58 protein-coding genes and 4 tRNA genes (2 of these 62 only partly in view) are annotated in these 55,324 nt (G+C 60.4%); 44 read left to right on the forward strand and 18 right to left on the reverse strand.

The features are described 5' to 3' along the window. The 4 genes from ACQKKX_RS09250 to gloA form a co-directional block, all read right to left on the reverse strand. Window positions 1-14, reverse strand: a tRNA-Glu gene (locus ACQKKX_RS09250) (it extends 61 nt beyond the left edge of the window). A gap of 273 nt (window positions 15-287) precedes the next feature. Next, window positions 288-362, reverse strand: a tRNA-Glu gene (locus tag ACQKKX_RS09255). A gap of 172 nt (window positions 363-534) precedes the next feature. Beyond that, a complete protein-coding gene (locus ACQKKX_RS09260) occupies window positions 535-1,365 on the reverse strand; it encodes a hypothetical protein (RefSeq protein WP_427570339.1) in 831 nt (276 codons plus the stop codon). An 81-nt stretch (window positions 1,366-1,446) separates the two neighbouring features. Beyond that, window positions 1,447-1,887: a lactoylglutathione lyase gene (gene gloA / locus ACQKKX_RS09265; protein ID WP_427570340.1), complete on the reverse strand. Its 441-nt coding sequence runs from the start codon at window positions 1,885-1,887 to the stop codon at window positions 1,447-1,449. Window positions 1,888-2,089: 202 nt separating this feature from the next. Between gloA and ACQKKX_RS09270 the strand changes: the two genes are divergently transcribed. The 7 genes from ACQKKX_RS09270 to ACQKKX_RS09300 all read left to right on the forward strand — a co-directional run bounded on the left by ACQKKX_RS09270 (window position 2,090) and on the right by ACQKKX_RS09300 (window position 5,004). Continuing rightward, on the forward strand, window positions 2,090-2,668 hold the full coding sequence (locus ACQKKX_RS09270) for a cold-shock protein (protein ID WP_112731213.1): 579 nt from the start codon (window positions 2,090-2,092) through the stop codon (window positions 2,666-2,668). Between the two features lie 2 nt (window positions 2,669-2,670). Next, a complete protein-coding gene (locus ACQKKX_RS09275) occupies window positions 2,671-3,147 on the forward strand; it encodes a DUF192 domain-containing protein (RefSeq protein WP_427570341.1) in 477 nt (158 codons plus the stop codon). A gap of 90 nt (window positions 3,148-3,237) precedes the next feature. Further along, window positions 3,238-3,314 (forward strand) — tRNA-Pro (locus tag ACQKKX_RS09280). A gap of 45 nt (window positions 3,315-3,359) precedes the next feature. Beyond that, window positions 3,360-3,665, forward strand: a complete 306-nt coding sequence (locus tag ACQKKX_RS09285) for an ETC complex I subunit (protein WP_427570342.1) — start codon at window positions 3,360-3,362, stop codon at window positions 3,663-3,665. A 16-nt stretch (window positions 3,666-3,681) separates the two neighbouring features. Further along, window positions 3,682-3,758, forward strand: a tRNA-Arg gene (locus tag ACQKKX_RS09290). Between the two features lie 422 nt (window positions 3,759-4,180). Next, window positions 4,181-4,462, forward strand: coding sequence for a hypothetical protein (locus ACQKKX_RS09295; RefSeq protein WP_427570344.1), 282 nt, complete (start codon window positions 4,181-4,183; stop codon window positions 4,460-4,462). A 347-nt stretch (window positions 4,463-4,809) separates the two neighbouring features. After that, window positions 4,810-5,004, forward strand: coding sequence for a hypothetical protein (locus ACQKKX_RS09300; protein WP_427570345.1), 195 nt, complete (start codon window positions 4,810-4,812; stop codon window positions 5,002-5,004). Window positions 5,005-5,248: 244 nt separating this feature from the next. Here ACQKKX_RS09300 and ACQKKX_RS09305 read toward each other — a convergent pair whose 3' ends face one another. After that, entirely contained in the window at window positions 5,249-5,782 is a 534-nt protein-coding gene (locus ACQKKX_RS09305) for a PAS domain-containing protein (protein ID WP_427570346.1), read from the reverse strand. A gap of 564 nt (window positions 5,783-6,346) precedes the next feature. Between ACQKKX_RS09305 and ACQKKX_RS09310 the strand changes: the two genes are divergently transcribed. Further along, window positions 6,347-7,003, forward strand: coding sequence for a hypothetical protein (locus ACQKKX_RS09310; protein WP_427570347.1), 657 nt, complete (start codon window positions 6,347-6,349; stop codon window positions 7,001-7,003). A gap of 212 nt (window positions 7,004-7,215) precedes the next feature. Here ACQKKX_RS09310 and ACQKKX_RS09315 read toward each other — a convergent pair whose 3' ends face one another. From ACQKKX_RS09315 to ACQKKX_RS09330, 4 genes are all read right to left on the reverse strand, one after another. Beyond that, entirely contained in the window at window positions 7,216-7,986 is a 771-nt protein-coding gene (locus ACQKKX_RS09315) for an amino acid ABC transporter ATP-binding protein (protein WP_427570348.1), read from the reverse strand. 13 nt (window positions 7,987-7,999) lie between these two features. Then, window positions 8,000-9,157 (reverse strand): amino acid ABC transporter permease, encoded by a 1,158-nt coding sequence (locus ACQKKX_RS09320; protein ID WP_427570349.1) that lies wholly within the window; start codon window positions 9,155-9,157, stop codon window positions 8,000-8,002. Between the two features lie 3 nt (window positions 9,158-9,160). Beyond that, window positions 9,161-10,354 carry an amino acid ABC transporter permease gene (locus ACQKKX_RS09325; RefSeq protein WP_427570350.1) on the reverse strand — a complete coding sequence of 398 codons (1,194 nt, stop codon included), beginning with the start codon at window positions 10,352-10,354 and terminating at the stop codon, window positions 9,161-9,163. A gap of 118 nt (window positions 10,355-10,472) precedes the next feature. Then, complete coding sequence (locus tag ACQKKX_RS09330) at window positions 10,473-11,495, reverse strand: amino acid ABC transporter substrate-binding protein (RefSeq protein ID WP_427570351.1); 1,023 nt, start codon at window positions 11,493-11,495, stop codon at window positions 10,473-10,475. 335 nt (window positions 11,496-11,830) lie between these two features. Here ACQKKX_RS09330 and ACQKKX_RS09335 point away from each other — a divergent pair, with 335 nt between their 5' ends. Beyond that, on the forward strand, window positions 11,831-13,021 hold the full coding sequence (locus tag ACQKKX_RS09335; protein ID WP_427570352.1) for a cystathionine beta-lyase: 1,191 nt from the start codon (window positions 11,831-11,833) through the stop codon (window positions 13,019-13,021). Here the strand turns inward: ACQKKX_RS09335 and ACQKKX_RS09340 are convergent, their stop codons facing one another. The 3 genes from ACQKKX_RS09340 to ACQKKX_RS09350 all read right to left on the reverse strand — a co-directional run bounded on the left by ACQKKX_RS09340 (window position 13,022) and on the right by ACQKKX_RS09350 (window position 14,821). Then, window positions 13,022-14,191: an FAD-dependent monooxygenase gene (locus ACQKKX_RS09340; protein ID WP_427570353.1), complete on the reverse strand. Its 1,170-nt coding sequence runs from the start codon at window positions 14,189-14,191 to the stop codon at window positions 13,022-13,024. A gap of 16 nt (window positions 14,192-14,207) precedes the next feature. Next, the gene (locus ACQKKX_RS09345; RefSeq protein ID WP_427570354.1) at window positions 14,208-14,453 is read right to left on the reverse strand and encodes a zinc-finger domain-containing protein; all 246 of its coding nucleotides are present in this window, start codon (window positions 14,451-14,453) and stop codon (window positions 14,208-14,210) included. A 113-nt stretch (window positions 14,454-14,566) separates the two neighbouring features. Then, window positions 14,567-14,821, reverse strand: coding sequence for a hypothetical protein (locus ACQKKX_RS09350; RefSeq protein WP_427570355.1), 255 nt, complete (start codon window positions 14,819-14,821; stop codon window positions 14,567-14,569). Window positions 14,822-14,990: 169 nt separating this feature from the next. Here ACQKKX_RS09350 and ACQKKX_RS09355 point away from each other — a divergent pair, with 169 nt between their 5' ends. The 7 genes from ACQKKX_RS09355 (at window position 14,991) to ACQKKX_RS09385 (ending at window position 21,452) form a co-directional block, all read left to right on the forward strand. Next, complete coding sequence (locus ACQKKX_RS09355; protein WP_427570356.1) at window positions 14,991-15,767, forward strand: alpha/beta fold hydrolase; 777 nt, start codon at window positions 14,991-14,993, stop codon at window positions 15,765-15,767. Between the two features lie 103 nt (window positions 15,768-15,870). Then, entirely contained in the window at window positions 15,871-16,695 is an 825-nt protein-coding gene (gene cysE / locus ACQKKX_RS09360; protein ID WP_427570357.1) for a serine O-acetyltransferase, read from the forward strand. Between the two features lie 125 nt (window positions 16,696-16,820). Then, the gene (locus tag ACQKKX_RS09365) at window positions 16,821-17,024 is read left to right on the forward strand and encodes a DUF3126 family protein (protein ID WP_112731183.1); all 204 of its coding nucleotides are present in this window, start codon (window positions 16,821-16,823) and stop codon (window positions 17,022-17,024) included. A gap of 357 nt (window positions 17,025-17,381) precedes the next feature. Next, the gene (gene clpS, locus ACQKKX_RS09370) at window positions 17,382-17,735 is read left to right on the forward strand and encodes an ATP-dependent Clp protease adapter ClpS (protein ID WP_427570358.1); all 354 of its coding nucleotides are present in this window, start codon (window positions 17,382-17,384) and stop codon (window positions 17,733-17,735) included. 9 nt (window positions 17,736-17,744) lie between these two features. After that, window positions 17,745-20,282, forward strand: coding sequence for an ATP-dependent Clp protease ATP-binding subunit ClpA (gene clpA / locus ACQKKX_RS09375; RefSeq protein WP_427570359.1), 2,538 nt, complete (start codon window positions 17,745-17,747; stop codon window positions 20,280-20,282). Window positions 20,283-20,376: 94 nt separating this feature from the next. Beyond that, window positions 20,377-21,114 (forward strand): AzlC family ABC transporter permease, encoded by a 738-nt coding sequence (locus ACQKKX_RS09380; protein ID WP_427570360.1) that lies wholly within the window; start codon window positions 20,377-20,379, stop codon window positions 21,112-21,114. Beyond that, window positions 21,114-21,452, forward strand: a complete 339-nt coding sequence (locus ACQKKX_RS09385; protein WP_427570361.1) for an AzlD domain-containing protein — start codon at window positions 21,114-21,116, stop codon at window positions 21,450-21,452. Before ACQKKX_RS09380 ends, ACQKKX_RS09385 begins: the two co-directional genes overlap by 1 nt. A gap of 161 nt (window positions 21,453-21,613) precedes the next feature. On the opposite strand, the gene ACQKKX_RS09390 is transcribed toward ACQKKX_RS09385, so the two are convergent. Genes ACQKKX_RS09390 through ACQKKX_RS09405 form a run of 4 tightly spaced genes read right to left on the reverse strand, consistent with a single transcriptional unit; the run spans window position 21,614 to window position 24,510 of the window. Next, window positions 21,614-22,045, reverse strand: coding sequence for an HIT family protein (locus ACQKKX_RS09390; protein ID WP_427570362.1), 432 nt, complete (start codon window positions 22,043-22,045; stop codon window positions 21,614-21,616). A gap of 50 nt (window positions 22,046-22,095) precedes the next feature. After that, window positions 22,096-23,283, reverse strand: a complete 1,188-nt coding sequence (locus tag ACQKKX_RS09395) for a GNAT family N-acetyltransferase (RefSeq protein ID WP_427570363.1) — start codon at window positions 23,281-23,283, stop codon at window positions 22,096-22,098. 31 nt (window positions 23,284-23,314) lie between these two features. Beyond that, complete coding sequence (locus ACQKKX_RS09400; RefSeq protein ID WP_427570365.1) at window positions 23,315-24,043, reverse strand: glycerophosphodiester phosphodiesterase; 729 nt, start codon at window positions 24,041-24,043, stop codon at window positions 23,315-23,317. Next, window positions 24,040-24,510 carry a RidA family protein gene (locus ACQKKX_RS09405; RefSeq protein ID WP_427570366.1) on the reverse strand — a complete coding sequence of 157 codons (471 nt, stop codon included), beginning with the start codon at window positions 24,508-24,510 and terminating at the stop codon, window positions 24,040-24,042. Before ACQKKX_RS09405 ends, ACQKKX_RS09400 begins: the two co-directional genes overlap by 4 nt. Before the next feature lie 113 nt (window positions 24,511-24,623). On the opposite strand from ACQKKX_RS09405, the gene ACQKKX_RS09410 reads away from it, so the two are divergent. From ACQKKX_RS09410 to lpxB, 15 genes are all read left to right on the forward strand, one after another. Continuing rightward, window positions 24,624-25,454 carry a cell envelope integrity EipB family protein gene (locus ACQKKX_RS09410; protein WP_427570368.1) on the forward strand — a complete coding sequence of 277 codons (831 nt, stop codon included), beginning with the start codon at window positions 24,624-24,626 and terminating at the stop codon, window positions 25,452-25,454. 94 nt (window positions 25,455-25,548) lie between these two features. Beyond that, window positions 25,549-26,262 (forward strand): pentapeptide repeat-containing protein, encoded by a 714-nt coding sequence (locus ACQKKX_RS09415; protein WP_427570369.1) that lies wholly within the window; start codon window positions 25,549-25,551, stop codon window positions 26,260-26,262. A gap of 183 nt (window positions 26,263-26,445) precedes the next feature. Next, window positions 26,446-27,219, forward strand: a complete 774-nt coding sequence (gene rpsB, locus ACQKKX_RS09420) for a 30S ribosomal protein S2 (protein ID WP_427570371.1) — start codon at window positions 26,446-26,448, stop codon at window positions 27,217-27,219. A 245-nt stretch (window positions 27,220-27,464) separates the two neighbouring features. After that, window positions 27,465-28,391: a translation elongation factor Ts gene (gene tsf / locus ACQKKX_RS09425; RefSeq protein ID WP_427570373.1), complete on the forward strand. Its 927-nt coding sequence runs from the start codon at window positions 27,465-27,467 to the stop codon at window positions 28,389-28,391. A 97-nt stretch (window positions 28,392-28,488) separates the two neighbouring features. Beyond that, window positions 28,489-29,211, forward strand: a complete 723-nt coding sequence (gene pyrH / locus ACQKKX_RS09430) for a UMP kinase (protein ID WP_427570375.1) — start codon at window positions 28,489-28,491, stop codon at window positions 29,209-29,211. A gap of 62 nt (window positions 29,212-29,273) precedes the next feature. After that, window positions 29,274-29,834: a ribosome recycling factor gene (gene frr / locus ACQKKX_RS09435; RefSeq protein WP_427570377.1), complete on the forward strand. Its 561-nt coding sequence runs from the start codon at window positions 29,274-29,276 to the stop codon at window positions 29,832-29,834. Between the two features lie 48 nt (window positions 29,835-29,882). Continuing rightward, a complete protein-coding gene (locus ACQKKX_RS09440) occupies window positions 29,883-30,626 on the forward strand; it encodes an isoprenyl transferase (protein WP_427570379.1) in 744 nt (247 codons plus the stop codon). After that, window positions 30,626-31,459: a phosphatidate cytidylyltransferase gene (locus ACQKKX_RS09445; RefSeq protein WP_427570381.1), complete on the forward strand. Its 834-nt coding sequence runs from the start codon at window positions 30,626-30,628 to the stop codon at window positions 31,457-31,459. The genes ACQKKX_RS09440 and ACQKKX_RS09445 overlap by 1 nt, the downstream gene beginning before the upstream one ends. Before the next feature lie 72 nt (window positions 31,460-31,531). Beyond that, window positions 31,532-32,656: an RIP metalloprotease RseP gene (gene rseP / locus ACQKKX_RS09450; protein ID WP_427570383.1), complete on the forward strand. Its 1,125-nt coding sequence runs from the start codon at window positions 31,532-31,534 to the stop codon at window positions 32,654-32,656. A gap of 196 nt (window positions 32,657-32,852) precedes the next feature. Beyond that, entirely contained in the window at window positions 32,853-35,186 is a 2,334-nt protein-coding gene (bamA, locus tag ACQKKX_RS09455) for an outer membrane protein assembly factor BamA (protein ID WP_427570384.1), read from the forward strand. 48 nt (window positions 35,187-35,234) lie between these two features. Next, entirely contained in the window at window positions 35,235-36,299 is a 1,065-nt protein-coding gene (gene lpxD / locus ACQKKX_RS09460; RefSeq protein WP_427570385.1) for a UDP-3-O-(3-hydroxymyristoyl)glucosamine N-acyltransferase, read from the forward strand. Further along, complete coding sequence (gene fabZ / locus ACQKKX_RS09465) at window positions 36,292-36,753, forward strand: 3-hydroxyacyl-ACP dehydratase FabZ (protein WP_427570387.1); 462 nt, start codon at window positions 36,292-36,294, stop codon at window positions 36,751-36,753. The genes lpxD and fabZ overlap by 8 nt, the downstream gene beginning before the upstream one ends. Beyond that, window positions 36,753-37,568 (forward strand): acyl-ACP--UDP-N-acetylglucosamine O-acyltransferase, encoded by an 816-nt coding sequence (lpxA, locus tag ACQKKX_RS09470; RefSeq protein ID WP_427570388.1) that lies wholly within the window; start codon window positions 36,753-36,755, stop codon window positions 37,566-37,568. Before fabZ ends, lpxA begins: the two co-directional genes overlap by 1 nt. Window positions 37,569-37,572: 4 nt before the next feature. Next, window positions 37,573-38,457, forward strand: coding sequence for an LpxI family protein (locus ACQKKX_RS09475; RefSeq protein ID WP_427570389.1), 885 nt, complete (start codon window positions 37,573-37,575; stop codon window positions 38,455-38,457). After that, window positions 38,457-39,632, forward strand: coding sequence for a lipid-A-disaccharide synthase (gene lpxB / locus ACQKKX_RS09480; RefSeq protein ID WP_427570390.1), 1,176 nt, complete (start codon window positions 38,457-38,459; stop codon window positions 39,630-39,632). Before ACQKKX_RS09475 ends, lpxB begins: the two co-directional genes overlap by 1 nt. A 31-nt stretch (window positions 39,633-39,663) precedes the next feature. On the opposite strand, the gene gltA is transcribed toward lpxB, so the two are convergent. Then, window positions 39,664-40,953, reverse strand: a complete 1,290-nt coding sequence (gene gltA / locus ACQKKX_RS09485) for a citrate synthase (protein WP_427570392.1) — start codon at window positions 40,951-40,953, stop codon at window positions 39,664-39,666. A gap of 537 nt (window positions 40,954-41,490) precedes the next feature. Between gltA and ACQKKX_RS09490 the strand changes: the two genes are divergently transcribed. Next, window positions 41,491-44,292 (forward strand): ComEC/Rec2 family competence protein, encoded by a 2,802-nt coding sequence (locus tag ACQKKX_RS09490; RefSeq protein WP_427570393.1) that lies wholly within the window; start codon window positions 41,491-41,493, stop codon window positions 44,290-44,292. Here ACQKKX_RS09490 and lexA read toward each other — a convergent pair. Then, window positions 44,273-44,992 carry a transcriptional repressor LexA gene (lexA, locus tag ACQKKX_RS09495; protein ID WP_427570394.1) on the reverse strand — a complete coding sequence of 240 codons (720 nt, stop codon included), beginning with the start codon at window positions 44,990-44,992 and terminating at the stop codon, window positions 44,273-44,275. The genes ACQKKX_RS09490 and lexA overlap by 20 nt on opposite strands. A 238-nt stretch (window positions 44,993-45,230) precedes the next feature. On the opposite strand from lexA, the gene kdsA reads away from it, so the two are divergent. From kdsA to lipA, 12 genes are all read left to right on the forward strand, one after another. After that, entirely contained in the window at window positions 45,231-46,079 is an 849-nt protein-coding gene (gene kdsA, locus ACQKKX_RS09500; protein ID WP_427570396.1) for a 3-deoxy-8-phosphooctulonate synthase, read from the forward strand. Window positions 46,080-46,219: 140 nt separating this feature from the next. Further along, a complete protein-coding gene (gene eno, locus ACQKKX_RS09505) occupies window positions 46,220-47,494 on the forward strand; it encodes a phosphopyruvate hydratase (protein WP_427570397.1) in 1,275 nt (424 codons plus the stop codon). 180 nt (window positions 47,495-47,674) lie between these two features. Then, complete coding sequence (locus ACQKKX_RS09510) at window positions 47,675-47,992, forward strand: FtsB family cell division protein (RefSeq protein WP_427570399.1); 318 nt, start codon at window positions 47,675-47,677, stop codon at window positions 47,990-47,992. A 185-nt stretch (window positions 47,993-48,177) separates the two neighbouring features. Beyond that, window positions 48,178-49,236 (forward strand): pyruvate dehydrogenase (acetyl-transferring) E1 component subunit alpha, encoded by a 1,059-nt coding sequence (gene pdhA / locus ACQKKX_RS09515; RefSeq protein ID WP_427570400.1) that lies wholly within the window; start codon window positions 48,178-48,180, stop codon window positions 49,234-49,236. Between the two features lie 21 nt (window positions 49,237-49,257). Continuing rightward, the gene (locus ACQKKX_RS09520) at window positions 49,258-50,691 is read left to right on the forward strand and encodes a pyruvate dehydrogenase complex E1 component subunit beta (RefSeq protein WP_427570401.1); all 1,434 of its coding nucleotides are present in this window, start codon (window positions 49,258-49,260) and stop codon (window positions 50,689-50,691) included. A 12-nt stretch (window positions 50,692-50,703) separates the two neighbouring features. Then, entirely contained in the window at window positions 50,704-50,997 is a 294-nt protein-coding gene (locus ACQKKX_RS09525) for a hypothetical protein (protein ID WP_427570402.1), read from the forward strand. A 1-nt stretch (window position 50,998) separates the two neighbouring features. Beyond that, entirely contained in the window at window positions 50,999-52,360 is a 1,362-nt protein-coding gene (locus tag ACQKKX_RS09530) for a pyruvate dehydrogenase complex dihydrolipoamide acetyltransferase (protein WP_427570404.1), read from the forward strand. 129 nt (window positions 52,361-52,489) lie between these two features. Then, on the forward strand, window positions 52,490-52,732 hold the full coding sequence (locus tag ACQKKX_RS09535; protein WP_427570405.1) for a hypothetical protein: 243 nt from the start codon (window positions 52,490-52,492) through the stop codon (window positions 52,730-52,732). Between the two features lie 44 nt (window positions 52,733-52,776). Further along, a complete protein-coding gene (locus tag ACQKKX_RS09540; RefSeq protein ID WP_427570615.1) occupies window positions 52,777-53,415 on the forward strand; it encodes an SGNH/GDSL hydrolase family protein in 639 nt (212 codons plus the stop codon). 67 nt (window positions 53,416-53,482) lie between these two features. Next, the gene (lpdA, locus tag ACQKKX_RS09545; RefSeq protein WP_427570406.1) at window positions 53,483-54,928 is read left to right on the forward strand and encodes a dihydrolipoyl dehydrogenase; all 1,446 of its coding nucleotides are present in this window, start codon (window positions 53,483-53,485) and stop codon (window positions 54,926-54,928) included. A 75-nt stretch (window positions 54,929-55,003) separates the two neighbouring features. Further along, window positions 55,004-55,249 (forward strand): GlsB/YeaQ/YmgE family stress response membrane protein, encoded by a 246-nt coding sequence (locus tag ACQKKX_RS09550; RefSeq protein WP_427570616.1) that lies wholly within the window; start codon window positions 55,004-55,006, stop codon window positions 55,247-55,249. A 37-nt stretch (window positions 55,250-55,286) separates the two neighbouring features. Continuing rightward, window positions 55,287-55,324, forward strand: the 5' end (the start) of a protein-coding gene (lipA, locus tag ACQKKX_RS09555) for a lipoyl synthase (RefSeq protein ID WP_427570407.1). It continues 937 nt past the right edge of the window; only the first 38 of its 975 coding nucleotides appear in the window; the start codon lies at window positions 55,287-55,289; its stop codon lies beyond the right edge, outside the window.

Genomic DNA, 55,324 nt, shown 5'->3' on the forward strand with positions numbered 1-55,324 from the left:
TAGACGAAGGGCGCATGCCGTGTCCGCGTTGCTGCGGTGGCGCCCTTATAGTCACGGTCCTCGGATGTCGCAAGCGGGAAAATGACGGTCGGGACGAATTTGTGCGAGAAAAAACTGGCTGCCGCAAGGTCCTGTGGAAACTGCGCCGCAACCGCGCAATTTTTCCTTGCCGAACAAGAGGTTGCCGCCAGGTTCCAAACACGCATACTGATCGGAAACCCCGTGCGCATGCTGGGGATAACCGGTGTATACCGGAACAGTGTGTGGTCGATCTGTGAAGGGGAGAGTGGCACGCCCTAGGGGAGTCGAACCCCTCTTTTCAGAATGAAAATCTGACGTCCTAACCGATAGACGAAGGGCGCATGCCGTGTCCGCGTTTGCTGCGGTGGCGCCCTTATAGTCAGGCCTTTTTTTTTCCGCAAGCACCCGATGATGATTTTTTACAAAAAAATGACGGCGCTTTCGAGCGCCGTCCATAATGTCGAAAACCTTTGCATTTTCAGACCGTTCCAGAGATTGCTCCGAAGCGATCCGTTACCACAGCCCCTGGACGACGGGCTCGGCGACGGATGCTGCCGGGCTCGTTGCAATAGTCGGCGTTGTGGGGCCGGCGGTACCGGTCGCGCCGATGCCATTGGAGGCGGCCGCCATTTGCGGGCCGCCCGCAAACAGGCCGCCCGTCGTACCACTGATCCGGCGCACGGGCGCATCGGCGACCGCATCTGCGCTGAGGGAAGCAGCCGCATGGGTGGCGGATGCGGCGGCCGACCGTGCTGCCGGTTCGGCGGTGTTTTCGGCAGTCGGGACCGCACCTGCGGAAAAGATACTGTTACGGCCGGCCTGGATGCCGGTCGGCTGAGTGACAACGCCCGCCATCGACGCTTGTGACATTTCCGTTTGGGCCATTGCCGTCTGGGCCGCTACGGCCCGAGGCGTCATGGTTTCCACCTGTCCTGTGATTGCTCGCGCCCTGCCGGCACCAGTGCTGACCAGCAGTGCGGGTTCGGCGGATGCGCTGCCATTTCGCATCGCGGAAAGCGCACTTCGTCCCGACGCGCGAAAATCGCGAACGGTTGTGGCGCCGCCCGCCTCGCCGGGACGGGCGCTCACCAGCGGGTCAACATAGGCGGTGGTGCCATTGTCCGCTCTCTCGCGTCGCGCGTCCCCGGTTGCCTGCTGCATCGCCTCAAGCGCGGAGGTCGGCCGCGGGCCGGAGGCCACCTTGTTAGTCGGCGCCTCCGGCTTTCTGCTGGTCAGCGAACAGCCGGAGGCGGAAAGGGCGACGATCGCCAGAACGGCCGAGAGGACGGCCGATAAGATCGCAGGCGATGCGGTTCTGGCTTTGACTATGGACGGGCTGGACACTGGCATTCCCTGCTTGCGACATGACACAGGCCCGCATGATGCGCTGGCAAGCCTGTGTCAGGCTGTCGGGAAACCGTGGGCCTACCAGCTTCCGGTGTTCTGCATGGAGATCCACGGTTCGGCCGGCGTCAATGCCGCACCCTTTTGCAGGATCTCGATGGAAATGCCATCGGGAGAACGCACGAATGCCATGTTGCCGTCGCGCGGCGGACGGTTGATGGTCACGCCCTTGTCCATCAGCCGCTGGCAGAAGGTGTGAATATCGTCGACCTCATAGGCGAGGTGGCCGAAATTGCGGCCGCCGCTGTAATCTTCCGTATCCCAGTTGTATGTGAGTTCCAGGCAGGGCGCTTTGCTGGCGCGTGCGGCTTCGACATCGTCCGGGGCGGCAAGAAAGATCAGTGTGAAGCGACCTTTTTCGTTTTCATGGCGGCGTACTTCCTGAAGGCCGAAGATTTCGGTGTAGAATTTCAGCGAGGCGTCGATGTCCTTGATGCGGACCATGGTGTGAAGATAGCGCATGGGGGCCTTCCTGTTTTGGTCATGTCTGGGAATGGGTGACACCGGCGATATGCGCCACTCGCCAGCCTGGGACAAGGCATGTGGCATAAGCAAAAGATAAAAGAAGTCGGGGCTTGCGCTCCATGGTCGGCGCAATGTTATTCTGACTTCTAAGAATCAGTTAACCGTAACTTCGTGACGCGTATCGAGGGGCTGAGAAAACATGGCTGACAGAATGTCATCGAAAGACATTGCCGCATTCGAAGAGCTCTCGGGCGAACCGGTCGAGCTCATCGAGATTACCGGTGTGGTAAAGTGGTTCGACGTGGCCAAGGGGTTTGGTTTCATCGTTCCCGATAACGGCATGCAGGATGTTCTTCTGCATGTGAGTTGTCTGCGCCGCGACGGTTACCAGACAATTCTCGAGGGAACGCGCATTGTCGCGATGATCCAGCGCCGGGATCGCGGTTTCCAGGCATTCCGTATCCTGTCGATGGATCAATCGACGGCAGTGCATCCTTCGCAGATGCCGCCGGTGCGCACCCATGTCCAGGTGACGCCGACGAGCGGCCTGGAGCGCGCGATCGTCAAGTGGTTCAACCGCACGAAGGGTTTTGGTTTCCTGACGCGCGGCGAAGGCACGGAGGACATTTTTGTCCATATGGAAACGCTGCGCCGCTTCGGCCTGACGGAGCTTCGGCCGGGCCAGGTCGTGTTGGTGCGTTTTGGGCCCGGCGACAAGGGCATGATGGCGGCGGAAATCCATCCCGACAATCCCAATCCCGGCAATAGGGCGCATTGAACATGCGCGCGTTCGCTTCGGCACTGTTCGCAAGCGCATTGCTGGCGCTTTTCATTTTTGCGGGAAACGCCGCTGCTGCGCCCATCCGGTTCGACAGCGAGCCGCTGGTGATCGAATCGGCAAACGGCACCCGTCATGCCTTCACGGTAGAGCTCGCGCTTGATGACATGCAGCGCCAGCAGGGCCTTATGCTGCGCCGTGCGATGGCGCCGGATAGCGGCATGCTGTTTGATTTCGTCAATTCCCGCGATGTCAGCATGTGGATGCACAATACGCTCATTCCGCTCGACATGCTGTTTATCGACGCCGACGGCAGGGTTACGCATATCCACGAGAATGCAGAGCCGCAGTCGGACGCGATCATATCGTCGCGCGGTCCTGTACGCTACGTTCTGGAACTGAACGGCGGGCGCAGCAAGGCGCTGGGCATCCAGCGGGGCGATCTCGTGAGAAGCCGGCGGATTGGCAACGCGCAATAGGGTGCGGATGGCGAACGATTGATGTGTGAAGAGCGTTTTTTGCTGTTGCAGCAACAGCATGAACCGTGTATCTCGCATTCATCGCAGGAACGGAGTGTAGCGCAGTCTGGTAGCGCATCTGGTTTGGGACCAGAGGGTCGGGAGTTCGAATCTCTCCACTCCGACCATCGATACCGGGCTCGGTCTATGCCCATATCGGGAACGAGCACAGCATGTCTGCCAAGATCTATCGTCCAGCTAAGACCGCCATGCAGTCCGGCAAGGCGAAGACCCATCTCTGGCTGTTGGAATTCGATCAGGAAGAACCCCGTCGCATCGATCCGATTCTCGGCTACACGTCTTCTGCCGACATTAAACAGCAGCTCAAGCTGACGTTCGAAACCCTGGAGCAGGCCTGCGCCTATGCGGAGCGCAACGGTATCGAATACCGTGTCATCCCGCCTAAGGAAGCAGCCCGTCAGACCGTCTCCTACACCGATAATTTCCGCTATAACCGCACGACGCCCTGGACGCACTGATCTTCGGCGCGCAATCGGCCCCTTAGCTCAACTGGATAGAGCAACTGCCTTCTAAGCAGTAGGTCGCAGGTTCGAGTCCTGCAGGGGTCGCCAAAAACCTGCAAGAATTAGAGAAAACGAAGGCGCCCGACATCTCTCGGGCGCCTCTTCGATATTTACCCTTGGGTTCCGTCAATAATGTCGGAAGCTTTGACAGCTGTCGCCCTTGTTGGGGGCTGGTACTCGACGTTGAGGTATGTCCACGGCCGCTGCCGGATTAGTTCGCACCCATTTCCGTCTCGCCGATCTGATCCAGCCATTTCACCAGCATTGGCAGATTTCGCGCGTTCTGATGCCAAAGGCTCACGGCCACGCGACAATTACTGCATCCTAGGCGACGATGATGCTTCACCACTTCTGTCGGTCATTGGCTGACACGACTGGCCTGTGTCATACATCGGGGGATGGCGATGGAACCAAATATGAAATGGTGCTGTTGTAGCCGGGCATACAGAAACCATCAGAGGGAACCTCCAATGATCAAGCTTCTCACAGCTGCTGCACTGTCTCTCGGCCTTGCAACCTCGGCCATGGCCCAAGGCGCCGGCGGCTCCAGCGGCACCGGCGGTGACAACAATGGCGGCAACAATAGCGGTGCAAGCTCGGGCGGCAGCGCTGGCGCAAATCAGGGCGCTCAGCAGGGCAGTTCCAACACCAATTGCGGCGCTCCTGGCGGTACGCAGGGTGCGGCTCAGTCCGGCCAGTCCAGCAGCGGCGCAACCAATCCCGGTGCCGGCACCGCTGGTACGTCCTGCTGATCGCAGAATTACTGATTCTACCAGCGCCTCTTGCCTGCCGGCGAGGGGCGTTTTTTTGTTTTTGCGCCCCTCTGCGCGGCGTCGGGTGGTGCCCAGGCCCGTAGAACGCCCCGGGCCAGACCATGGTGATCATCCTGATGCCATCCAAATGGCTCGATGGGCCGAACTGACCCGCCATAGGCGTCGGGGTCTAGCGGCTGATGATTTGTTGAGCTGACCGCCTGCGTAGCGGTCGGTTGGCTATTCTATCGGCCGTACGACGGGGGTATCGCGCATGCCAGCTCTCGCTTGACTTCAATCACTTAATGTGGAACATAAGGGGAACAAGGCGGTGAATGGAGTTTGCCATGCTTGAAGATCGAAGTCAGCGAAGCATCGTTATAGAGCGTGCCTTGGCTGCGGTGGAAAAATCGCGTGAACGACGAGAGCGCTGGGACCGGGAGAAAAAGGACCGTTTCGAGCGGATCCAGATCGCCAATCTCAAGCAGCCCGCCGCAATGGCAAAAGCTGGGAGGCAATTGAGCCTTCGTCTCGATGGATGAGGCGGCCGTATGGAGGGGAGAACGGCCCATACGGTCCGTATGCAACGGTCATTCGTAACCGGTTAGCCGATGGAACTCGCGGCCTTCGCGAAATCGCCACGGAACGCTGAGGGCGGGCGGCTTCCCGCCGGCGAAGAGGCAAATGGAAGCGCACTGCCAGCGCAAACGCTGTGCGCGAAGGGCATGTCGGCTGGACTGCGGGGGCGGGGGCTGAAGTACTATGCCTGCCTTTAAAAGGTCGGCATCAGTGATGCATGACGACCCGTCTATTCCTCTGGTCTTTTTCCTCCTCCAGATGCTCCATTGTTTGCATCGCAAGGGTCGACGGGTCGGTGTTTTTATGTCCGGGCGCGGTCTCGGGATGGTCGTGGCGACATGCGGACAGCAAGTCCCGAGCCTGATCTGCAGTCAGTTCGACGTCATCGAAGACGACGCCGACATAGCGCGTTGCTTCGCCTTCAATATTGCGAAAACAGCGGCCAATGCCAATCACATGTACGAACGTGCCGTCGGAGCGAGCGATATGATAGTCCTGGAAACAGGATCCGCCAATGGAAATCGCCCGATGCAGGGTTTTCGCGACGGAAGCACGGTCGCCTTCCCACACACAATTGAGGTAGGTTTCGATGGGCAGGCCATCGAGGACCGCTTGCGCATCCAGCCCAAATATCTCGGCAAAATGCTCGTCGGCACACAGGAGATTGGCGTCGACATTCCAATGGAAGACGGCAGCATCGTCGGACGATAAGGCAAAAACGGTTGTTTCTAATTCGCTCATAATGGAAGTCCCAGACCCTGATCGATGAAGACTATTCCTTAATAGCGAAATAGCAAGTCTGCCCCCGGGGAGGCAAGGCACTGATTACGGCAACGCGAAGCTCTGTATCGGCGCAATTCCGGCGGGGTAATCCGCCGGGGCCGCCTGGTGCGCATTCGGTAAAGTGTACAGTTATCAAATGGCTTGTTGCGGTGCGGCAATTTTGTCGCGCTCAAATAAATGTCATCGCCGCTTTTTCGTTCATGTTGCATTCAGGCTTTATAATAACCTCAATTGTCCCTATCCTTGTCTCCGTTGTCGCCATGAGCGCGATAACGCGGGCAAGCGCCACTTGGCGTTTGCCGCGGGTGTAGCCTTGGGGGCAGCGTTCGTTCGCTGATGCCCCCGGGTGCGCTGCCCACGTATTGAAAATCGTTTTTGTTTCCGGGTTGCCACGTCATTCCGGAACATCGTCGGCACGGGATGGGGCTTTTTCAGGTCCATGACGGTCCCGTGCGGGTTGAACTGCGTCGAAGCCTGTCGAAAAGCGGCAAGCGCGCACAGACAAGCCTCGATGGGGATTTTATGGCTCAATTGATTTCACGCATCGGGGGCGTACTGGCCTCCGCAATGGTGCTGCTGACTGCCGGCAACGGTCTGGCAGACGAGCGGCCGCTGATCTGGACGCCGACGAAAAATTCCGACACCAGCTATGCCGTTAAGCTCGGTTTTCGACTTCCAAGCGAGTTGCAGCCGGAAGCGGGCATCAATCTCGGTCTGGATTCGCAAAAGAATGATGTCGTGAACACGCCAGTGCGGTTATGGGGCAAGATCACCGCATCGAGCATCCAAACGCCCGCCTATCAGTTGAACCGCGATATCCGCATCAACCTCGACGCTGTAACCGGGAGTAGCGGCGCTCGGGTGATCATGTCTGAAAAACGCATTGCCAGCGAGGCGCTGGATGTCGAGGTCAATCGTCAATACGGCATGCGATATGACGGGGCGGCCGCCAATTGGGTCGGCGAGGCGAGCGAATCTGTCAGACTGTCGCGCGCCGCAACCGGCACGGCGGTCATTCTGCAGGCCAAGGCGCTCGACACGTTCAGAGAGTTGGGCGCGGGTCTTGCAGTCGAGCAGAAGATCAGTGAACGTCTTTCCCTGAATGGCAGTATCGAACAGACGACGGCTGCGACCCAGCCGACCAGCAATATCAGCGCGAACTATACCTTCAAATGGTAGGTCGGCGCCGCGCATGACGTGCCGCGAGCCGCGTGCAGTCCATGGCGAAATGAAAGGAGGGGCCTGAGCCCCTTCCTCCCTCTGCTTGACGGGAGACGCGGCCGCTAGACGCACTAAGCGCGTCCCGGTCCTGCGACCGTTCCGATCCGCCATAGCCTGGAGTAAGGGCATAGACCCATGCCTGACCGGCGGATCGGCGGAGGCAACGGTCCCTAGTGCAGGATCTGGCTGAGGAACAGCCGCGTACGCTCGTGCTGTGGATTGTCGAAGAATTCCTGCGGCGAATTCTGCTCGACGATCTGGCCCTGGTCCATGAAGATGACACGGTTGGCGACCTGGCGGGCAAAGCCCATTTCATGGGTGACGCACAGCATGGTCATGCCTTCTTCTGCAAGGCTGACCATCGTGTCGAGCACTTCCTTGACCATTTCCGGGTCGAGCGCCGACGTCGGCTCGTCGAACAGCATGATCTTGGGCTTCATGCAGAGCGAGCGGGCAATCGCCACGCGCTGCTGCTGGCCGCCGGACAACTGGCCCGGATATTTGTTCGCCTGCTCCGGAATCTTGACGCGCTTGAGGTAGTGCATTGCCACTTCCTCGGCTTCCTTCTTCGGCATTTTTCGGACCCAGATCGGCGCCAGCGTGCAGTTTTCCAGAATGGTCAGATGCGGAAAAAGGTTGAAGTGCTGGAACACCATGCCGACTTCCCGGCGCACTTCATCGATCTTCTTCAGATCGTTGGTGAGCTCGATATTGTCGACGATGATGGTGCCGGATTGGTGCTCCTCCAGGCGATTGATGCAGCGGATCATGGTCGACTTGCCGGAGCCCGAAGGTCCGGCGATGACGATACGCTCGCCCTTCATCACCTTGAGATTGATGTCGCGCAGCACGTGAAAATCGCCATACCACTTGTTCATGCCGATGATTTCGACGGCGACATCCGTGGTGGAGACGGTCATTTTGGGTTGGGCGTCAGCCATGGTTTTCCCCTTATTATCGTTTGTGGCCGGTATCGAGGTGCCGTTCCATGAAGGCGGAATAGCGCGACATGCCGAAGCAGAAGATCCAGTAGATGATCGCGGCAGTCACGAGACCCGTCAAAGGCGTCATCGGCGTGATCCAGGTCGTGTCGGCAAAGTTCAGGCGGATGATGTTGAGGAGATCGTACATGCCGATGATGGCGACGAGCGAGGTATCCTTGAACAGTCCGATGAACGTGTTGACGATGCCCGGAATAACGACCTTGATCGCCTGCGGCAGAACGATCAGCCGCATTTTCTGCCAGTAGCTGAGACCGAGGGAGTTAGCGCCTTCGCTCTGTCCCTTGGGAATGGCCTGCAGGCCGCCACGGATGACTTCCGCCATATAGGCTGAGGCGAACAGCGCGACGCCGACGATGGCGCGTAGAAAATTGTCGATCGTCCAGCCCGTCGGCAGGAACAGCGGCAGCATGACATTGGCCATGAACAGAACCATGACCAGCGGCACGCCGCGGATGACCTCGATGAACAGCACGCAGAACATTTTGACGACCGGCATGTGCGAGCGGCGTCCGAGAGCCAGCAGAATGCCGACCGGAAACGACACCGCAATGCCGACGAAGGAGAGGATCAGCGTCACCATCATGCCGCCCCATAGGGGCGTATCGACACGCTGAAGACCGAAATAACCGCCATGAAGCAGAAAGAAGGCGACGACCGGAAACACGACGAACAGGAGAACGGCGTTGACCGTCTTGTGCGGCAGTTTGGGGATCAATAGCGGCACCAGCAGCACGACCATCATCAGGCCGACGATGATGACGCGCCAGCGTTCGTCGAGCGGGTAGCGCCCGAAGATGAACTGCTGGAAGCGATCCTGGACGAAAGCCCAGCAGGCGCCTTTCCAGCCATCCGGCTGGATCCCGCCTTGCGCAATGGTTGCGCAGACGGACCGATCCGAACCGAACCAACTGGCCTGAATGAACAGCCAATTGATAATGCCGGGAACTGACAGCGCCAGAAGAGCGAGCGCCAGGATGGTCAGCACGACGTCTTTCGGCGTGGCGAGAAGATTGCTGCGCAGCCAGCCGGAGATCGTGCTGTTGCTGCTCGGGGCGGGTTCGGCGCCGAGCATTTCGGTGCGCACATAGGAAGTCTGGGTGTTGGACATGATCTATCGCTCCACCAGCGCCATCTTGGCGTTGAACCAGTTCATGAACAGCGAGGTCAGAATGCTGATGGACAGGTAGATGGTCAGCATGATCGAGATCATTTCGATGGCCTGACCGGTCTGGTTCAGCGTCGTGCTGCCGGTCGAAAACAGTTCCGGAAACCCGATCGCCACGCCGAGCGAGGAATTCTTGGTCAGATTCAGATACTGGCTGGTCAGTGGCGGAATGATGATGCGGAACGCCTGCGGCACGACGACAAGCTGCGTCGTCTTGGCTGGCTGGAGACCGAGTGCGGCAGCCGCCTCGGTCTGCCCCTTGCCGACGCCCTTGATGCCGGCGCGGATGATTTCGGCGATGAAGGCTGCCGTATAGAGCGAGAGAGCGAGATAGAGCGCCACGAATTCGGGGCGCACGGTGCCGCCACCGGACAGGTTGAAGCGGCCCTCGATCGGGAAGTCGAAGCTTAGCGGCGCGCCCACGGCAATGAAGGCAAGAACCGGCAGGCCGATGACGATCGCGGCCGCGATCCAGCCGGTCGGCAGCTGTCTGCCGGTGGCCATCTGGCGCCGTTTTTGCCAAAGGCCAAAGCCGATCGCGATGATGACCGCGACAACGAAGACGATCGGAAGGATCGAAGCGCCTTCGCCCCAGATGGGGTAGGGGAAGGTCAGGCCGCGATTGCTGAGGAAAGTCGACAACGGCAGATGGATGGCATCGCGCGGCTGCGGCAAGATGGCAAGCACGCCGGAATACCAGAAGAAGATCACGAGAAGCGGTGGAATGTTGCGGAAGGTTTCCACATAGACCGTGCACAGCCGGGCGATCAGCCAGTTCTTCGACAACCTTCCGATGCCGATGATGAAGCCTACGATCGTCGCCGTAATGATTCCGGTCACAGCGATCAGAAGCGTATTGAGCATACCGACGACGATGGCGCGCCCATAGGTCGAATCGCTGGAATAGGCGATCAGCGACTGGCCGACATCGAAGCCCGAACGGCCGTTCAGGAAGCCGTAGCCTGACGCCGTATTGGTCCGCGCGAGGTTGCTGCTGACGTTGTGGGCAATCCACATGACCGCAACGACGATGATGACCACGGTGAGCACCTGAAAGAAGATGCTGCGAACCTTGGGGTCGTAGATAAGTGAGGTTGTTCCCCGCCTGGGCGGGGGCGCGGTTACGGCTTTATCCGTCATGCTTTGCCAATCCCCTGCGACCCTTCATGGGTCGTTTGTTCGTTATTTTTATTTTTGTCTTCGATGCGGGAAAGTCCGCAGGATGGAATGCCATCCTGCGGACTATCAAATCACGAGATCAGCGGACCGGCGGTGCGTATTGCAGGCCGCCCTTGCTCCACAGGGCGTTGAGGCCGCGAGCGATCTTCAGCGGGCTGCCCTGGCCGATATTGCGCTCGAAGACTTCGCCATAATTGCCGACCTCCTTGATGACTTTATAGGCCCAGTCGTTGGTCAGGCCGAGATCGGTGCCGATCTTGGTGTCGGTTTCGGTGCCGAGGAACCGCTTCACGTCCGGATTGGTGGAGCTCTTCTTCTCGTCGATATTGGCCTGGGTGATGCCGAATTCCTCGGCCTGGACCAGCGCGTAACCGACCCAGGTGACGACGTCGAGCCACTTGTCATCGCCCTGGCGAACGGCCGGAGCGAGCGGCTCCTTGGAGATGATTTCCGGCAGGATCACGTGTTCGTCCGGGTTGGACAGTGCCAGACGCGTGGCATAGAGACCGGACTGGTCGGTCGTGTACACGTCGCAACGGCCGGCCTGATAGGCCGCGTTCACTTCTTCGAGCTTTTCGAAGACGACCGGGTTGTATTGCAGGTTGTTGGTACGGAAATAGTCGGCAAGGTTAAGCTCGGTCGTGGTACCCGACTGGACGCAGACGGCGGCGCCCGACAGTTCGAGAGCCGACTTCACGTTCAGGGACTTCGGAACCATGAAGCCCTGGCCGTCGTAGTAGTTGACGTAACGGAAGTTGAAGCCGAGCGCGGTATCGCGGCTGATCGTCCAGGTGGTGTTACGGGCAAGGATGTCGATTTCACCGGACTGCAGTGCCGTGAAACGGCTCTGGGCCGTGGTGGGCGTATATTTTACCTTGCTTGCATCGCCGAAGATGGCAGCAGCGACGGCGCGGCAGTAATCGACGTCAAAGCCTTTCCACGCGCCGGAAGCGTCCGGCTGTGCAAAGCCGGCAAGACCGGTATTGACGCCGCACTGTACGAAACCCTTTGCCTTGACGTCATCAAGCGTGGCGGCGGATGCAGCCGAGCCCAGGCCCAGAGCTGCCGCGCCAATCGCAACTGAAAGAAGCGTCTTTTTCATTTTCCCAACCTTATCTTCTTGTGATGGATCCCAGTCGGCCGTCCGAAAAAGGAGGCGGCCCCCAAGCTCGCAAAGCCTCCCGGAGCGAGCAATGCCTATCACAGTCGCAAATCCGGTCTTGGTCAAGATGTGGCTGCCCGATTCTCGCCTTAAACGATTGTAAAACTGAGAATGTGCTCATTCGTTGAGCACAAGCTCAATATCTGGACGGCGGGTGCGCAAGCGCTAAGCTGTTGGCTACGCCTCAGCCTTTCGTCTCGACCGGCGCTTGACCCCCGTTGCAACTCTCTGCCAAAGTTTGCGTCACATCTTTGAATGAAAGCGGCGCGTTGGATATGACGAAAGACACTTTTTTGGACAATGCCGGACCAAACACGAAACTGGCCCATATCGGTTACGATCCGCGCGATTATCACGGTTTCGTAAACCCACCCGTGGTCCACGCCTCTACCGTTCTTTTTCCTGATTGCGCCACGATGGAGCGCCGCGGTCAGAAATATACCTATGGCACCCGTGGCACTACGACCACGGACGCGCTCTGCGCAGCCCTCGATCACCTGGAGGGCTCGGCCGGCACCGTTCTCGTTCCCTCGGGATTGGCGGCCATCAGCATTCCCTTTCTTGCCTATCTCTCGGCTGGCGATCATGCCTTGATCGTCGATTCGGTCTATGAGCCATGCCGTCACTTCTGCAACACGATGCTGACGCGGCTCGGCGTGGAGGTCGAATATTACGATCCCGAGATAGGCGCCGGCATAGAAGCGCTGATCCGTCCGAACACGAAACTGGTGCATACCGAGGCGCCGGGTTCGAACACGATGGAAATGCAGGATATCCGCGCCATCAGCGCGGCGGCGCATAAGCATGACTGTGTCGTGACGATGGACAATACCTGGGCGACGCCGCTCTATTTTCGGCCACTTGATTTTGGGGCGGACGTGTCCATCCATGCGACGACGAAATATCCGTCCGGCCATTCCGATATCGTCATGGGTTCCGTCTCAGCCAATGCCAGACACTGGCCAGCACTTCTGGCGGCGCATGGCGCGATGGGCATATGCGGCGCCCCGGACGATGCATACCAGATCCTGCGCGGCCTGCGCACCATGGGGGTGAGGCTCGATCATCACCGGAAAAGCGCGCTGGAGATTGCCCGCTGGCTGGAAAGTCGAGACGACGTCGCCAAGGTTCTGCATCCGGCATTGCCGAGTTTTCCCGGCCACGAGATCTGGAAGCGCGACTTCAAGGGATCCAGCGGGGTATTTTCCTTCGTGCTGAAGGTTGGCGAGCAGGCGGAATTCAAGCGGCGCTCGCATGCGTTTCTTGATACGCTGAAGCTGTTTGGTCTCGGCTATTCCTGGGGCGGCTATGAGAGCCTGGCCGTTGCGGTCAACCTGTCCGACCGCACGATCCGCAAGGCGCCGGCGGAAGGCCCGGTCATTCGCCTGCAGATCGGTCTGGAGGACGTGGCTGACATCAAGCGCGACCTTGAGGCCGGCTTTGCTGCTGCCGCATCCATCAGATAGTCAAGGATCGGCTGCGTCAAAGCCGTAGAGCCAGTCGAAGTCGCCGGCGAGCGATTGCGGCGACCGCATCGACAGGGCGAAATTGCGCGCCAGCCGGGCAGGGCCGCGGGCATGATAGACGAAACGGTTGAAGGCACCGCGAGCGCGCACCCGATCAACGCGTGCAGTGCGCTCCTGTTCGAAAGCGTTCAGCCGGTCAGCGATTGTCCCGGCCCGCGTCAGATGGTCGGCCAGGCGCGCCGCATCCTCGATCGCCATGGATGCGCCCTGGGCGGCGAAGGGCATCATTGCATGCGCTGCGTCGCCGATCAGGACTACCTTGCCTCCATTATGCCAGCGGCCGCGCGTAACCTCGCAGAGCGGCCAGAACGTGGCGTCTGCGGCCTCTGCCAGTAGCGCGCGGATTTGCGGGTGCCAGGCCGCGAACTGCCGCAAGAGTAGGTCGTGATGCCTGGCGCTTGCATCGGCCTGCCAGGTTTGGCCCGGGTTGGGGCCGGTGGAAATGGCAACGACATTGAAGCTGCCGGTCTCTCCGAGCGGATAGGAAACCAGATGCGCGCCCGGGCCCAGAAACGCCGTGACGGCATTGGCCTTCAATGCCGGCGGTGCCTTGGGCGACGCAACAGTGAGCCGCCAGGCAATATTGCCGGAAAAGATCGGTGCCGGCGCGCCGGGCACAAGGCCGCGCACTTTCGACCACACGCCGTCCGCACCGATCACTAGATCAGCAGGTTGGTGGGTGATGGCGGAAACAACGTCGAGCGCCGGGTTGTCGAGCGGCACACCAAGGTGAAGCCGGCAGAGCGGTTGTTGCTCGACCGCAGACAGAAGGGCGCGTTGCAGCGTTGCGCGGTGCAGGACGCCATAGGGCGCGCCCCATCGCTCACGCGCAAAGCGGCCGACCGGCACATGGGCGAGGTCGCGTAGCGACAGACCGGAACTAAGCGCGATGCGATCGGGTTCGTTCCAGCTCGGTTCGAGCGACTGCAGGATGCCGAGCTCTGCAAGGATACGCGAGGCATTCGGCGACACCTGCAAGCCCGCGCCGACTTCCTGCAGCCGGACCGCCCGCTCGATGATGTCGCAAGCGATACCGCGACGCGACAAAGCCAGAGCCGCTGTCAGGCCGGCGATGCCGGCGCCGACGATCGCGATCCTCTTCATGCTCATGGGCAAGGACCGAAGGTCACGCCGCCTTGACGTGGAAGACGCAGCCTGCCGGCTCGGTCTGATCGGCTTTCAGGGCCGGATTGTAGCGGTAAAGCGTCGAGCAGTAGGAGCAGACCTTCTCGTTGTCGTCGCCCATGTCGATATAGATATGGGGATGGTCGAACGGCACGTTGGCACCCGTGCACATGAATTCCTTGACGCCGATTTGGATCGTGGCGTGACCACCGTCGTTCTGGAAGTGAGGAATTGCATGCCCGGCCATGTTCGTCTCCGATCGATAGTTTGTGACGGACCATATAGCGAGGCCCGCCGAATGTGTAGGAAAAATTCCGGCGCTTTCCTGCGCGCCAGAGCGGCGTCAGGACACTTGCCGGCTCAGCGCCGAGGTTCTCCGCCAGGCGCGTAAACGGTCTTCTGCTCAAAGCGGAACTTGTGGCCGCAACGGCAGCGGATCATGTATTTGCGTGGATCGTTCGAGGCGAATTCGGTCATGAAGCCGGCCGGCATCTCGTCCACTGCGAAACCCGGCGTCTTGCGGCGCGGATCGTCATCCTCGGAAACCTCGGCATAACCGCTATGTCCGCATTGCGAGCATTCGAGCTTTCGGGAATATCGGTCGCGTGCAGCCAAGATCTGTCCTTTCGATTTGCCGCGCTTATAGACCGCGCGATCGCCATGATGAAGCGGAATTGCGCCCGTGCACTTGAAACTTGGGGCAAAAATCGCGTTTAAGCAGGGGCGGGCGGCTTCATGCGATAGGAGGCCGCGCGAAGCAAGAGACGCCCAGCCAGGATTTGCCATGAACCTCACCGCGCCCGCCTTTTCCCAGTTCGACCATGACGGTTTGAAAATCGCGTTCTTCGATAAGGGGGACCCGTCCGGCGATCCGGTGCTGCTGATCCACGGTTTCGCCTCGACTGCCACGGTCAACTGGGTGCATCCGGGCTGGCTGAAGACGCTCGGTGAGGCGGGCTACCGGGTTATCGCGCTCGACAATCGTGGTCATGGCGCAAGCGACAAGCCGCGCGATGCGGATGCCTATCGTCCCTGGCTCATGGCGACCGACGCGGTCGCACTGCTCGACCATCTGTGTATTTCCCGCGCCCACGTGATGGGCTATTCGATGGGCGCGCGCATTGCGACCTTCATGGCCCTTGCCGCTCCGCAGCGGGTTCGTTCGCTGGTTCTCGGTGGTCTGGGCATCGGCATGACCGACGGCGTGGGCGACTGGGACCCGATCGCCGACGCGCTCGTGGCGCCCGTGATCGCAGACATCAGTCACGATCGCGGCCGCATGTTCCGCATGTTCGCCGAACAGACGAAGAGCGACCGGCAAGCGCTGGCCGCCTGCATCCGGGGATCGCGCGATCTGGTCGAACGGGCCGAGATGGGCAGGATCGATGTTCCAACGCTGATCGGCGTCGGCACCAAGGACGACATCGCGGGATCGCCGCAGGAACTGGCGGCGCTGATGCCGAATGCACGGGCGCTCGATATCCCTAATCGCGATCACATGCTTGCCGTCGGCGACCGCGTGTTCAAAGCCGCCGTGCTGGAATTTTATGCCGGGCTGTGAATGGCGTTGATCCCTCGGTTCACCGGAATGCGTTTCCGCGGGCATTGGTATCGTCGCAAAGCTGTTCTATATTATAAGCGCCTGAAGAAACAAGGAAGTGCCCATGTCTGCACGTCACGAGGCTCTCCAGAAGGATCCCGTCGCCATGGTGGATCCGATCTGGGATACGCTGCGCCAGGAGGCCCGCGCCGGAGCGGACCATGATCCGCTTCTGGCGGCATTTCTCTATTCGACGGTGCTGAACCATCGCTCCCTGGAGGATTGCGTCATTCACCGGATCTGCGAGCGCCTTGACCATCCGGATCTCCAGGCCGTTCTGTTGCGACAGACATTCGAGGAAATGCTGGCGGACTGGCCGGAATGGGGCGGCATTCTGCGTGTCGACATCCAGGCCGTCTACGACCGCGATCCCGCGTGCCTGCGTTTCATCGAGGCGCTGCTGTATTTCAAGGGGTTTCATGCGCTGCAGACGCACCGCCTGGCGCACTGGCTGATGAACCGCGGCCGGCGCGATTACGCGCTTTATCTCCAGAGCCGTTCATCAAGCGTGTTCCAGACCGACATCAATCCCGGCGCACGCATCGGCAAGGGAATTTTCCTTGACCATGCCACGGGTCTCGTCGTCGGCGAAACCGCCGTCATCGGCGACAATGTGTCGATCCTGCACGGGGTTACGCTCGGCGGCACCGGCAAGGAAGGCGCCGACCGTCACCCCAAGATCGGGGATGGGGTGCTCATCGGGGCAGGCGCAAAAATCCTCGGCAATATCGAGATCGGCCATTGCTCCCGTATCGCCGCCGGCTCGGTCGTGCTCAAGCCCGTTCCGCATAACAGCACGGTGGCTGGCGTGCCCGCAAAGGTTGTCGGAACTGCCGGTTGCTCGGAGCCCTCGCGTGTCATGAACCAGATGTTGGTGGCCGAGGATTGACCCTTCGACCCGGTGCTCTATGTCGCCATTCTCGTTGCCGAGGATGGCGGGCGTTCCCGTCTTTACTTTTCCCGCCGAGCCATGCCAAAAGCGCCGCACCATGAACTGCAGACGGAGAAACGCCAGTGAAGCCGGACGAAATCAAGAAACTTGACGCCTATTTCAAGCGCGTTTTCAACCCGACCTTCGTGGTCAAGGCGCGCCCGCGCAAGGACGATTCGGCCGAAGTCTATGCCGGTGACGAGTTTCTCGGCGTCGTCTATGTGGACGATGAGGACGAGGAGCGTTCCTACAACTTCTCGATGGCGATCCTCGACGTCGATCTTTGATCGAGATGACATATCGGCCCTGAGGCCTACTTGATGAGGCGGGCTTCTGGCCCGCTTTTTCATTGGGCTGAACGGGCCGAAAGGTCGGCCCTGCGCAAGCCAGCGGGCGCATCTTTTATCGATGGATTGCCGTTCCTATATGACCGTGATCAGCGATATCCTTCGCTGTCGGGATGGATCTGATCGTGTCGTGCAGTCCCGCATTTTCGCCTCATCACCGTGTGCCGTTTGGAATTGTGATTGCGCCGGGCCGCGGAGGGCTTAAAATCCTTCGCGAATGAACTAAGTTAAGGGACCAACGTCTGGTTCGATCACCTCCCAAGGATCGGTTGCCGGACGACTGAGGAATAAAAGACGATGATCGCAGCGCCGATCTTTATGCAGGACGACAAGAACGGAAACGGCGACGACGGTAATCGGGGAACTTCGGTCATCACCCGAACGAAACCGAAGACCAAGAAGCCCAGTCTCTACCGTGTGCTTTTGCTGAATGACGACTACACCCCGATGGAGTTTGTCATTCATGTTCTGGAGCGTTTTTTCCAGAAGGATCTCGACGCGGCGACGCGCATCATGCTGCATGTACACAACCACGGCGTGGGCGAATGCGGAGTGTTCACGTATGAGGTCGCAGAGACCAAGGTAAGTCAGGTCATGGATTTCGCCCGACAGCATCAGCATCCGCTGCAATGTGTTATGGAAAAGAAGTGAGGTAACGCCGTGCCAACATTTTCGCCTAGTCTCGAAAAGGCGCTGCATCAGGCACTGACCTTCGCCAATGAGCGGCACCACGAATATGCAACGCTGGAGCATCTGCTCCTGGCGCTGATCGACGATTCCGATGCGGCGGCTGTCATGGGCGCATGCAATGTCAATCTGGACAACCTTCGCAAGACGGTGTCCGATTACGTCGATAACGAACTGGCCAACCTTGTCACCGGTTACGACGAGGATTCTAAACCCACATCCGGCTTCCAGCGCGTCATCCAGCGCGCCGTCATTCACGTCCAGTCTTCCGGCCGTGAGGAAGTGACCGGTGCCAACGTGCTCGTCGCGATCTTTGCCGAGCGCGAAAGCCACGCCGCCTTCTTCCTGCAGGAGCAGGAAATGACGCGGTACGATGCCGTCAATTACATCAGCCACGGCATCGGCAAGCGACCGGGTGCGTCGCAGACGCGCACGCCGCGTGGCGCCGAGGAAGGCGATGCGGATGCAAAATCCTCATCTTCGCGCGGCGAGGCCGAGGATGGCGCTACCAAGAAGCCCGCCGATGCGCTGAAGGCCTATTGCGTCAACCTGAACGACAAGGCCAAGGACGGCCGCATCGATCCGCTGATCGGTCGCCATTCCGAGGTCAACCGTACGATCCAGGTGCTTTGCCGCCGCTCCAAGAACAACCCACTTTATGTGGGTGATCCGGGCGTCGGCAAGACGGCGATCGCCGAAGGCCTCGCCAAGCGTATCGTTGAAGGCAAGGTGCCGGAAGCGCTCGCCGATGCGACGATCTTTTCGCTCGACATGGGCACGCTGCTCGCCGGCACCCGTTATCGCGGTGATTTTGAGGAACGCCTGAAGCAGGTCGTCAAGGAACTCGAAGAGTTTCCGGGCGCGGTCCTGTTCATCGACGAAATCCACACCGTGATTGGTGCGGGTGCGACGTCGGGCGGCGCCATGGATGCGTCCAACCTGTTGAAGCCGGCTCTGTCCTCGGGTCAGATCCGCTGCATCGGTTCGACCACCTACAAGGAATATCGCCAGTTCTTCGAAAAGGACCGGGCTCTGGTGCGTCGTTTCCAGAAGATCGACGTCAATGAACCGTCGATCGACGATGCGATCGAGATCATGAAGGGCCTGAAACCCTATTTCGAAGAATACCACAAGCTGCGTTATACCAACGAGGCGATCAAGGCGGCTGTCGAGCTTTCGGCCCGCTATATCTCCGACCGCAAGCTGCCGGACAAGGCGATCGACGTGATCGACGAGACCGGTGCGGCGCAGATGCTGCTGACCGCTTCCAAGCGCCGCAAGCTGATCACCGAGAAGGAAATCGAGGCGACGATCGCCACGATGGCCCGCATTCCGGCAAAGACGGTTTCCAAGGATGACGAGATGGTTCTCGCCAACCTTGAAAAGGAACTGCGTTCCGTCGTCTACGGTCAGGACAAGGCGATCGAGGCGCTGTCGACGGCGATCAAGCTGGCGCGTGCAGGTCTGCGCGAACCGAACAAGCCGATCGGCTCCTACGTCTTCTCCGGCCCGACCGGCGTCGGCAAGACGGAAGTCGCCAAGCAGCTTGCCTCGTCGCTCGGCGTGGAAATGCAGCGCTTCGACATGTCGGAATATATGGAACGCCACACAGTCTCGCGACTGCTCGGCGCACCTCCCGGTTATGTCGGCTTCGACCAGGGCGGTCTTTTGACCGATGGCGTCGACCAGCACCCGCATTCCGTGGTCCTGCTCGACGAAATCGAGAAGGCGCATCCGGATATCTATAATATCCTGCTGCAGGTCATGGACCACGGTTCGCTGACCGACCATAACGGCAAGAAGATCGATTTCCGTAACGTTATCCTGATCATGACGACCAATGCGGGCGCATCGGAAATGGCTAAGGCCGCCATTGGCTTCGGTTCCTCCAAACGCACTGGTGAGGATGAAGAGGCATTGAACCGCCTGTTCACGCCGGAATTCCGCAACCGTCTCGATGCGATCATTCCATTCGCACCGTTGCCGACGGAAGTCATCCATCAGGTCGTCCAGAAGTTCGTGATGCAACTGGAGACCCAGCTGTCGGAGCGCAATGTCACCTTCGACCTGCATCAGGATGCGATCGCCTGGCTGGCCGAAAAGGGCTATGACGAAAAGATGGGTGCACGGCCACTGTCGCGTGTCATCCAGGAGCATATCAAGAAGCCGCTCGCCAACGAGATCCTGTTCGGCAAGCTGCGCAAGGGTGGTGTGGTCAATGTCACGGTTGGCAAGGACGACGACGGCAAGAACACGCTGAAGCTCGAATGCATTCCGGAGGCCGTGCCGGTAAAGCCGAAGCCAGAGGCTGAGGTAAAGGAAGCGGCCGAAGAGGTAAAGGGCAAGGTTTCGAAGCCGAAGACAGCCAAGAAGTCCGAGCCGAAAGCCAAGGGCGGCAGTGCTGCAAAGGCGCAGACCATGGATGACGGAGACGTCATCGCCGAAGAAAAACCGGTTAAGGCGGCACCGAGAAAGACGAGCGTCGTTCCGAAAGTGCCCAAGAAGAAATAGGGCGTTTCATTGACCATCGAATGATTGCGATGCCGGGCTTGTCCCGGCATCGTCGTTTTTGTACTCCGGTTGATGAATGATAACCGGACAACTCATGTCTTCACCTCGCGGTAATCTCGGCTGGTTCCTCACCGGCATGCGCGGCATTCTTTCCTTGCCCGCCTTCATCCTGATGACCTCCTATGTCGGCTTCAGCGCCTTTGCGCTGGAATCGGGCCTAACGCGGGGTGAGGCGGTCGCCATGACGCTCGCCATCTGGGCCTTACCGGCGCAGATGATTCTGGTCGGCAGCATGCTGGGCGGTGCCCATATTGCTGCCTCCTTCATTGCCGTGACACTGTCTTCGATCCGCATGATGCCGATGGTGGCGTCGATCATGCCGGAGATGCGTGCCAAGAGGACGCCGCTGCCTGTCCTGCTCTTCGTCTCGCATTTCATCGCCATCACATCTTGGGTGTTTGCCTCGCGGCATTTGCGCGACGTGCCGCGCGACCACCGCGTCGCGTTTTTCGCCGGTTTTGGCATGACGCTGACGCTGACCAACACACTGATCGTTGGTGTGAGTTACGGCGTTGTTTCCCAGTTTCCGCCGGTCATCGCCGGTGCGCTGTTCATGCTGACGCCGGTCTATTTCATCTCGTCTCTGTGGGCGAGTGCGGTGCAGCCGGTGGTGAAGCTGGCCTTCGTCATCGGTATCGTGGCCGGGCCGGCGCTGGCGCTGGTGGTGCCTGGACTGGATGTATTGGTCGCGGGCATCGGCGGCGGCACGGTCGCTTATCTGATCGATCGGCATCGGCGTCGCAAGGCGCCGGCCAGGTCGGAGGCCGTCTGATGGCGGATGGCTGGTGGACCTATGTGGTCATCATCGTTGCCGGTTTTCTGGCGACCGATATGTGGCGCTGGATGGGCGTGCTGATCGGCCATCGGCTGAACGAGGATTCCGAAGCGCTCTATTGGGTGAGGGCGGTGGCGACCGCGCTCGTCATGGCGGTGACGGCCAAGCTCATCGTATTCCCGACCGGCACGCTCGCCAATTCACCTCTTTGGCTTCGTCTGGCGGCAGCCGGCATCGGTTTTGCGGTTTTTCTCGCGACGGGAAAAAGAGTGGCGGTCGGCGTGCTGGTGCCGATCGCCATCCTCATTGCGGGATTGTTGTTCCTGCAGCCGTAGAGGCATGCAGCAGTGCCCGCCTCAAACTGCCGACAAAGGTCGAAAACCTATCCGCCGTCATCCTCGCGCCTGTCCCGAGGATCTGCAGCTGCTGATATCGTTGACGCGGTTAGATCCTCGGCACAAGGCCGAGGATGACGTATTCCCCGGATGGCTCTCTATCAGTTTCCGAGTTCGCCGATGATCTTTTCGGCGTTGGTGGCAAGCACGTCGCCGTCTTCCATCTTGCCGGAATGCGGTTTCAGAGCCGCACCCTGGTGGCGCGGGATGATGTGGAAATGCAGGTGGAACACGGTCTGCCCGGCAGCCGGTTCGTTGAACTGGGCGATAAAGACGCCATCCGCATCGAAGGCGTCCTTGGCAGCGCGGGCAATCTTCTGGACGACCGCGATTGTTTTCGCGAGCACGGCCGGATCGGCATCCAGCATGTTGCGCGACGGTTTTTTCGGCACCACAAGCACATGGCCCGGCGCCTGCGGCATCACGTCCATGAAGGCCAGCGTATCGGCATCTTCATAGACGCGGTGGCAGGGGATCTCGCCGCGCAGGATCTTTGCAAAGATATTGCCGTCGTCATAGGCGATGCCGCTCATGGATAAATCCTCTCTTTGGATGCGTTTGGTAGGGTGCGCCTGGTCGCGCTTCAGTCTTGTTCCTGTCGCTCGCCTTTGCGGAACGGGCTGTGTTCGGTGAGGTAACCGCTCATTTCCTCAACGTCACGCCGTTCGCGCTCGAGATAGTGGGCAACGGCGTTTCGAAGCCCTGGATGGGCGATGTAATGGGCGGAATGGGTGGTGACGGGAAGATAACCACGCGCCAGCTTGTGTTCGCCCTGTGCGCCGGCTTCAACCCGCTTCAGGCCCTTTGCCAGCGCAAAATCGATGGCCTGATGATAGCAGACTTCGAAATGCAGGAAGGGGTGATCCTCGATACAGCCCCAGTGGCGGCCGTAGAGTGCGTCCTGGCCGATAAAATTGATGGCGCCGGCAATGTATCTGCCTTCGCGCTTTGCCATCACGAGCAGGATGTCGTCGGGCATGCGCTCGCCGATCAGCGAATAAAAATTTCGGTTTAGGTAAGGGCGGCCCCATTTGCGGCCGCCTGTATCCATGTAGAAAGCGAAAAACTGGTCCCAGATCTCTTCCGTCAAATCCGAGCCGGTCAGCCAGTCGATGCTGATGCCGTTTTCCAGTGCGGCGCGCCGTTCCTTTTTCAGGTCCTTGCGCTTGCGGGACGACAATGTGTCCAGAAAGGCCGCATGATCGGGATAGCCGTTGTTGATGAAATGAAACTGCTGGTCGGTACGGTGCAGATAACCGTCATCCTCCAGCGCCGCTAGTTCTTCCTCGCGCACGAAGGTGACATGGGCGGATGAAATGCCGAGCTGGCGCGTGACTTCCTGCAAACCGGCCGCCAGCGTGTCCTGCACCACGTCGGCGTCATACCCTTCGGCAGTTAAGAGACGCGGGCCGGTAGCAGGTGTGAAGGGCACGGTGCATTGCAGTTTGGGGTAATATTGGCCGCCAGCGCGCTCGAAAGCGTCGGCCCAGCCGTGGTCGAACACGTATTCTCCCTGGCTATGGCTTTTCAGATAGCCGGGAATGGCGCCGATCAGTTTTCCGCCTTCGGTTTCCAGCAGGAGGTGATGGCCGTGCCAGCCGGTCTTGGCGGTTGCCGAGCCAGATTCTTCTAAAGCCGAAAGATAGGCGTGGGAGAGAAAGGGATTGTAAGGCAGGGTGCCGCCCCGGTGGGTTCCGGAGAGACGCGACCAGCCCTGAGGGCTGATCGCCTTGAACGCGTTTTCGATGCGGATCGTAAGATTTCCGGTCATGCGTCTCTTTTGGCGGCAGGAGGTCTGCCTTCTAGCGGGAGGAAGTCTCCCTCGGGTCGAAACCCTCGAACGTCATCTGGTCAGCATGTTTATAGGTATGTTCGCGCGCCATTTCATCCCTCACCGTCCAGGTGATGATCGGAATGCCGGCTTTTTGCTGGGCCGTGATAAAAGTGTTGGGCAGGTGCGGCCAGTGGTACGAAATGAAATCCAGCCCGAGATGGATGGCATCGTCGTGCTTGAAGAAATCATCCGGCTTGTCGCCCATGGCGGTGAGGCCGAGCGGGTAGGGTGCCTCGACACGCTTCAGGTCGCGCAGGATGTGGTGGTCGAAGCTCATCAGGGCGACTTTGCCCTTGTAGCCTTCCAGCACGTCCAGAACGGCCTCGACAAAACCGTCATCCAGCTCGGCGGTGCGGCCCTTGATCTCGATGACGAGAGGGACGCGGCCATTTACCAGCGCTAGCATCTGCTTTAGCGTCGGGATACGGTCCTTGGTGCCGCCGATCGACAGCATGCCGAGTTCCGCCGCGGTGCGCTCACGCACATCGCCAGAAATGCCGCACAGCCGGTCAAGCGTGTCGTCGTGGAAAACCATGACTTCGCTGTCTGCGGAAAGCTGCAGGTCGCATTCGATAGCGAAACCGGCTGCCGCCGCCCGCTCGAAGGCGGACAGCGTGTTTTCCCAGATCTGGTTGTTCATGTCGTGGTAGCCGCGATGGGCGACCGGCAGTTCCTTGATCCAGGTGGCCGAAGTCATACGTCGATCTCGATGATGGCCTCGATTTCAACGGCGGCGTTGAGCGGCAGCGCTGCCATGCCCACGGCGGCGCGGGCGTGCTTGCCGGCTTCGCCGAGAACATTGGCAATCAGGTTCGACGCGCCATTGGTGACGATATGCTGGTCGGTGAAGCCGGGAGCAGACGCAACGAAGCTCGAGAGCTTGACGACGCGCTTGATCTTGCCGAGATCGCCGCCAAGCGCTGCCTTGGCCTGGGAAAGAATATTGATTGCGCAGAGTTCGGCGGCGCGGCTGGCGGTCGCGACATCGACGTCCTGTCCGACAAGGCCCTTGATCTCAAGTTTGCCATCTTCAGTCGGCAACTGGCCGGAAATGTAAAGCAGGTTGCCGCTGATGACGTAGGATACGTAATTGGCGGCAGGGGCTGCTGCGACAGGCAGGGTAATCCCAAGTTCGGTCAGGCGGCTTTCGATGGCATCGGACATTATGGTCTCCGGCTTTTGTTGTAATATGAGCAGAAATCCTGCATGCAGGACGATAAGCATTACTCGATGGCGTTCTTATAACAATGCGCCACCGTTCCGATAGGAGAGATTGGATGTTTCGCTTGACGCTGGGGCTGGCATTCACGGCGGCAATGATGGCGTCTACCGCGACATCGGCCGCCGCCGGCGCCGAAGGCGCACGGGCGCTGATCCCGCATCGGGCCGTCTACGATCTCAAGCTCAAGGATGTGTCGGAGCGTTCCGGCATTGAGGGCATGTATGGCCGCATGGTCTATGAGTTTACCGGTTCCGCCTGCAGCGGATTCACCACGAATTTCCGATTCGTCACCAAGACCGACACTGGTGAAGACCAGCGCACCACGGACCAGCAGACGACGACGTTCGAGAATGCCGATCTCAAGGAATTCCGTTTCGAAACGAAGTCGTTCACCGACGAGCAGCTCGACAAGCAGGTCCGCGGCGAGGCGACCAATGTCTCGACGGGCGTCAAGGTGGCATTGCAGAAGCCGGATGCGCGCGAACTGGACCTGACGCCGAGCCAGTTCCCCACCCAGCACATGCTGGAAGTGCTCGACAACGCACGCAAGGGCAAACGGTTCTTCGAAGCGCGGATTTTCGATGGTTCGGAAGACGGGGACAAAAGCCTTCTGACGTCCACGGTCGTCGGCAAGAAGCAGACGCCTGCGGCCGATGACAGCGATGCCGGACAGGCCGGTGAGTTTTCCAAACAGGCCTATTGGCCGGTCACGATCGCCTATTTCAACGATGGTGGCACCGGTGATGGCGTTCCGGTCTATCGCATGTCTTTCAAGCTTTATGACAACGGCATCACACGTGATCTGACCATGGATTACGGGGATTTCGTCCTGACTGGCCAACTCGCCAAGCTGGAAGTGCTCGATCGCGCCACCGACTGCAAATAAATCGGGGCTTAATCGCTCCGCAGTGGTGACGTCGCCTAGCGGCTATCCCATATATCGTGAAAGGCTTTCTCAAACGCTTGGGAATTCGAAAACGATGTATCGGCAGTCAGGTCTTTTTTCCGGTTTTGTGCTGGCGGCGCTTCTTGCCGGCGCAGCCAGCTTTGCGTCCTCTTCGGCCAGTGCCGCGGGCAGTTGCGGTTCGTCGCCGGCCGCCAGTGTCGATTGGAGCGGATGCGTCAAGAAGAACCTGATGATGTCGGGGAACGACTTTCAGGGCGCCAACCTGTCTGAAGCCGATTTTTCCATGACCGATCTCAGAAACAACAACCTGACTGGCGCCAACCTTCAGAAGACCCGGATCATCCGGGCATGGTTTACGGGCTCAACCGCCAATAAGGCCGATTTTTCGCGCGCCGAGGGCTACCGCGCCGGTCTGCAGAATATTTCCGCCGAGGGCGCGAGCTTCGAATCTGCGGAACTGCAACGTGCAAACTTCAACGGATCCAGACTGGCAGGGGCAAATTTCGAGAAAGCCGAGATCGGACGCGCTTCCTTCGATGGAACCGACCTGACGGGTGCCGATTTCACGCTCGCCAACCTGTCGCGGGCGGACCTGAGTGCGGCGACATTTTCCAGGCCGCCACGATTCGACCGTGCCTTCATGTTCCTGACGCGGATCGAGGGGCTGGACCTGTCGGGCGCAACCGACTTGGCGCAGTCGCAGATTGATCTTGCCTGCGGTGACGCGGCCACCAAACTGCCGGCTGGTTTGCACGCATCGGCCGAATGGCCTTGCCCCAAGGACTGAGCCTATCCCATCTTTTTTGAGCCTTCGCCTTGATCTCAAGGGCGAAGCGCTGTATGGGCACCACCATTCCACACGTAAGGCTTGGGATCGTCCGGGAGAAATCCGGCCGGTTCCGCCCGGTGGCATTCCTGAATGGGATGCTGTTCGCCTTGCGGAGGTTCAACCGGAAAAGGATAACTAGGCATGGCATTGCCCGATTTCTCCATGCGTCAGCTTCTCGAAGCAGGCGTCCACTTCGGCCACCAGACTCACCGCTGGAACCCGAAGATGAAGCCGTACATTTTCGGCGATCGTAACAACATCCACATCATCGACCTCGCGCAGACCGTTCCCATGCTGTCGCGCGCCCTGCAGGTCATCTCGGACACCGTTGCCCGTGGCGGCCGCGTTCTGTTCGTTGGCACCAAGCGTCAGGCTTCCGAGCTGATCGCCGACTCGGCCAAGCGTTCTGCCCAGTACTACGTCAACTCGCGTTGGCTCGGCGGCATGATGACCAACTGGAAGACCATCTCGAACTCGATCGCCCGTCTGCGCAAGCTCGACGAGATCCTGTCTTCGGAACAGTCCGGCTACAACAAGAAAGAGCGCCTGAACCTTGAGCGCGAACGCGAGAAGCTTGAAAAGGCTCTCGGCGGTATCCGCGACATGGGCGGCACCCCGGACCTGATGGTGATCATCGACACCAACAAGGAAAAGATCGCCATCGACGAAGCCAAGCGCCTGGGTATCCCGGTCGTCGCCATCATCGACTCGAACTGCGATCCGGACCTGATCGACTACCCGATCCCGGGCAATGACGACGCCTCGCGCGCCATCTCGCTCTATTGCGACCTGATCGCCCGCGCTGCCATCGACGGCATTGCCCGCCAGCAGGGCGCTTCGGGCCGTGACCTCGGCGGCATGGCTGAAGCTCCGATCGAGCCGGCTCTCGAAGGCGAAGCCGAAGCTCAGGCTTAATCGTCTGGGACGGAGCGGCAAGACCGCTCCATCTTTTCGAATTCGTCCAAGGCCAGAGATCCCAATCCCTGGCCTTGGCCGTTTAAGGGCCTGTCCTCCCGCATGCATAACTTCTGCGGTCGAGACGGCGGGCCAGTGATGATCTTCATCACCCTGTCATACTTCCGGGTACATTCGTTCCCAAAACCTTGAGTTCGCCGAGGTTTTTCCGGCGGCACGCAACTCGAACCGACAAGAGGCTCACAATGGCTGAAATCACCGCTGCACTGGTGAAGGAACTGCGCGAAAAGTCCGGCGCAGGCATGATGGACTGCAAGAAGGCGCTGACCGAAAACGACGGCGACATCGAAGCGGCAATCGACTGGCTGCGCGCCAAGGGCATCGCCAAGGCCGACAAGAAGTCGGGCCGTACGGCTGCTGAAGGCCTGATCGGCGTTGCATCTAATGGCACCAAGGCTGTTGTTGTTGAAGTCAACTCCGAAACCGACTTCGTTGCCCGTAACGACGCCTTCCAGACCATGGTTCGCGGCATTGCCGACGTGGCGCTCACCACCGACGGCACCGTTGAAGCCGTTGGCGCCGCTTCCTACCCGGCGACCGGCAAGTCGGTTACCGACACCATCAAGGACGCTGTTGCGACCATCGGCGAAAACATGAACCTGCGTCGTTCGGCGGCTCTCGAAGTCGAAGACGGCGTTGTCGCCACCTACATCCACAACGCTGCTGCCGACCGTCTCGGCAAGCTCGGCGTTCTGGTTGCCCTGAAGTCGACCGGCGACAAGGATGCCCTCAACGCCATCGGCCGTCAGGTTGCCATGCACATTGCTGCAACGGCTCCGCTCGCCATCCGTTCGGAAGAAGTCGATCCTGCCGTCGCCGAGCGCGAGCGCAACGTGTTCATCGAGCAGTCGCGCGAGAGCGGCAAGCCGGAAGCCATTATCGAAAAGATGGTCGAAGGCCGCATGCGCAAGTTCTTCGAGGAAGTCGCTCTTCTGTCGCAGGCTTTCGTCATCAACCCTGACCTCACCGTCGGCGAAGCCGTCAAGGCTGCCGAAAAGGAAGTCGGCGCTCCGATCGAAGTCACCGGCATGGCCCGCCTGCTGCTGGGCGACGGCATCGAGAAGGAAGAGACCGATTTCGCGGCCGAAGTCGCAGCCGTTTCCAAGGGCTGATATCTCTATACAATGTCAATAATCACAAGGGCATCGCGTGACAACGCGGTGCCCTTCGTGTATCGGGCTTGGCGGTGCGAGCCTCGAAGGAGTATCCATGTCTGCCCAGCCAATCTACAAACGTGTGCTTTTGAAAGTTTCCGGCGAAGCCCTTATGGGCAGCCAGGGTTTTGGCATTGACGTCACGGTCGCCGACCGGATCGCCGCCGATATCGCCGACGCTCGCCGCATGGGCGTGGATGTCGGCATCGTCGTTGGTGGCGGCAACATCTTTCGTGGCGTGGCAGTCGCCTCCAAGGGTGGGGACCGCGTCACCGGCGACCACATGGGCATGCTCGGGACCGTCATCAATGCGCTGGCATTGGCGACCTCGCTGCGCAAGCTTGGAGTCGACACGGTTGTTCTGTCGGCCATTTCCATGCCCGAAATCTGCGAAAGCTTCTCGCAGCGCCAGGCGCTGCACCATCTGTCGCAGGGCAGGGTCGTGATTTTTGCCGGCGGCACGGGCAACCCGTTCTTCACCACCGACAGCGCCGGCGCGCTGCGTGCGGCGGAAATCGGTGCCGAGGCCCTGTTCAAGGGAACGCAGGTGGACGGTATCTACACCGCCGATCCAAAGAAGGATCCGACGGCCACCCGCTTCGACCAGCTCACCCATGCCGAGGTCCTTGAAAAAGGGCTTGCCGTAATGGATGTGACGGCCGTGGCGCTTGCCAAGGAAAATGCGATCCCGATCATCGTGTTCTCCATCCACGAACGCGGAGGTTTTGCCGAAATCTTGACGGGCGGCGGTCTGAAGACCATCGTTGTCGACAACTGATCCCTCAGGGACGGTCCGCGCGGATCATCGCAGCGGACCTCAAACAACATATGGAGTGTAAGATGAGCGGTGCCATCGATCTCAATGACATCAAGCGTCGCATGGACGGCGCGATCACGGCCTTCAAGAGCGACATTGCCTCGCTGCGCACGGGTCGGGCCTCGGCCAATATTCTTGATCCGGTGACGGTCGAAGCCTATGGCTCGCGCGTACCTCTCAATCAGGTCGCCAACATCACCGTTCCCGAGCCGCGCATGCTCGGCGTGTCCATCTGGGACAAGTCGATGGTCAACGCCGTCGACCGCGCCATTCGCGAATCAAATCTCGGCTTGAACCCGATCATGGACGGCCAGAACCTGCGCATCCCGCTGCCCGAGCTCAACGAAGAGCGCCGCAAGTCGCTGGTCAAGGTCGCGCATGACTATACCGAAAAGAGCAAGGTTGCCGTGCGCAACGTGCGTCGTGACGGTATGGACGCCTTGAAGAAGGCGGAGAAGGACGGCGATATCGGTCAGGACGACAGCCGCGCGCAGTCTGAAAAGATCCAGAAGATGACAGATGATGCGATTTCGGAACTGGACCGCTTGCTTGCGGAGAAGGAAAAGGAAATCATGCAGGTCTAGGACCTGCACCGCCGCCTGCCTGTTGCTGCCATGAACGCCGGACTGAAAATGGTGAAACCTGATCTTCCCGTGATCCCGAAACACGTTGCCATCATCATGGACGGCAACGGTCGCTGGGCGAACCAGCGCGGCCTGCCGCGCACGGTCGGGCATAGCAAGGGTGTCGAGGCCGTTCGCGAGGCGGTCAAGGCGGCGGGCGAGGCGGGTGTCGATTATCTCACCCTGTTCGCTTTCTCGTCTGAAAACTGGAACCGGCCGGAAACCGAGGTCTCCGACCTGCTCGGCCTGATGCGCCGGTTCATCCGCCGGGATCTGGCCGAACTGCATCGGTCGAACGTGCGCATACGCATTATCGGCGACCGCAACAACCTGCAGGGCGATCTTCTGCCGATGCTGCTCGAGGCCGAAGAGACCACCAGCCGCAATACCGGGCTGACGCTCGTCATCGCTTTCAATTACGGGTCGCGCAACGAGCTTGTGCGCGCGGTCGAGCGTCTGGCGAGCGAAGTTGCGGCCGGCCTGCTGCGGCCGGAGGACATCAATGCCGCGATGATCGATCAGCGTCTGGATACCCATGGCATTCCCGATCCCGATCTGATCATCCGGACCAGCGGCGAGGAGCGGCTGTCGAATTTCCTGCTCTGGCAGGCGGCATATTCCGAATTTCTGTTCCTGCCCGATTTCTGGCCGGATTTCGACCGGCAGATGTTTTTTGACGCGCTCAAGACCTATGCCGCGCGCGACCGGCGTTTCGGCGGACTGACCGCCAAGCCGGCGGCGGTTGCCGGCTGATGGCAAGCGAACTCAAAAAACGCACCCTGTCCGCACTCGTCATGGCGGCGGTAACGCTTGCCGCGACCTGGTACGGTGGAACTCCCTTTCGACTGTTTTCAGCCGCCATGTCGTTGCTGATCTATTACGAATGGTCGAAAATGACCCGGCTGCCGGAAGTGGACCTGCGTGGAGACGCTTTCGGCTGGGTTGCGGTCGTCTGCATCGCGGCCAACCTCGCATTCGGCGATGTCAGCCTCGGTGCTCCTTTGCTCGGTGGCTTCGTCGTCACCGCGCTGCTGCTCAAGTTCCTGCGGCGCGGCAGCGGCTGGATGCCGGGCGGCGTTCTCTATGCCGGCCTTAGCGGCATTTCGCTGGCAGCGATCCGTGGCAGCGACCAGTTCGGGCTGATCGCGACGCTGTTTCTTTTCGCCGTCGTGTGGGGCACCGATATCCTTGCCTACTTTTTCGGGCGTTCCATTGGCGGCCCCAAGCTTGCGCCGCGCATTTCTCCTGGCAAGACATGGTCGGGCGCCATTGGCGGCACGATTTCGGGCGTCGTTCTGGGCAGTGCACTGATCCTGTCATTCTTCTCGCAGATGTCGATGCGGACCATCGCCCTTGCCCTTGCGCTCTCCGTTGCGAGCCAGATTGGTGACCTGTTCGAATCCTTCATCAAGCGCCGCTTCGGCGTGAAGGATTCCAGCCACCTCATTCCCGGTCACGGCGGTGTGATGGACCGGGTCGATGGCCTCGTTTTCGCCTGTTTCGCGGCGTTTCTTCTGGCTATGGCCCATGCCGCCTGGACCGGCTATGGCGAAACCTCGGTTGCCGGTTTTGTTTTCGGTCTTTAAAGACCGGTGCAGATAACAGAACACGGCGCGTAACCGTCCGTCGGGTGCCCGCAAGCAGGAATGGATGGCGTCATGGCAATTTTCGGCGTGCTTACTGGGTATATCATCCCGTTTATTCTAGTTCTGTCCGTTCTCGTCTTCGTGCATGAGATGGGACATTACCTCGTAGGGCGCTGGAGCGGCATTCGCGTGCTGGCGTTTTCAGTCGGTTTCGGTCCGGAGCTGATCGGCTACACTGACGGCCACGGCACTCGCTGGAAACTGTCTGCCATTCCGCTCGGCGGCTATGTCAAGTTTTACGGAGACGAGGATGCGGCCAGCCAGCCGGGCACCGATTCGCTCGCCGGCATGAGCCAATCGGAGCGCGAACAGACGCTGGCCGGCGCAAAGCTGTGGAAAAGAGCTGCAACCGTTGCTGCTGGTCCGATCGCCAACTTCATCCTTGCCATCGCCATCTTCGCCGTCCTCTTCTCGGTCTACGGCAAGGTCGTTGCCGATCCGGTTGTGGCCGAAGTGCGCCCGGACAGTGCCGCCCAGGTGGCAGGCGTCCAGGTCGGCGACAGGCTGGTGGCGCTGGATGGTCACGCGGTGTCGACCTTCGATGAGGTTCGCCGCTACGTCAGCATTCGTCCGCTCGTGCCGATCATCGTCTCGGTAGAACGTGACGGCGCCCAGCTTGATCTGCCGATGGTGCCCAAGCGCGAGGAAATCACCGACCAGTTTGGCAACAAGGTCGAACTGGGACTGATCGGCATCGTGACCAACGAGCAGCGCGGCAATTTCCGGGTCCAGCAGTTTTCGCCGGGCGCCGCCGTCATCGAGGGGTTCAGGGAAACCGGCAACATCATCACCGGCACTGGCCGCTATATTGGCAATATCTTTGCCGGCCGCATGAGCGCCGATCAGATCGGGGGCCCGATCCGGATTGCGGAGACGACGGGGCAGATGGCAACCCTCGGTTTTGTCGCCGTCCTGAACTTTGCCGCGGTCATTTCGGTTTCGCTTGGCTTGATGAACCTGCTTCCGGTTCCGGTGCTTGACGGTGGCCATTTGCTGCTTTACGCGCTTGAGGGCCTCAGAGGGCGTCCCTTGAATGCGCGGGTTCAGGAGATGGTCTTCAGGTTCGGCTTCGCGCTGATTCTCACGCTGATGGTGTTCGCCACATGGAATGACACCATCGGCAGGTGGATCGGTTAAGTGTTTCGAAACGGTACAGAAACCGTTTATTTACCCTGTTTGCACAAGCGCGTGGCGAATGCGCCACGGCTGCGAAGGAAGTAAATAGAAATTAACGCGATGCCTTGCTTGTAGGACAAAAGAAGGTAAAACGACACACGTGGCCGGAGTCGGGTGCCGCCCGCCGAGGGACAACGGAAAAAGGTATGAAGTGAATATGAAAGCTGGTTCAAAGTTTTTGAACGCAGTGTCGGCGTTTGCGCTGTCTGCTAGTGTTGTCGCATCGGGTGCGGGTGTCGTTGTACTTGCTTCCGCGCCGGTTGCTCAAGCCGCCACCATCCAGCGGGTGGAAGTCCGTGGCGCCCAGCGCGCCGGGGAAGAGGCCGTTCGTTCCAATATCACCATCCGCCCGGGCGTCAGCTTCTCGGAAGCCGACATCGACGAATCGGTGAAGCGGCTCTATTCCACAGGTTATTTTTCCGACGTCCGCATCAGCGTTTCTGGTCGTTCGCTGGTTGTCTCCGTCAATGAAAACCAGCTGGTCAACCAGGTCGTTTTCAACGGCAACCGCAAGATCAAGGACGACAAGCTGGCCGGCATCGTGCAGACGCAGCCGCTTGGTCCGTACAGCGACGCTCTGCTGTCTTCCGATATCGAGCGCCTCAAGCAGGCCTATTCCGCCAATGGCCGCAGCGATGTCGAGATCACCACGCAGGTCGTTCCGGTTGGTCAGGGTCGCGTCAATATCGCCTTCCAGATCAACGAAGGCGACCGCACCAAGATCGACTCCATCAATTTCGTCGGCAATCAGGCTTACGGCAACCGCCGTCTGCGCGATGTCATCGCCACGAAGGAATCCGGCCCGCTGTCGTTCCTGACCCGCAAGGACGTCTATAACGACGACAAGCGTCGTGCCGACGAAGAGGCGCTCCGTCAGTTCTACTACAACCATGGTTACGCCGATTTCCGCGTGGTGTCTTCGGATGCGGTCCTGGATGAATCCAAGAACGCCTACACGGTGAACTTCACCGTCGAAGAAGGCCAGCGCTACACATTCGGTGACGTTCGCGTCGAATCGACCGTCGAAGGCATCAATGCCGAGGACCTGCAGGGTCTGGTCGTGACCCAGGCCGGCGATACCTACAGCGCCAAGGACATTCAGAAGTCCATGGAGGCAATTTCCGAGCGCGTTGCGGCAGCGGGCTATCCGTTCGCCCGTGTGACGCCGCGCGGCGACCGCAATTTCCAGAACAACACGATCGGCGTTTCCTACCTGGTCGACCAGGGCGAGCGCGCCTATGTCGAGCGTATCGAGATCCGCGGCAACACCCGCACGCGTGACTACGTCATCCGTCGCGAGTTCGACATCAGCGAAGGCGACGCCTTCAACCAGACCATGATCACGCGCGCCAAGCGTCGTCTCGAAGCCCTGGGCTATTTCGGCAAGGTCAATATCTCGACCACGCAGGGCACGTCTGCCGACCGCGTCATCATTGTCGTTGAGGTCGAGGATCAGTCCACCGGTTCGTTCGGTATCGGCGTCGGCTATTCGCCGAGCAGCGACAGCGCGGTTCTTGAAGCTTCCATCGAGGAGAAGAACTTCCTTGGTCGCGGCCAGTACATCCGCGTCGCCGTCGGTGGCGGTCTCGATGACGCTCGCACCTACTCGCTGTCCTTCACCGAGCCTTATTTCCTCGGTTATCGCCTCGCGGCCGGTTTCGACGTGTTCCGCAGCCAGTCTTCGAACGAAGACTACTACGATTACGAAGAGCAGGGCTTTACGCTGCGCGTCACTGCGCCGATCACTGAAGATCTGGCAACGACGTTTCGTTACACCTACAAGGAAATCGGTTACGACGGTAACGGTAATTTCGACGAAAACGGCAACCTCGCGCAGCCGTTCATCGACATGATCAATCATGGCGATTACGTCCAGTCGTCGATCTCGCAGACCCTGACCTATAACACGGTCGACAGCATGACCCTTCCGCGCGAAGGTATCTATGCGACCGCAACGCATGAATATGCCGGCCTTGGCGGCGACTCGGAGTTCTACAAGATCTACGGTCGTGCCCGTTACTTCACCCTTCTGTCCGACGAAGCCGATATCATCGGCCAGGTGGCTGTCGGTGCGGGGCATGTCATCGCAACTGGTGACAACCTCAACATCTTCGACCAGTTCACCTTCGGCGGCAAGCAGGTCCGTGGTTTCGAGAACAACGGTATCGGTCCGCGCGTCGACCGCGATGCGATCGGTGGCACGACCTATTTCAACGCTTCGGCAGAAGTCAGCATCCCGGCTCCGGGACTGCCGGAAGACTTCGGTCTGCGTCTGAATGCCTTTGCCGATGCGGGCGTGCTTTACGGCAACAAGGTTGCGATCACCGGCGGTACGCTGCGTGACGACGACTCGATCCGCGCTTCGGTCGGTGCAGGCGTGACCTGGGCTTCGCCCTTCGGTGCACTGCGCGTCGATTACGCCGTGCCGGTTGCCAAGGAAGACTACGACGAAACGCAGAACTTCCGCTTCAGCATGGCGAACCAGTTCTGATCCGTTCGATCCAGAACGACCACCGAGAATGTTCTGGAGCTTTTGCTGATGGACGATAATCGATTCTTTCCGCCCCATGAGGGGGTGAGCTTGAAAGAGCTTGCCCGCCACCTTGGGGCGGAACTCCTTGACGAAACGGCAGGCGAGCGGCTGGTCCGCTCCGTCTCGCCGGTCTCGCGAGCCAAGGCTGGCGACATCTGCTATATCCTGTCGCGCAAGAACAGGGCGGAACTGGATACTTGCGAGGCGTCGGCCATCCTGTGCGATGCCGGTCTGCGTTCGGCCATTCCCGACCATATTCCCGTGCTTCTGACGCGCACGCCGCATGCCGCCTTCGCGGCTGCCGGCGCTCTTTTGCATCCCGAAGGTCTGCGACCCTGCGCCATCACCTCCGAGCCTGTCGGCATTTCGCCGGCAGCCTATGTCGATCCGACTGCGCGTCTCGAAAAGGATGTCCAGGTCGAGCCGATGGCCGTGATCGGCGCCGGCGCCGAAATCGGCTCGGGAACGCGGATCGGGGCAGGGACGGTTATCGGTGCGAACGTCACGATCGGGCGCGACTGTACCATTGCCGCCGGTTCCTCCATCGTCGCGTCTATGATCGGCAATGGCGTCATCATCCACAACGGTGCGCGGATCGGTCAGGACGGGTTCGGCTACGCGCCGGGTCCGCGCGGTTTCGCGAAGATCGTTCAGGTCGGCCGCGTCATCATTCAGGACAATGTCGAGATCGGCGCCAATACCACGATCGATCGCGGCGCCATGGACGATACCGTGATCGGCGAAGGCACCAAGATCGACAATCTGGTGCAGATCGCCCATAACGTGCGCATCGGTCGCCACTGCGGGCTTGCCTCGGGAACCGGTATTGCCGGCTCCACCACCATTGGTGATGGGGTGATGATAGGCGGGGCATCGGGTATAAACGGCCATATCACGATCGGGGATGGCGTCCAGATCGCGGCCATGAGCGGCGTGGTGGGCGACATTCCGCCGAAAGCGAAATATGGCGGTATTCCGGCCCGGCCGATGCAGGATTTTCTAAGAGATATTGCCGAAATCATGATGCGCTCCGACGAGCGCGCTAAGAAAAGAGGAGAACGGAATGGCTGAGGGGATTTCGACCCTGGGTGCGGTCGACATTCAGCAGATCATGAAGCTGCTGCCGCATCGCTATCCTTTCCTGCTGGTCGACAAGATTATCGACATCGACGGCGACAATTCCGCAATCGGCATCAAGAACGTGACGGCCAACGAGCCGCATTTCACCGGACATTTTCCGGAACAGCCGATCATGCCGGGCGTTCTTCTGGTGGAAGGCATGGCGCAGACCGCCGGCGCCATCTGCGCGCTGAAGGAAGGCGAGGGCGGCAATCTGGTCTACTTCATGACCATCGACAATGCGCGGTTCCGCAAGCCGGTCGTGCCGGGTGACCGGGTGGAATTCCACGTAGCCAAGCAGAAGCAGCGCGGCAATATCTGGAAATTCCACTGCGATGCGAAAGTTGATGGGGTCGTCGTTGCCGAAGCGGATATCGGCGCGATGATCCGCCGCAAGGGCGAGTAATGAGCACAGTAGCAGCAAGCGCACGCATTCATCCGATGGCAGTCGTCGAAGACGGTGCGATCATTGGCGAGAACGTGTCGATCGGCCCATTCTGTCGGGTCGGCCCCAAAGTGGTGCTCAAGAATGGTGTGGAACTCCTGTCCCACGCCGTGGTTACCGGGCGCACGGAAATCGGCGCCGGCACGCGCATCTTTCCGATGGCGGTGATTGGCGGTGATCCTCAGAGTGTACATCATGCGGGCGAGGAAACCACGCTGTTCATCGGCGAGAACTGCACCATGCGCGAAGGCGTGACGATGAACACCGGCACGGTGGATGGCGGCGGCACGACGGTCGTTGGCGATCGCTGCCTGTTTCTCGCCAATTCCCACGTGGCTCACGACTGCATCCTCGGCAATGACATCATCATGTCGAACAATGTGATGCTGGCCGGGCATGTGAAGGTCGGCGACCGTGCGATACTCGGCGGCGGATCGGCCGTACACCAGTTCGCCCGAATCGGCCGCCAGGCCTTTGTCGGTGGCCTCTCGGCGGTCAACTACGACGTCATTCCCTATGGCATGCTGAACGGTAACCCTGGAATTCTCGGCGGTCTCAACGTCGTTGGCATGACCCGCGCCGGTATTGAGCGAGCGGTCATCCACCGGGTACGCCGCGCCTTCAAGGATATTTTCGAAGGCGAAGGCAATATCCGCACCAATGCGGCAGCCCTGCGTGAAGAATATGCCGATTGCCCGGAAGTCACGGAAATCCTCGACTTCATCGATGCCGACAGCGACCGGGCAATTTCCTCGCCGCATCGTGGCAAGGCCTGATCCCTTGGCCGGCCACCCGGCAGATCGTTCGAAAGGCCGCTTGGCGATCATCGCCGGAAGCGGCCTTTTGCCGTTATATGTTGCTGAGGCCGCTCGGCATGCCGGTGAGGACCCGTTGGTCGTGGCGCTGAAGAACGAAGCCGACCGCGATTTCTCCGGCTTCGAATGCATCATCGCCAGTGTGGGTGACCTCGCAACAATCGAAAAAGCGGTCCGCGCGCGCGGCATCGGCCGTGTCGTCATGTCCGGCGGGGTGGCACGACGCCCGGAATGGCGCGACATTCGCCCGACCTGGCGTACATTGCGCAAGATGCCTTCGGTGGTGCGCACGCTTCTGGCTGGCGGCGACGATGCAGTGCTGCAGATGGTCATCCGGCTTTTTGAGGCGATGGGTTGCACGGTCATGGGCGTGCATCAGATTGCACCGAACCTGTTGGCGACGGTCGGTCCCCTCGGGGCGGCTTCGCCTTCGCAGGACGATCGCCGCGACATCGCAAAGGCCGGCGATGCGGCAAGGCTGCTCGGTCAACTGGATGTCGGTCAGGGTTCCGTCAGCGTCGGCGGGCGTATCGTTGCCCTTGAAGGTGTCGAGGGTACGGATGCCATGTTGCAGCGCGTCGCGGCGTTGCGAGCCGCCGGTCGCGTGTCGGCGCGTCGCAAGGGCGTGCTTGTCAAACTTTGCAAGCCACAGCAGGATATCCGCGCCGACCTTCCGACAATCGGTCCCTCGACCGTGCGCAATGCCATTGCGGCGGGACTTGCCGGCATTGCTGTCGAGGCTGGCCGGGCGCTCGTGCTTGACCGCGAGGAGATGATCGCGCTGGCCAATGCCGAGGGTATTTTTGTCTGCGGCATCGACGCCGGCCTGACGGATGGGGGGCTGCGTTGATGGAACGCGCGCTCAGGGTGGCCGTAGTTGCGGGCGAAGTGTCCGGCGATCTTCTGGGCGGTGATCTGATCGCCGCGCTAAAGACCTTGTCGGATCGTCCCGTCGAACTGGTGGGGGTCGGCGGCGATGCGCTGGAGGCACAGGGCCTGCATTCGCTGTTCGACTTCTCGGAACTGTCGATCATGGGTATCACGCAGGTCCTCGCGCGCCTGCCGAATCTGATCCGCCGCATCGGACAGACGGCCGATGCCATTGTCGCGGCAAAGCCGGATGTTCTGATCATCATCGATAGTCCGGATTTTACCCATCGGGTGGCGAAGAAGGTGAGGGCGGCTCTGCCGGACCTTCCGATCGTCGATTATGTCTGCCCCAGCGTCTGGGCCTGGAAAGAATATCGCGCCAAGGCAATGTTGCCTTATGTCGACCGGGTGCTTGCCGTCCTGCCGTTTGAACCGGCGGCGATGCAGCGGCTGGGCGGCCCGCGCACCGATTTTGTCGGCCATCGCCTGACAGCGGATGCTGATATTTTGCGGGTACGGGAATTGCGTGCGGCAAAGCCGCCGAAAAATGCCGATGATCACAGGACGATCCTGCTGTTGCCGGGATCGCGTGGCGCCGAGATCAAGGCCCTGCTTCCGATTTTCGGCGAGGTCATGCGGGAATTCGTCCGCCGCAACGGCCCGACGCGCTTCCTTCTCCCGACGGTAAAGCGGCGCGAGGCGCTCGTGCGCGAGATTGTGGCGGATATGGAGATCAAACCTGACATCCTCGTCGATCAGGCGGGTAAGTGGGCGGCATTCGCCGGAGCCGATGCGGCAATCGCCGCATCCGGCACCGTCATTCTCGAACTGGCTCTCGCAACGGTTCCGGTCGTCTCGACCTATAAGGCGGATTGGCTGATCACGATGATGTCGGAGCGCATCAAGATCTGGTCCGGCGCTTTGCCCAACCTGATAGCCGACCGCGTCGTTGTGCCGGAATATTTCAACAGGATGATCCGGGCAGGCGCGCTCTGCCGATGGGCCGAGCAGCTTTCCATCGACAGCGGCCCGCGTCGTGCCATGCTCGAAGGTTATGAACTGACCTGGAAAAACCTTGCCGTGCCCGTGCCGCCGGGAGAGGCGGCTGCCGCCATCGTACTCGATCTTCTGTCCAATAAAAAACCCGGCCATTGACCGGGTTTTTCTTTGTCTCGGTATTTTAAGCCTAACGCTTGGAAACCGGAACGTAATCGCGCTGCGCTTCGCCGGTATAGAGCTGGCGCGGGCGACCGATACGCTGCTGCGGATCTTCGATCATTTCGGCCCATTGCGCGATCCAGCCGACGGTACGGGCAAGCGCGAAGAGCACGGTGAACATCGTGGTGGGGAAGCCCATCGCCTTCAGGGTGATGCCGGAATAGAAGTCGATGTTCGGGTAGAGCTTCTTCTCGATGAAATACTCGTCCGTAAGGGCGATCTTTTCCAGTTCCATGGCGACCTGCAGGAGCGGATCGTCCTTGTGACCGAGCTCGGCCAGAACCTCATGCGTCGTCTTCTGCATGATCTTCGCGCGCGGATCGTAGTTCTTGTAGACGCGGTGACCGAAGCCCATCAGGCGGAACGGGTCGTTCTTGTCCTTGGCGCGGGCGATATATTCCGGGATCTTGTCGACGGTGCCGATTTCCTGCAGCATGTTGAGCGCCGCTTCATTGGCGCCGCCATGAGCCGGGCCCCACAGGCATGCAATGCCGGCTGCAATGCAGGCGAACGGGTTTGCACCGGAAGAGCCGGCAAGACGGACCGTCGAGGTCGAGGCGTTCTGCTCGTGGTCGGCATGGAGAATGAAGATGCGGTCCATGGCGCGGGCCAGAACCGGGTTCACCTTGTACTCTTCGCACGGCACGGCAAAGCACATGCGCAGGAAGTTCGACGCATAGTCGAGATCGTTCTGCGGATAAACGAATGGCTGGCCGATATGGTACTTGTAGGCCATGGCGGCGATCGTCGGCATCTTGGCGATCATGCGCAGCGACGCAACCATGCGCTGATGCGGATCCGTAATGTCGGTCGAGTCGTGATAGAAGGCCGACAGCGCCCCGACCGTGCCGACCATGACGGCCATCGGGTGGGCATCGCGACGGAAGCCGCTGAAGAACTTGTTCATCTGCTCGTGCACCATGGTGTGGTGCGTGACGCGATGATCGAAATCCTTCTTCTGTGCCGCGGTCGGCAGATCGCCGTAAAGCAGCAGGTAGCAAGTTTCCAGGAAGTCGCCGTGCTCGGCGAGCTGCTCGATCGGGTAGCCGCGATGCAGAAGGACGCCGTTGTCGCCGTCGATATAGGTGATCTTGGATTCGCAGGAGGCGGTGGAGGTGAAGCCGGGGTCGTAGGTGAAGGCGCCGGTGTTCTTGTACAGCGCGCCAATGTCGACAACGTCAGGGCCGATCGTGCCCTTCTTGACCGGCAGCTCTACTTTCTTATCGCCAAGAACGATGTTTGCGCTCGTATCCGTCATAAAGTCCTCCGAAATAGGCGGAAATGGCGCTGGAGAAGCGCCACAAGAATGAAGCGTCTTGATTAGCTATATGATCCGACGCCCGCTGCCAAGCGCTTGTGGACGGTATTTGTGCAACGCGAAAATCGCTGAGGCAAAGCGACTAAATATCGGTCAGCTCCGCCCGTGCAGCAGGCCTTCGGCGGCGGTCTTATTCCCAACCGAGCAGGGGTGTTTTGTTCCCGGCGACGGACGCGCGATGACGGGGACACCTGTTGACCGGAAGTCGCCCAGGGTGCAATCTGAGGTAGTGACGCCGCTCCAGATGAGCAGGATGAGCGCGAGGGGGAGGCAGGGATGGCAGAAGATGCGATGCAGCCTGCGCCTGTCGCACGGCCGGCGCCCGAACCGGCGAGCTTGGAAGATTCTCGAGCTCAGCCCCCGGCCGGGTCTGCAGGCGGCCCGGCGTCGATCACAATGCAATGGGCAAGGATGGGGCCGCATCCTGCAGCGGGCCATAACCGGTTGAGGATGGCGCCTGCGCGGGTGTTTATCCGGGTGGTAGACATCGCCTCGATCCACGCTCCCCTCGACACGCCTCGTGGCGTGCGTTCGTCGCGCACGCTGACTTCGAACCTTCTGGCATTGTGTACGCGCACGCGGATCGCTGTCCTTGCCATGTTGGTCGAGGAACAGGCGCATGGGCGCATCTTCCTGCTCCTTCCGGTCTTGATCGGCACGGGCGCCATCCTGTGGTTGACCGCGCCGACGGAGCCGCCGTTGGCGATCGTCATCGGCGCCTTCTGTTGCAGTCTCGTCATCAGCCTTGCTCTACGCAGCCAGACGTCGCTGCTGCGCTATGTTGCTCCTGCCGCGGCACTTGTGCTTTCCGGCATGTCGCTGGCGGCCTTCGAGGATTGGCGTCGCGCAACGGTGGTTCTGGATCAACCCGTGACGACTGTGGTGACCGGCGTGGTGGAAATGCGCGAGGCAAGCGTCAACGGGCGCTGGCGTTACGTGCTTGCGGTGGAAGCCACAACCACGCCGACGCTAAGGCGCCAGCCCGAACGGGTGGTAGTATTGTCGCGGCTGCCCGAGCCGGTTTTCCGGATCGGCGACCGCATCAGCGGACGCGCGCGACTGTCGCCGCCATCGGGGCCCGCTTTGCCCGGTCTCGCCGATTTTGCATTCGCCGGCTATTTCGATGGCGTCGGGGCGATCGGGTTCTTTTACGGTGCCCCGGCGCTTGTTGGCGGGAAGGTCGAACCCACATGGGCGCAAATGCTGGAGCGGACGGTATTCACTTGGCGCAGCACGATTGCAGACCGCATCCGACAGACCGTGCCGGGAGATGCCGGCGCCTTTGCGGCGGCCATCGTCACCGACGAGCGGCGTGCCATTTCGGCTGAGACCACCGAGGCGCTGCGCCTGTCGGGTCTTGCCCATATCGTTGCGATCTCGGGTCTGAACATGGCGCTGGCGGCCGGTATCTTCTTCGTTGGCCTGCGCAGTCTGTTCGGCCTCATGCCGGCGTTTGCGCAGGCGTTCCCCGTCAAGAAACTGGCAGCGGCAGCCGCGCTTGTGATGGCGACCGGCTATTATCTCATCTCCGGCTTCGGCGTGTCGGCCGAGCGCGCCTATATCATGATGGCAATCATGCTGATCGCCGTCTTTTTCGACAGGCCTGCGATCAGCATGCGCAATGTGGCGCTTTCGGCTCTCATCGTTCTCGCACTGTCGCCCTCCGAGATCCTGGGCCCCAGCTTCCAGATGTCGTTTGCGGCAACCGTTGCGCTGGTCGCCGGCTATTCCGCCTGGAGCCGAGGGCGCGCCGATGACGACGACCCGCCCTGGCGCCCGGCGGCGTTGAAACCGGTATTTGCGGTCGGCAGCCTGTTTGCCGGCGTCTTTGTGACCTCGCTGATCGGCGCCCTGTCGACCGCGATCTTCTCGATCGACCATTTCCACCGCGTCGCCACTTATGGGCTGGCCGCCAATCTGGCGGCCATGCCGTTCGTCTCCTTCGTGGTCATGCCATTCGGCCTTATCGCAATGCTGTTGATGCCGGTCGGGCTGGATGGGCCGTTCCTGCAGGTGATGGGAACGGGGCTCGACGGTGTCATCATCATTGCCAAGACGGTCGCCGGCTGGGGTGGCGATGTCTCCGTCGGCCGCCAACCCGCGGCCTTCCTTCCGGTCGCAACGCTCGGTTTCCTGGTGCTCACCCTGCCGCGCACCCGCCTGTCCGTCATCGGGCTTCCGGTGGTTGCCGCCGCATTGTTGCTGTCGTGGCAGGCCAGGCGGGAGCCGGCGCCCGACCTCCTTGTTTCCGAGGATGCCAGCCTTGTCGCCATTCTAAATGCGGGCGAAGTGGCAGCTAGCCGCACGCGCCCACCGAACTTCATTTATGCGCAATGGAAACATGCTCTTTCCTTGCCGCAGGCCACGCCCCCGACATTGCTTGATGTCTCGGAACCAGGCGCCTCGAAGGCCGTGGCCATACAATCCCGAGCCTTTGAACCCAGGCCGCAGCGACCGACCGATGTGCGAAAGGCGCCCGCACAGGAGGCGACGCCCGGTACGAAAACGACAAACGCCGTCTCCGTTGCATCCACTGCAATGTTGACAGGAGGGAACGAACCGGGACTTAGCGTGACCTTGACAGACGGAGAAGCCGGGAACCGCGAAGCGACCGGAACGGAGGGCGCTCCTGTGACGGTGGACGTGGTCGGCACAGGAGCCGAGGCAGACATCGCGTCAAAGCCCATTGTCGGCACCAAGTCCGTGATGGCGCCAAAGCCCAGCGCGGGGGCCAAGGCGGAAGTTACGCCAACGGCGACCGGAGAGGTCAAGGATCAGTTCGGGGTAAGCGCGACGCCGAAAGCGCCAGCCACGCGTCGGCCGCCACTGACACCGGAAGAAATCACCCGTGCTCGGCAGTCGATGCAAAAGGCACTCGCTACCGGAGCAAACGCCTTTACCTGCGCCGGGCGCTCATGGTGCGTAGCGCATCCGCCCAATGGTCCGACAATTGCCGTAGTGGAGGATGCGCGATTTGCCGGAGCGGCCTGCGATGTGGCGCAGGTCGTCATCGCTGCGCGTGCCCGTTACCCACGCTGCCGATCCGGCGCAATGATGATCAATGGTGAGGCGCTGAGACGCACAGGCGCGCTCGAAATTCGTTTCAACCGATCCGCCGATCCGCGCGGATGGTCCGTGGCTGCGGCCAAAGCCGGTGCGGCCCGATCATGGGACAGGCACCGCCATTATGACTGGCGACGCAACCTGTATGACGCGGGCCTGCAGGAACCGCTGCGGTCCCTCGTCGGCGCAACCGATTTCAATGATAGCGGCGAATGAGGCCGACCAGCTTTCCCTGCACCTTGACCCGTTCCTGCGGGAAAATACGCGTCTCATAGGCGGGATTGGCAGCTTCGAGTGCAATCGATGCGCCCTTGCGGCGGAACCGCTTGAGCGTCGCCTCTTCATCATCGACCAGCGCCACGACGATATCGCCCGGCGTTGCGGTATTGCCGTTGCGGATGATGACGGTGTCGCCATCCAGAATGCCGGCCTCGATCATCGAATCGCCGCGCACTTCCAGAGCATAATGCTCGCCGTTACCGAGCATTTCCGGCGGCACGGCGATTTCATGCGTCGTGTTCTGGATTGCCGAGATCGGCACACCGGCTGCGATGCGCCCCATCACCGGCACGGTGGTTGCCGACATCCGATCGTTGACGGCCGGCGGTGACGTGGCCGGCTTTACCGGTGCCACCTTGCCGAGACTGCCTTCGATGACGCTTGGTGCGAAAGGCTTGCGCGGCTGCGGCGCGCTATTATAGGCCTCCGGCAGCTTGATGACTTCCAGCGCACGGGCGCGGTTCGGCAGACGCCGGATGAAGCCGCGTTCCTCCAGCGCCGTGATCAATCGATGAATGCCCGATTTGGACGCCAGGTCCAGTGCATCCTTCATTTCGTCGAAAGACGGAGGAACGCCGGACTCCTTCATCCGTTCGTGAATAAACAGAAGCAGTTCCTGCTGTTTGCGGGTGAGCATGGCCGGGTCCTTGAATCGGAAACAAATCCAGAACAGACACTATATGTTCCATGTGTGTTCCGCAAGAGCATAAAATTGGGAGCGGCAAAGCCGTAGCTTTCTGCGCAAAGGGCGGGATGATCTATCTTGCCGTGACATGCGCGATGCTTGCTGCTAATGACGCGGTTACGAACAAGGCGACCACGACATCAGCCGTGATCCCATGCTTGGATATTTGACGTGCTTTTGAGGAGTGAACATGGCTGTCAGCGCCAAGGCCGAAGTAACCGTCGGCGAGGGGGCCAAGCAGGTCCTGTTTTCCAATAGCAAGAAGCTCTCGCTCATTGCCGGCCCCTGTCAGATGGAAAGCCGGGATCATGCTTTCATGATCGCTGGCACGCTGTCGGAACTGTGCGAAAAGCTCGGCATCGGCCTCGTTTACAAATCCTCGTTCGACAAGGCCAACCGCACCTCGATTGCCGGCAAGCGTGGCATCGGGCTGGAAAGTGCGATGGAAATCTTTGCCGATCTCAAGGCGGAATTCGGGTTTCCGGTGCTGACCGACATTCACACCGAAGAGCAATGCGAGGTCGTTGCCCGGACGGTCGATATTCTGCAGATCCCAGCCTTCCTGTCGCGTCAGACCGATCTTCTGGTCGCTGCCGCAAAGACCGGCCGCGCCATCAATGTCAAAAAGGGCCAGTTCCTGGCACCGTGGGACATGAAGAACGTACAGGCCAAGTTCACGGAAAGCGGCAATGGCAACGTCCTTTTGTGCGAGCGCGGCGCCTCGTTCGGTTACAATACGCTGGTGTCCGACATGCGCTCGCTGCCGATCATGGCGTCGCTCGGCTCGCCCGTCGTGTTCGATGCAACCCATTCCGTGCAGCAGCCGGGTGGGCAGGGCGGTTCGAGCGGGGGGCAGCGCGAATTCGTCGAAACGCTGGCGCGCGCCGCAGTGGCGGTCGGTGTTGCCGGCGTCTTCATCGAAACCCATGAGGATCCGGATAATGCACCGTCGGATGGGCCCAATATGGTGCATCTGAAGGATATGCCGAAGCTGCTTGAGAAGCTGCTGGCGCTCGATGCCATTGCCAAGGCTGCATAAGGCGCGGGGGCGGTATGTGACCCCTTGCCCCCATCCAAAGCCGACACATCCGGGCTGTAAAAGAGCCGACCTGTAATTGCCCTGTCATTGAATGTGAGCCATTTTCAGTGACCGCATGACGTCAACCTGAGGAGAGACCATTGACCGCCATTACCGATATCATTGCCCGCGAAATCCTCGACAGCCGCGGCAACGCGACCGTTGAGGTCGACGTCTATCTCGAAGACGGTACGATGGGCCGTGCCGCCGTCCCCTCGGGCGCTTCTACCGGCGCGCACGAAGCCGTCGAGCTCCGCGATGGCGGCAGCCGTTACGGCGGCAAGGGCGTGCTGAAGGCCGTGGAGGCCGTCAATACTGAAATTTTTGACGCCATTGGCGGTTTCGACGCCGAAAGCCAGATCCATGTCGACAAGACCATGATCGCGCTCGACGGCACGCCGAACAAGTCACGCCTTGGCGCCAACGCCATTCTGGGCGTCTCGCTTGCCGTCGCCAAGGCTGCCGCCGAATCGTCCGGCCTGCCGCTTTACCGCTATATTGGCGGTGCAGCCGCCCACGTCCTGCCGGTCCCGATGATGAACATCATCAATGGCGGCGCCCATGCCGACAACCCCATCGATTTCCAGGAATTCATGGTCCTGCCGGTTGGTGCGGAAACGCTGGCGGATGCCGTGCGCATCGGCTCGGAAATCTTCCATGTCCTGAAGAAGGAACTCGGCGCTCAGGGTCACAATACCAATGTTGGCGACGAAGGCGGCTTTGCGCCGGGCCTCAAGAGCGCGCCGGAAGCGCTCGATTTCATCATGAAGTCTGTCGAAAAGGCCGGCTACAAGCCGGGTGAGGACGTGTTCCTTGCCCTGGATTGCGCCTCGACCGAATTCTTCAAGAACGGCAAGTACGAGATGGAAGGCGAGGGCCGCACGCTCGAGCCGGAAGCCATGGCCGATTACCTGGCGGAACTCGCCGGTCGCTACCCGATCATCTCGATCGAGGACGGCATGGCCGAAGACGATTGGGCTGGCTGGAAGTACCTGACCGACAAGATCGGCGACAAGGTGCAACTGGTCGGAGACGATCTGTTCGTCACCAACTCGGCCCGTCTGCGCGACGGCATCAAGATGGGCACCGCAAACTCGATCCTCGTCAAGGTCAATCAGATCGGTTCGCTGACCGAAACGCTCGACGCCGTCGAGACGGCACATAAGGCGCGTTACACCGCCGTCATGTCGCACCGTTCGGGCGAGACCGAAGATTCGACCATTGCCGATCTCGCCGTCGCCACCAATTGCGGACAGATCAAGACCGGCTCGTTGTCGCGCTCGGATCGTCTGGCGAAGTACAACCAGCTGATCCGCATCGAGGAAATGCTTGGCCCGCAGGCAATCTATGCCGGCCGCTCCATCCTGAAGGGCTGATATTGCCAGGGTCGCGAGGCCCACCCGCAACCAACCGTCCCTGCATCCAGCCGTCGGAGCCCGCGCCTCAGGTCGCGGGCTTTTTCGCAGCGCGAAGCCGGCGAGACATGGTCAACGATTGCTTAAGCAAGTTCTGCGAATGTCTGTCTGATTATTGCGTGACGGGATGTCGAGACGAGCATGTGGACGAAGCAGCATAAGCCAAGAAAACTGGGCCGGTTTGTCCTTCCGGCCATCACGGTCGCTTTTCTCTCCTATTTCGGCTATCATTCGGTCCACGGCGATCTCGGGCTGATTGCCACGGAAGAATTCGAGCGCCAGCGCGTCCTGCGCGCTGACGACCTTGCCAAGCTGACGCAGAAGCGCCAGGCGCTGGAGCGTCAGGTGGCGCTGCTCAGCGACGGGTCGATGGAGCGCGACATGCTCGATGAGACGGCGCGTTACCAGCTTAACGTTTCGCGGGCGGACGAGATTGTCATTTTTCACGGCAATCCTTGACTTAACCGAATTCTAGTTAAGTCGAAAATAGTGTGTATTTACAGCGCGTTATCAATCATGTGAGCCATGCAAATATGGCATTGCTGGGGCGCGCTTTTGCCCCTATGTTACGCCTCGACACGGGGGCGCGCCTACTGGCTTAGGCGAGCCCTCATTCGATAAGCGCAGTACATAGGGAGGGATCGATGGCGCCTGCTAAAACCGCGTCCACGTCCGGCCGCAGATCCGCGGCAAAGTCTGCAAACAAATCCGTTTCCAAGGAATTCACCGGCCGCAACATGCCGGACTTCGGCAAGGACGACGAGCTTCACGCCTACCGTGAAATGCTGCTTATCCGCCGCTTCGAGGAAAAGGCCGGCCAGCTTTACGGCATGGGCTTCATCGGCGGTTTCTGCCACCTCTATATCGGCCAGGAGGCTGTCGTCGTCGGCATGCAGATGGCGCAGAAGGAGGGTGATCAAGTGATCACCGCCTATCGTGACCACGGCCACATGCTGGCCTGCGGCATGACCGCCCGTGGCGTCATGGCTGAGTTGACCGGCCGTCAGGGCGGTTATTCGCGTGGCAAGGGCGGCTCGATGCACATGTTCTCGAAGGAGAAGCATTTCTATGGCGGCCACGGCATCGTCGGCGCCCAGGTGTCGCTTGGCACCGGTCTTGCCTTCGCCAATGCCTATCGCGGCAATGACTCGGTCTCGGTCGCCTATTTCGGTGATGGCGCTGCCAACCAGGGGCAGGTCTACGAGAGCTTCAACATGGCGGCGCTGTGGAAGCTGCCGATCATATATATCGTCGAGAACAATCGCTACGCCATGGGCACTTCGACCGCGCGCGCAACGGCGCAGTCGAACTATTCGCTGCGCGGTTCCGGCTTCGGCATTCCGGGCATCCAGGTGGATGGCATGGACGTTCGCGCCGTAAAGGCCGCCGGTGAAGAAGCGCTTGCCCATTGCCGCTCCGGCAAGGGTCCGATCATTCTCGAAATGCTGACCTACCGTTACCGTGGCCATTCGATGTCCGACCCGGCCAAGTATCGCACCAAGGAAGAAGTGCAGAAGATGCGCTCCGAGCAGGACCCGATCGAACAGGTTCGCCTGCGCGTGCTGGAAAACGGCTGGGCGAGCGAGGACGAATTGAAGGCGATCGACAAGGATATCCGCGACATCGTTTCGGATTCGGCCGATTTCGCCCAGAACGACCCCGAGCCGGACGCATCCGAGCTCTATACCGACATTCTGCTCTGAGCTGCGGGGAGGAAAGAACCGATGCCTATTGATATCCTGATGCCCGCGCTTTCTCCGACCATGGAAGAAGGTACGCTGTCCAAATGGCTCAAGAACGAGGGTGATACCGTCAGGTCCGGCGACGTCATCGCCGAGATCGAGACCGACAAGGCGACCATGGAAGTGGAAGCCGTCGATGAAGGCGTGATCGGCAAGCTGCTTGTCGAGGCCGGCACCGAAAACGTCAAGGTCAACACCAAGATTGCCGTTCTGCTCGCCGAAGGTGAAAGCGCCGACGCCATCTCCGCCGATGCTGCCGCTGAAAAGCCGGCCGCGCCCAAGGCCGATGCCGACACGCCGACTGCAACCAGCAACGACGCTGGTGGCAAGGCACGCGAAGCAGCGCAAGAGCCAAGCGCCAAGACCGAGAATACCGTTCCGGCCCAGCCGAAGCTTGAAGCCGCTGCCGATCCGGATATTCCGGAAGGCACCGAAATGGTCATGACCACCGTGCGCGAAGCACTGCGTGATGCCATGGCCGAAGAAATGCGCCGTGATGGCGACGTGTTCGTCATGGGTGAAGAAGTCGCCGAATACCAGGGCGCCTACAAGATCACTCAAGGGTTGCTGCAGGAATTCGGCGACAAGCGCGTCATCGACACCCCGATCACCGAACACGGCTTTGCCGGCGTCGGCGTCGGTGCTGCGATGGCCGGCCTCAAGCCGATCGTCGAGTTCATGACCTTCAACTTCGCCATGCAGGCGATCGACCAGATCATCAACTCTGCTGCCAAGACGCTCTACATGTCCGGTGGCCAGATGGGCGCTCCGATCGTGTTCCGCGGCCCGAATGGTGCAGCTGCCCGCGTCGGTGCCCAGCACAGCCAGGATTACGCATCGTGGTACAGCCAGATCCCGGGCCTCAAGGTCGTCATGCCCTATACGGCAGCGGACGCTAAGGGCCTGCTGAAGGCCGCCATTCGTGATCCGAACCCGGTCGTCTTCCTCGAAAACGAGATCCTTTACGGTCAGTCGTTCGAAGTTCCCAAACTGGATGATTTTGTCCTGCCGATCGGCAAGGCGCGCATTCACCGCAAGGGCAAGGACGCCACCATCGTTTCCTTCGGTATCGGCATGACCTACGCCACCAAGGCGGTCGCCGAGCTCGAGAAGGAAGGCATCGATGTCGAACTGATCGATCTGCGCACGCTGCGCCCGATGGATCTTCCGACCGTCATCGAAAGCGTCAAGAAGACGGGCCGCCTCGTGACTGTCGAGGAAGGTTATCCGCAGAACTCGGTCGGCGCCGAAATCGCCACCCGCGTCATGCAGCAGGCCTTCGACTATCTCGATGCTCCGGTTCTGACGATCGCCGGCAAGGACGTGCCGATGCCTTACGCGGCCAACCTCGAAAAGCTGGCTCTGCCGAATGTCGGTGAAGTCGTCGAGGCGGTGAAGACCGTCTGCTACAAGTAAGGGGTCTGGCTGATGCCGAGATCGTCTGTAAAGCAGATACTGCCGGTTTCCGGTTCCTGGTTCCGGGTGCTCGGAACCAGAGACGCTCCGGTCTTCGAGAGAGTCGTATTCTGGGCGCTGGTGAAGACCGAGGACACTGAGGTCATCGTTGGCGTTCCGCGCGAAGAAATCGGCGTTATCGGTGCAGTCGAAGGATGGCTCGAGGATGTTGCCGGATATATCGAGGTGCCTCTCGAAGAGGTCGCCCGGCTGACGCAACACCCGGAAGAACTTGCCCCGTTTAAACTTCTGTGGGCGGAGGATTAATATGCCTATCAACATTACCATGCCTGCTCTTTCGCCAACCATGGAAGAGGGCAACCTCGCCAAGTGGCTGGTCAAGGAAGGCGACACGGTCAAGTCCGGCGACGTGATCGCCGAGATTGAAACCGACAAAGCGACGATGGAAGTCGAGGCCGTGGACGAGGGCGTGATTGCCAAGATCGTCGTCCCGGCCGGCACCGAAGCCGTCAAGGTCAACGCCCTGATCGCCATCATCGCGGAAGAAGGCGAAGACGTCGCCGCAGCCGCGGCTGGTGCGGGATCTGCGCCCAAGGCTGAAGCGCCGAAGGCGGAAGCCGCCAAGGCCGAAACGGCCTCCGAAGCGCAGACGACCGACAAGCCGGTCACCGATGCTGCTCCGGCACCGTCGACCCCGGCACCTGTTGCCGATGGCAAGCGCGTCTTTTCGTCTCCGCTCGCTCGTCGTCTTGCCAAGGAAGCCGGCCTCGACCTGTCCGCCGTCACCGGCACCGGTCCGCATGGCCGTGTCGTGAAGGCGGATATCGAAAAGGCGGCTGCCGGCGGAACCGCCAAGGCTGCTCCGTCCGCCCAGACCGCAGCGTCTGGTGCCGCTGCCGCTCCGGCTCCCGCAAAGGGCCCAACCGACGACAGCGTGCTCAAGCTGTTTGCGGAAGGATCCTACGAGCTTCTGCCGCACGACGGCATGCGCAAGACCATCGCCGCCCGTCTGACCGAGTCGACGCAGACGGTTCCGTCCTACACGATCTCGATGGATTGCCTGCTCGACGCCCTGATGGCGCTGCGTGCCGATATCAACAAGTCGGCCCCGATGAAGAAGACTGACAAGGGCGAGGTTCCGGCCTTCAAGCTGTCGGTCAACGATTTCATCATCAAGGCGATGGCGCTGGCCCTGCGCGACGTTCCGATGGCCAACGCCTCCTGGACCTCGACGGCCCGTGTTCTGCACAAGCATGCCGATGTCGGCGTCGCCGTGTCGATCCCGGATGGCCTGATCACGCCGATCGTCCGCAAGGCCGAGGAAAAGCCGCTTTCCGTCATCTCCAACGAGGTGAAGGATCTGGCCCGCCGCGCCCGCGACAAGAAGCTGAAGCCGGAGGAATACCAGGGCGGCACCACGTCGGTGTCCAACCTGGGCATGTTCGGCGTCTCGAACTTCACCTCGATCGTCAACCTCCCGCAGGCCTCGATTGTCTCGATTGGTGCCGGCGTCGAAAAGCCGGTCGTCAAGAACGGTGAGATCAAGGTCGGCACGGTGATGACGGCAACCTTCGCCTTCGACCACCGCGTCATCGATGGCGCGCTCGGCGCGGAACTCGCGTCCGCGTTCAAGCGCTACATCGAAAACCCGATGGCGATGCTGGTGTAGCGGTTCACGGCCGCGGTGAAGGCCGCGGCCCTTGCTATTTGCGGATGCATCCAATGCGTGACATTTGCCGATCGGCTATCCATATTTGATGGGTGCCGATCATGGCGGAAGGCAAAGGACATGTTTGCGATGGCAAATGAACCGATCGACATGATCATGCCAGTGCTGCGTGAAATGCAAAGCCAGTTTGCGATGATGCAGGAGCGTTTTGTGCAGGTGGAGCGGAAGCTGGATAAAGTCGAAGAGGCCCAGCAGAACGTGCGCAAAGCTCTGTTGGCTGACACCATGATGTCGCGGCTTATTGCAGGCGATTTCGAAAAGCGGATCGCCACGCTGGAAATTAACGTCGGCGAGTTGTTGAAAGGGGCCTGACCCTCTGAAACGGATCGGCAGGGAATGACTGGCATGTGGACCATATGAAAACCGTTCTCTGCTTTGGCGACAGCCTGACCTGGGGTTACGATCCGCAAGGCCCCGGCCGCCACGCGTTCGAGGACCGTTGGCCAAGCGTGCTCGGCGCGGCCCTCGGGGACGGTGTGGACGTCATTGCCGAAGGCCTGAACGGCCGCACCACTGGCTATGACGATCATCTGGCCGATTGCGATCGCAATGGCGTCAAGAACCTGCCGACCGTGCTGCATACGCATATGCCGCTCGATCTCGTGATCATCATGCTCGGCACCAACGACATGAAGCCGATGATTGCCGGTTCCGCCCACGCGGCGCGATCCGGCATCCAGCGGCTGGTCGGTCTTGTCCGCCATCACGAATACTCGTTCGACTACGATGCCCCGGATATCCTCATCGTATCGCCGCCGCCGCTCTGCGAGACCGCGGATCCGGTGTTTTCCGCGATGTTCCGTGGCGGTGTCGAACAGTCGGCCATGCTGGGGTCGCTTTACCGGGATCTTGCCGATGATCTCGGCTGCGGCTTTTTCGATGCCGGATCGGTCGCCAGGACCAGCCAGATCGATGGGGTGCATCTGACGGCGCAGGAGACGCGGGCAATCGGGCGCGGGCTGGAACCAATCGTGCGCATGATGCTGGGCGTTTGAACATGCAATTCGCGGCTGGCCGCTGCACGCGGCCGCCACAACGAGATAAAGACAAAGGCAGGAAACAATGGCTCAATCCTACGACCTCATCGTCATCGGCGCCGGCCCCGGCGGTTACATCGCGGCGATCCGCGCCGCTCAGCTCGGCATGAAGGTTGCTGTCGTCGAACGCGAACATCTCGCGGGCATCTGCTCCAACTGGGGCTGCATCCCGACCAAGGCGCTTCTGCGCACCGCCGATGTCATGCATACGGCAACGCACGCCAAGGATTACGGCCTGACGCTCGAAGGCTCGATCACGCCGGACGTCAAGGCCATCGTCGCCCGTTCGCGTGGCATTGCCGCACGTATGAACAATGGCGTCGGCTTCCTGTTCAAGAAGAACAAGGTCGACATCATCTGGGGCGAAGCGAAAATCACCAAGCCGGGCGAGATTGTCGTCGGCAAGATGACCAAGCCGGTGGTGCAGCCGCAGGGGCCGGTGCCGAAGAACACGCTGGGCGAGGGCACCTATACCGCGAAGCACATCATCGTGGCGACTGGCGCGCGTCCCCGCGCCCTGCCGGGCATCGAGCCGGACGGCAAACTGATCTGGACCTATTTCGAAGCGATGAAGCCGGAAGCGCTGCCGAAGTCGCTACTGGTCATGGGCTCCGGCGCCATCGGCATTGAGTTCGCAAGCTTCTACCGCACCATGGGCGTCGAGGTCACTGTCGTCGAGATCATGAGCCAGGTCATGCCGGTCGAAGATGCGGAAATCTCCGCTTTCGCCAAGAAACAGTTCGAAAAGCAGGGCATCAAGATCCATTTGGAGGCCAAGGTCGCCAAGGTGGAGAAGGGTGCCGACTCGATCACTGCGACCGTCGAGAAGAAGGACGGATCGGTCGAGAAGATCACTGCCGACCGGATGATTTCGGCTGTCGGTGTTCAGGCCAACATCGAAAACATCGGCCTTGAAGCCGCCGGCGTGAAGACCGAGCGCGGTTTCGTGGTGATCGACGGCTACGGCAAGACCAACGTTCCCGGCATCTACGCGATCGGCGACGTTGCCGGTGGTCCGCTTCTGGCCCACAAGGCCGAGCATGAGGCCGTTGTCTGCGTCGAAAAGATTGCCGGCCTGCCGAACGTGCATGCCACCGACAAGAGCAAGATCCCGGGCTGCACCTATTGCAACCCCCAGGTCGCCTCGGTCGGTCTGACCGAAGCCAAGGCCAAGGAGCAGGGTCGCGACATCCGCGTCGGCCGTTTCTCCTTTGCCGCCAACGGCAAGGCGGTGGCGCTCGGCGAAGATCAGGGCATGGTCAAGACGATCTTTGACAGGAAGACCGGCGAACTGCTCGGCGCCCACATGGTCGGCGCCGAAGTCACCGAACTAATCCAGGGCTTTGTCGTCGCCATGAACCTCGAGACGACGGAAGAGGACCTGATGCACACCATCTTCCCGCATCCGACCATTTCGGAATCGATGAAGGAAAGCGTGCTCGACGCCTATGGTCGCGTGCTGAACGCCTGACCTGCGGAGTGCGGAAACGCTTGCCCCGGCGACGGCCGGGGCAGCACGGTTGGCTGGATTGAAGGAATGAATGGAATGGGCGTCGGCTGGTTTGCGGCAATCATCATCGGTGGTCTGGCGGGCTGGCTCGCCGGCAAGCTGATGGACATGCGCTTCGGCATCTTCATGAACATCGTCATCGGTATTGTCGGTGCGGTGCTCGCCAATGCGATCTTCGAGGGCGCCAACATCCATGTTGCTGCGGGATGGCTGGGTTATCTCGTGCAGGGTTTCGTCGGCTCCTGCATTTTGCTATTTGTCGCCAAACTCGTCAGACGTTGACGGACGGCCGCTGGGAGCGGCGGAGGAACAGTCTACCATGGTCACCATTCTCGACAGGACGTCGCTGACGGACGA

Source organism: Neorhizobium sp. NPDC001467, from assembly GCF_050275975.1.
Lineage (GTDB): Bacteria > Pseudomonadota > Alphaproteobacteria > Rhizobiales > Rhizobiaceae > Neorhizobium.

Coding starts and splice junctions, on each gene's coding strand:
- gloA (WP_427570340.1), bottom strand. CDS start 1,887: ATGCGCTATCTTCACACCATGGTCCGCATCAAGGACATCGACGCCTCG.
- ACQKKX_RS09270 (WP_112731213.1), top strand. CDS start 2,090: ATGGCTGACAGAATGTCATCGAAAGACATTGCCGCATTCGAAGAGCTC.
- ACQKKX_RS09275 (WP_427570341.1), top strand. CDS start 2,671: ATGCGCGCGTTCGCTTCGGCACTGTTCGCAAGCGCATTGCTGGCGCTT.
- ACQKKX_RS09285 (WP_427570342.1), top strand. CDS start 3,360: ATGTCTGCCAAGATCTATCGTCCAGCTAAGACCGCCATGCAGTCCGGC.
- ACQKKX_RS09295 (WP_427570344.1), top strand. CDS start 4,181: ATGATCAAGCTTCTCACAGCTGCTGCACTGTCTCTCGGCCTTGCAACC.
- ACQKKX_RS09300 (WP_427570345.1), top strand. CDS start 4,810: ATGCTTGAAGATCGAAGTCAGCGAAGCATCGTTATAGAGCGTGCCTTG.
- ACQKKX_RS09305 (WP_427570346.1), bottom strand. CDS start 5,782: ATGAGCGAATTAGAAACAACCGTTTTTGCCTTATCGTCCGACGATGCT.
- ACQKKX_RS09310 (WP_427570347.1), top strand. CDS start 6,347: ATGGCTCAATTGATTTCACGCATCGGGGGCGTACTGGCCTCCGCAATG.
- ACQKKX_RS09315 (WP_427570348.1), bottom strand. CDS start 7,986: ATGGCTGACGCCCAACCCAAAATGACCGTCTCCACCACGGATGTCGCC.
- ACQKKX_RS09320 (WP_427570349.1), bottom strand. CDS start 9,157: ATGTCCAACACCCAGACTTCCTATGTGCGCACCGAAATGCTCGGCGCC.
- ACQKKX_RS09325 (WP_427570350.1), bottom strand. CDS start 10,354: ATGACGGATAAAGCCGTAACCGCGCCCCCGCCCAGGCGGGGAACAACC.
- ACQKKX_RS09330 (WP_427570351.1), bottom strand. CDS start 11,495: ATGAAAAAGACGCTTCTTTCAGTTGCGATTGGCGCGGCAGCTCTGGGC.
- ACQKKX_RS09335 (WP_427570352.1), top strand. CDS start 11,831: ATGACGAAAGACACTTTTTTGGACAATGCCGGACCAAACACGAAACTG.
- ACQKKX_RS09340 (WP_427570353.1), bottom strand. CDS start 14,191: ATGAGCATGAAGAGGATCGCGATCGTCGGCGCCGGCATCGCCGGCCTG.
- ACQKKX_RS09345 (WP_427570354.1), bottom strand. CDS start 14,453: ATGGCCGGGCATGCAATTCCTCACTTCCAGAACGACGGTGGTCACGCC.
- ACQKKX_RS09355 (WP_427570356.1), top strand. CDS start 14,991: ATGAACCTCACCGCGCCCGCCTTTTCCCAGTTCGACCATGACGGTTTG.
- cysE (WP_427570357.1), top strand. CDS start 15,871: ATGTCTGCACGTCACGAGGCTCTCCAGAAGGATCCCGTCGCCATGGTG.
- clpS (WP_427570358.1), top strand. CDS start 17,382: ATGATCGCAGCGCCGATCTTTATGCAGGACGACAAGAACGGAAACGGC.
- ACQKKX_RS09380 (WP_427570360.1), top strand. CDS start 20,377: ATGTCTTCACCTCGCGGTAATCTCGGCTGGTTCCTCACCGGCATGCGC.
- ACQKKX_RS09385 (WP_427570361.1), top strand. CDS start 21,114: ATGGCGGATGGCTGGTGGACCTATGTGGTCATCATCGTTGCCGGTTTT.
- ACQKKX_RS09390 (WP_427570362.1), bottom strand. CDS start 22,045: ATGAGCGGCATCGCCTATGACGACGGCAATATCTTTGCAAAGATCCTG.
- ACQKKX_RS09395 (WP_427570363.1), bottom strand. CDS start 23,283: ATGACCGGAAATCTTACGATCCGCATCGAAAACGCGTTCAAGGCGATC.
- ACQKKX_RS09400 (WP_427570365.1), bottom strand. CDS start 24,043: ATGACTTCGGCCACCTGGATCAAGGAACTGCCGGTCGCCCATCGCGGC.
- ACQKKX_RS09405 (WP_427570366.1), bottom strand. CDS start 24,510: ATGTCCGATGCCATCGAAAGCCGCCTGACCGAACTTGGGATTACCCTG.
- ACQKKX_RS09410 (WP_427570368.1), top strand. CDS start 24,624: ATGTTTCGCTTGACGCTGGGGCTGGCATTCACGGCGGCAATGATGGCG.
- ACQKKX_RS09415 (WP_427570369.1), top strand. CDS start 25,549: ATGTATCGGCAGTCAGGTCTTTTTTCCGGTTTTGTGCTGGCGGCGCTT.
- rpsB (WP_427570371.1), top strand. CDS start 26,446: ATGGCATTGCCCGATTTCTCCATGCGTCAGCTTCTCGAAGCAGGCGTC.
- tsf (WP_427570373.1), top strand. CDS start 27,465: ATGGCTGAAATCACCGCTGCACTGGTGAAGGAACTGCGCGAAAAGTCC.
- pyrH (WP_427570375.1), top strand. CDS start 28,489: ATGTCTGCCCAGCCAATCTACAAACGTGTGCTTTTGAAAGTTTCCGGC.
- frr (WP_427570377.1), top strand. CDS start 29,274: ATGAGCGGTGCCATCGATCTCAATGACATCAAGCGTCGCATGGACGGC.
- ACQKKX_RS09440 (WP_427570379.1), top strand. CDS start 29,883: ATGGTGAAACCTGATCTTCCCGTGATCCCGAAACACGTTGCCATCATC.
- ACQKKX_RS09445 (WP_427570381.1), top strand. CDS start 30,626: ATGGCAAGCGAACTCAAAAAACGCACCCTGTCCGCACTCGTCATGGCG.
- rseP (WP_427570383.1), top strand. CDS start 31,532: ATGGCAATTTTCGGCGTGCTTACTGGGTATATCATCCCGTTTATTCTA.
- bamA (WP_427570384.1), top strand. CDS start 32,853: ATGAAAGCTGGTTCAAAGTTTTTGAACGCAGTGTCGGCGTTTGCGCTG.
- lpxD (WP_427570385.1), top strand. CDS start 35,235: ATGGACGATAATCGATTCTTTCCGCCCCATGAGGGGGTGAGCTTGAAA.
- fabZ (WP_427570387.1), top strand. CDS start 36,292: ATGGCTGAGGGGATTTCGACCCTGGGTGCGGTCGACATTCAGCAGATC.
- lpxA (WP_427570388.1), top strand. CDS start 36,753: ATGAGCACAGTAGCAGCAAGCGCACGCATTCATCCGATGGCAGTCGTC.
- lpxB (WP_427570390.1), top strand. CDS start 38,457: ATGGAACGCGCGCTCAGGGTGGCCGTAGTTGCGGGCGAAGTGTCCGGC.
- gltA (WP_427570392.1), bottom strand. CDS start 40,953: ATGACGGATACGAGCGCAAACATCGTTCTTGGCGATAAGAAAGTAGAG.
- lexA (WP_427570394.1), bottom strand. CDS start 44,992: ATGCTCACCCGCAAACAGCAGGAACTGCTTCTGTTTATTCACGAACGG.
- kdsA (WP_427570396.1), top strand. CDS start 45,231: ATGGCTGTCAGCGCCAAGGCCGAAGTAACCGTCGGCGAGGGGGCCAAG.
- ACQKKX_RS09510 (WP_427570399.1), top strand. CDS start 47,675: ATGTGGACGAAGCAGCATAAGCCAAGAAAACTGGGCCGGTTTGTCCTT.
- pdhA (WP_427570400.1), top strand. CDS start 48,178: ATGGCGCCTGCTAAAACCGCGTCCACGTCCGGCCGCAGATCCGCGGCA.
- ACQKKX_RS09520 (WP_427570401.1), top strand. CDS start 49,258: ATGCCTATTGATATCCTGATGCCCGCGCTTTCTCCGACCATGGAAGAA.
- ACQKKX_RS09525 (WP_427570402.1), top strand. CDS start 50,704: ATGCCGAGATCGTCTGTAAAGCAGATACTGCCGGTTTCCGGTTCCTGG.
- ACQKKX_RS09530 (WP_427570404.1), top strand. CDS start 50,999: ATGCCTATCAACATTACCATGCCTGCTCTTTCGCCAACCATGGAAGAG.
- ACQKKX_RS09535 (WP_427570405.1), top strand. CDS start 52,490: ATGGCAAATGAACCGATCGACATGATCATGCCAGTGCTGCGTGAAATG.
- ACQKKX_RS09540 (WP_427570615.1), top strand. CDS start 52,777: ATGAAAACCGTTCTCTGCTTTGGCGACAGCCTGACCTGGGGTTACGAT.
- lpdA (WP_427570406.1), top strand. CDS start 53,483: ATGGCTCAATCCTACGACCTCATCGTCATCGGCGCCGGCCCCGGCGGT.
- ACQKKX_RS09550 (WP_427570616.1), top strand. CDS start 55,004: ATGGGCGTCGGCTGGTTTGCGGCAATCATCATCGGTGGTCTGGCGGGC.